Genomic DNA, 57671 nt, shown 5'->3' with positions numbered 1-57671 from the left:
TGAATTTTTAGTGACGGAAGACGAATCATTCTACTTCATCGAAGTAAACCCACGCGTCCAAGTTGAGCATACGATCACAGAGATGGTCACAGGGTTTGATATTGTCCAAACGCAATTGATGATTGCACAGGGAGAATCGCTTCACGGTGATATGATTCAAATGCCGAAGCAAGAGGACATTAAGCTTCTCGGTTATGCGATTCAATCACGCGTCACGTCAGAAGACCCAGGGAACAACTTCATGCCGGATACTGGGAAAATCATGGCATACCGTTCTCCAGGTGGTTTTGGTGTCCGTCTTGACGGCGGAAACGCGTACGTCGGTGCAGAAATTTCACCGTACTACGACTCGCTTCTCGTAAAACTGTCGACACACGGCATGACATTCGAACAAGCCGCCTCGAAAATGGTCCGAAACTTGAACGAGTTCCGGATTCGTGGAATCAAGACGAACATCCCGTTCTTGATTAACGTCATGAAACATCCGAACTTCATCAATGGGGACTACAACACGTCATTCATCGATGAGACGCCAGAACTGTTCGTCTTCCCGAAACGAAAAGACCGTGGGACGAAGTTGTTGAACTATATCGGCGATGTGACAGTGAACGGATTCCCAGGAGTCGGTCTGAAAGACAAACCGATCAGCCGCTCGGTACGTATCCCACAAGACCTACCGACGGAAGCAAAACCGGGAACGAAACAAATCTTGACGGAACTCGGTCCAGACGGCCTGGCTGACTGGATCAAACGTCAACCGGAACTGTTATTGACGGATACGACGATGCGAGATGCGCACCAGTCATTGCTCGCGACGCGCATGCGGACGCAAGACATTCTCAATATCGCAGAGCCGACAAGCAAGTTGATGCCAGAATTGTTCTCTGTCGAAGCGTGGGGTGGGGCGACGTTCGATGTCGCATACCGCTTCTTGTCCGAAGACCCATGGGTACGTCTCATGAAGCTTCGTGAGAAGATGCCGAACGTCTTGATTCAAATGTTACTTCGCGGCGCGAACGCGGTCGGGTATAAAAACTATGCGGACAACGTCATTGAGAAGTTTGTGCATGAAGCGGCGTATGCAGGAGTCGATGTATTCCGAATCTTCGACAGTCTTAACAACTTAGAGTCGATTCAATTGGCAATTGATGCGACGCTACCGACAGGAAAAGTAGCGGAGGCGGCGATTTGTTATACAGGTGACTTGTATGACGGCAACCGGCCGAAATACCATCTTCCGTACTACATTGACCTTGCGAAGAAACTTGAAGCGAGTGGTGCGCATATTCTAGCCATTAAAGATATGGCCGGCTTATTGAAACCGGAATCTGCCTATGCGCTCGTGTCAGCATTGAAGGATGCGGTCGATTTACCGATTCACTTGCATACACACGATGCTTCAGGTAACGGAATCTTCACTTACGCACGTGCGACGGATGCTGGTGTCGATATCGTCGACGTTGCCGCAAGCTCGATGTCAGGGATGACATCGCAACCTTCAGGTGGAAGTTTAGTCTACGCGCTCAACCACCACGAACGACAACCGAAGATTGACCCGAAACAATACGAAGTGATCAGTGATTACTGGCAAGACGTGCGCCACAACTACGAACCGTTCGAAAGTGATATGCGCGCACCGCATCCGTCTGTATACGAACACGAGATGCCAGGTGGTCAATATTCGAACCTTCAGCAACAAGCGAAAGCAGTCGGGCTTGGAGACCGTTGGGGAGAAGTGAAGGCGATGTATGCCCGTGTCAACATGTTGTTCGGTGATATCGTCAAGGTCACCCCTTCTTCGAAAGTCGTCGGTGATATGGCGCTCTTCATGGTGCAGCACAACTTGACAGAAGAGGATGTGATGACGCGTGGCCATCAACTCGATTTCCCAGACTCGGTCGTCGAGATGATGCGCGGCGAGTTAGGTACACCTCCTGGCGGTTTCCCGAAAGATGTCCAACAAGTCATCTTAAAAGGGGAGGAGCCACTGAACGTTCGTCCTGGTAAACTAATCAAGCCATATGACTTTGAATCAGCACGCCAAGAGTTGTTCGAGAAGTTTGAGCGACCGGTCACAGACTTTGAGCTTCTTGCCCACGCGCTCTATCCAAAAGTATACGAAGACTATGTCAAACATACGACGACGTACGGTGACGTATCCGTCCTCGACACGTTGACGTTCTTCTACGGATTAAACGTCGGTGAGACGATTCAAGTGGAAATCGAGACAGGGAAGACGTTGATCATCAAGCTCGTACAAGTGAGTGCGGCAAACGAAGATGGCATTCGTCTCGTCTCTTATGAAATGAACGGCGTACCGCGTGAGATCGAGATTAAAGACGTGAACGTCAAATCAGCGACAACGAGTCGTCCGAAAGTGGATCGTTCGAACCCGAAACAAGTCGGTGCCTCGATGCCGGGCTCTGTTTTGAAAGTGTTGGTCGAACCGGGAAGCCGTGTTCATCGTGGAGAGCAGCTACTCGTCACGGAAGCGATGAAGATGGAAACGACGATTCAGGCAGCACAAGATGGCGAGATCAAAGCCATCCATATTAAAGAAGGCGACACAATACAAAGTGACGACTTGTTGATTGAATTTGTATAATCAAAAGAAGCATAGTTCGCTATGCTTCTTTTTTGTAGATGGGAGTGGGAATGATGAAACGAGTATGTTGGTTTCGATCGGATTTTAGATTGACCGATAATCATATGCTTCACCGGGCGCTGAACGATATGGAAGAGGGGGATGACCTCGCTTTCGTCTTTTGGCTAAACCCGAAATATTGTGACCCGTTCGAAGTCCGTCACGATTATTTCTTCTCGACGATGCGAACGTTTATGGATGATTTGGAAACAAAAGGGTTGGGGCTTCGAGTGCTCGTCGCGGAAACGGAGAAGGATTTCGTGGAACAGCTCGGGGAGATGGATGCTCTATATTTCAATGCGGAGTATGTGGAACCGTTCAAACAGCGAGACGACCGTGTCATCGAGGCACTTGGTGAAGACGTGAAAGTCGTACGACTCCTTGACCGGCATCTGTTTCATCCCGATGCGTTCAGTACGAAGAGTGGAGACCCGTATAAAGTGTTCACGCCGTTCAAAAAAGCGGCTTATGCTGAGCAACCGCCGAAACCGTACGATGTCGATATCAATCGTTTAAGAGATTTCATCAGCTCGAAAAACGAGCAGCCGAGTGAACTGAAAGACTTGTTCAAACGCTGTGAGCGAGAGTGGAAAGGGTTAGGGGAGACCGAGGCGAAGAAACGGTTGACGCGTTTCGTCAATGATCGGATGGTCGATTATGATGAAAAGCGTGACATCCCGAGTATTGCCGGGACGAGCCGATTATCCCCATACTTACGGACCGGTGTATTATCGATTCGTACGATCGCCGAGCAGGTGCTGGCCACCAAAAAATCTAAAGGACGCGACACGTATTACGACGAACTATTGTGGCGCGAATTTTATTATATGGTGATGGCGAAGTTCAAAGGATTGAAAGATCAACCGTTCAATGACAAATACAAATTGCTCGAATGGGAAGATGATGAGGAGCAGTTCGAAAAGTGGTGTAACGGGGAGACGGGTTATCCAATCGTCGATGCGGCGATGCGTCAATTGAACGAGACCGGATGGATGCACAACCGCCTACGCATGATTGTCGCATCTTTCTTGACGAAACACCTTCTTCTAGATTGGCGGAAAGGGGAACGGTATTTTGAACGAAAGTTGATTGATTACGAGCCCTCTTCAAATATCGGGGGTTGGCAATGGGCCGCCTCGGTCGGGACGGACGCGGTTCCGTATTTCCGTATCTTCAATCCGACGACGCAATCTGAACGGTTCGACCCAGATGGGACGTTCATCCGGAAGTATGTGCCGGAGCTGAAACGTGTGACAGATAAATCGATTCATTTTCCGAACCCGTCAGAGCGAGACAATTATGCGATGCCACTCGTCGATCATAAAGAAGCGCGAGAGCGTGCTCTCGAACGATTTAAAGAATTGTAAGTAAAAAAAGCGCCGCGGCGCTTTTTTTACTTACTTATCCGTTCATGTCTTTCAATTGTGAATCACTTTGTCGGTCCGTCGAACGGTACGCGTGGTAAGCGAGATAGGACAGGATGCCGAAGTAACAAGTGATCAAGAATGCATGGAGGAGCGGCACATATGTGGCATGCCCGCCGAGTACGATCCATGCGCCAGTCCCGACTTGAAGAAGAATGAAGAAAAGGGACGCCATCATGCCGCGTTCGATTAATCGATTCATCTCTTTTCGAGCAAGATAGAGGACATACAATGTGTACAAGACAAGTAGTCCAGCCATCACACGGTGACCCATTTGAACATAAGACTCAAACGTCCATACTTCTTGTTCACAAATCGGCCAACCGACACAAGCGTATGTAGCACCGAGGTGACGGACATAGGCTCCTGTATACACGACGATCATCGTGTAAATCGAAAGACCGTAAAGATGAGATCTCAACCGTCTCGATACGACTTTATGCTCTCGGTCACCTTCGAATAATAGAATCGTCAAAATGAGTAGCGATGCAAACGAGACGAGAGAAATCCCGAAGTGAAGGGCCAAGATGGCATCTGATTGTTGCCAAATAACCGCCCCTGCTCCGATGATCGATTGGATGAGCATAAAGATAAATGCAAGAAACGCAAAGATTTTTACATCGACACGATGTTTGACCGCGATGAACGTCCAAATGGCGAGTGCGATGATCAAGAGACCTTCGATTCCCGAGACGACGCGGTGACTGTACTCGATCATCGTCTCAACACTTGGATTGGTCGGAATCAACTTACCGTGACAGAGTGGCCAGTCTGTTCCACAACCATCCCCTGAGTCTGTCTTCGTCACGGTTCCACCCATGATGAGGACAAGCATCATTCCGAGGGTGACAAACCCTGAGAAAAACGCGAGTTTTTTATGCATGCAATACCACCTGCTTCTAATCAAAATCCGTTAAAAATGTACCTTGTTTATTTATATTTTTTTCGCCATACTTATTATACGGCTTTCCGTTCAAAAAACGAAATGGAAAAGCTTGCAATCGTTATCAAAAACGTTATTCTAGTATTAGTAAGGCACATAAGGTGTGACAAATATCACACTATTGACACAAAAAACTCGCTATTTTACAAGCATAAAGGGCGTATTTTATAAAAAAATATGGTATCTTTGTAGAGAGTTAAGTGTATTTTGTTCATATTGTGTTTTTTCTGTGAAGAGAATGCGAGGATTTCGTGATTATGTGGGGGGGTCAGTATGACAAAAGTCAACCCAGGAATGACTGTAGATGTAGAATATACAGAGTCAACGTCATTCCGAGATTACGTCGCCTTAGCGAAAATGGGAATCGTTCGTGCTAACTTGATGTTGGTGTTTGCAGGTTTCTTCGTGGCAGCGACGTATCAGAGCGATACGCCAGTCCTTTATTTGTTTGAAGTTTGGCCACAGCTCTTATTAACGATGTTAGGAAGCGCACTCGTGATTTCGGGGAGTTGTTACCTAAACAACTTTGTGGACCGAGATATCGATTACTTAATGGATCGTACGGACAATCGACCGAGTGTAAACGGCAAGATTTCAGGGGAGAAGATTTTACTCCTCGGATTGACACAACTTGCGTTAGGAACTCTGTTATTGCTCCTTGTATCGTACGTCGCCGCTGTATTCGGTTTAATCGGGGCATTTTTTTATGTCGTGATTTATACGATGTGGCTGAAGCGTACGAGTACGCTCAATACGGTCGTCGGTAGTATTTCGGGAGCCGTTCCACCGCTCATCGGTTGGGCAGCACTTGATCCGAACTTGTATATTGATGCGTGGCTCATGTTTCTTGTCATGTTCTTATGGCAACCACCTCACTTCCTAGCGCTCGCTATGCGACGCACGGAAGAGTATCGAGCGGCAGGCATTCCGATGCTTCCGGTCGTGAACGGATTTGCCATCACAAAACGGCAGATCATCTGGTGGATTGCGACGCTGATTCCGGCATCGCTCTTATTTATGCACTATGGTCTTGTTTACTTGACAGTCGCAGCCGGTTTAGGGGGCTACTGGTTGTATCTCGGATTGAAAGGATTCAATGCCGAGGACGAAATTAAGTGGGCAAACAAAATGTTCTTCTATTCATTAATTTATTTAGTCGTGTGGATTATCGCGCTGATTTTGACAGCAGCAATGGCATAATCGCACTCACTATATAGAAAACCATTACACATCATTTTGGGAGAAAGTGGGGATTGTTGTGAAATCATTTAAGAAGCTTCTGTTTGGCATCGTCCCGATGATGATGTTCGCAGTCCTGTTGTCAGGTTGCGGTCAAGAGGGATTGTCTGCATTGAAGCCGATGGGAGAAGGCGCTGAGCTTCAGCTCCGCATCATTCTCATCAGTTTGGCAATCATGCTCTTCGTACTCATCATCGTATCGGTCATTTACGTGTACGTGCTCATGAAGTTCCGTCGGAAAGATGAATCGATTCCGAAGCAAGTTGAAGGTAGCAGTACACTTGAGATGATTTGGACAGTCGTTCCGATTATCCTTCTCATCATTCTCGCTGTTCCGACAATCACAACGACTGTCGAACTCGCGAAAGCGAAAGAAGCGAAAAAAGAAGAAGAAATCAACGTTACAGCAAACTTGTACTGGTGGGAATTTGAATATCCAGAAGCAGGTGTTGTGACAGGTCAAGAACTCGTCATCCCAGTTGGAAAACGAGTCGGCATCAACTTGACATCAAAAGATGTCATTCACTCATTCTGGGTACCAGCTTTATCTGGTAAAACAGATACGAACCCAGGACTTGATAACGAAATGTGGTTACATGCAAATGAACCAGGTACTTACTACGGGAAATGTGCAGAGCTTTGCGGTCCGTCACATGCCCTTATGGACTTTAAAGTCATCGCGCTCGAGCAAGAAGAATATGATCAATGGCTCGCTGACATGAAAGCCAAGCAAGACGAGAACGGTGAGAAACTCGTCGCAGACAACACGAACTTGACGACAGGTGAAGAAGTGTATGTTCAAAGCTGCTTGAGCTGTCACGGCGGCGGTAAAGTTGCACCAAGTTTAACGAACTTCGGCGATCGCGAATGGCTCGCAGGTTACCTCGAAAACAACGAGGACAACTTGAAAGAGTGGATTCGTAACCCGCAAGATAAGAAACAAGGGGCTCTCATGCCAGGTTTCAATGAAGGTCAAATCAGCAACGAAGAATTAGACGCACTCGTTGACTTCTTGTATGAGCAGAAGATTGACTAACGGGAAAAGGGGGATTTCACGTGGCACAGACCACTGCAATGCAGCAATCGCGTAAATACAATGGCATCATGGATTGGATTACGACGGTTGACCACAAAAAAATCGGTATTTTGTATTTGTTCTCAGGAATCTTCTTCCTCCTTCTCGGTGGAATTGAAGCATTACTGATTCGTTGGCAACTTGTTAAACCAATGAACGATTTCGTCAGCGGTGAAACGTTTAACCAATTAATTACGATGCACGGGACGACGATGATCTTCCTAGCGGCGATGCCGATGCTATTCGGTTTCATGAACGCCGTCGTACCACTTCAAATCGGGGCACGCGACGTTGCGTTCCCATTCATTAACTCATTAGGTTTTTGGTTGTTCTTCTTCGGTGGAGTCATGCTTAACTTGAGCTGGTTCTTCGGAGCAGCACCGAACGCAGGGTGGACAGCTTACGCTCCACTTTCGACACAACCGGAAGCGACAGGAGTAGACTTCTACGCCCTCGGTCTTCAGATTTCAGGTTTCGGTTCATTGATGGCCGGGATTAACTTCCTCGTCACAATCTTGAACATGCGTGCGCCAGGTATGAAGCTCATGCGCATGCCGCTCTTCACATGGACGACTTTCGTTGCATCGGCATTGATCGTCTTCGCATTCCCGCCACTTACGGTCGGATTGTTCATGTTGATGTTCGAACGACTCTTCGGAGCCGCGTACTTTGACCCAGCAATGGGCGGGAACGTTGTCATCTGGGAACACCTTTTCTGGATCTTCGGTCACCCGGAAGTATACATTTTGATCTTACCGGCATTCGGTATTTTCTCGGAAATCATTCCAACATTTGCGCGTAAACGCCTCTTCGGTTACACGACGATGGTCTTTGCAACAATGCTCATCGGTTTCCTTGGATTCATGGTTTGGGTTCACCACATGTTCACAGTCGGTCTGGGTCCAGTTGCGAACTCGATCTTCGCTGTTGCAACGATGGCAATCGCTGTACCGACCGGTGTTAAAATCTTTAACTGGCTCTTCACACTGTGGGGCGGTCAAATTAAATTTAACGTGGCGATGCTTTACTCAGTCGCGTTCATTCCTTCATTCCTCGTTGGTGGGATGACAGGGGTTATGCTTTCAGTCGCACCAGCCGACTACCAGTACCACGACAGCTATTTCGTTGTCGCTCACTTCCACTACGTTATCGTAGGTGGGGTTGTATATGGTCTCTTCGCAGGTCTTTACTACTGGTTCCCACTCATGTTCGGAAAAGCCCTTTCTGAAAAGCTTGGATACTGGCAGTTCTGGTTGTTCTTTATCGGTTTCCACTTGACGTTCTTCCCGCAACATTTCCTCGGATTGTTCGGTATGCCACGTCGAGTCTTCACGTACCTCGGTGGTCAAGGTTGGGATACACTTAACACGCTCTCGACAGCCGGAGCATTCTTCATGGGTGTATCAACGATTATCTTGCTCATCGCTGTCGTGAAAGCCTTCTTGTCAAAAGAACGCGTCAAACCAGACCACTGGGGAGACGGGCGTACGCTTGAGTGGACACTTCCTGTTCCAACTCCAGAGTACAACTTTGCACAAACGCCACTCGTCAAAGGACTTGATACGTTCTGGCTCGAGAAAATGGCAGGTAACAAACGCGTGTCAGTCGCTGAGGAAGTTTCGGACATCCACATGCCGAACAACTCGCTCATTCCGTTCTTCATGTCACTCGGCCTCTTTATCGCAGGACTCGGTGCCATCTTCCAGATGGATAACACAGTCGTCGGTTGGTCATTGATTGGATTTGGATTAGCGATGACGTTCGTCTCGATGTTCCTACGTTCTTGGATTGACGATCACGGCTACTACATTCCGAAGTCACAAGTCGAAGCAGACTTGAAAGCGATTCGTGAGAAAGGAGAACAATAAATGGCACATGCAGTAGAAAAACACCCAGTGACCGGTATCCCGGCCAATCCAGAGAAAGCAACACTGGAAGGGAAAAATAAATATGTGGCCTTCTGGTTCTTCCTTGGTGGAGAGACAGTCCTCTTCGCCTCGCTCTTTGGAACGTACGTTGGTCTCTTGAACTCTGGTGCGCCAGAGGAGTTACGCTCGTATAACATTTTCGAAATGGAGCTCGTCTTCATCATGACGATGCTCCTCCTCACAAGTTCACTGACAAGTGTCCTTGCGATGATGAACATGAAAGCAAACAATCCAGGGCGTATGAAGCTTTGGTTGATTGTGACGCTCCTTCTTGGTGCAGGATTCCTTGGTGCTGAGATTTACGAGTTCATTCACTACTACCACATCGGTCACACGTTCACGTCGAGCGCATTCGGTTCAGCCTTCTACACGTTGGTCGGCTTCCACGGCGCGCACGTTACGTTCGGTCTCCTTTGGATCACGACACTCTTGATTCGCAACTGGAACCGTCCAATCGATGTGTACAACGCTCCGAAGTTTTATGTATCAAGTCTTTACTGGCACTTCATCGATGTTGTTTGGGTCTTCATCTTCTCAATCGTCTACCTCTTAGGGATGGTGAACTAATATGGAAAAACGAGCAATGAACGAATCGCACAAACAATTAGAGCTTGAAGTAAAAGCAGAATCGAAGCGCGAGTATCAACTTCAGTTGATCAGCTTCGCCATGATGATTTTACTCACGTTCGTGGCATTCGGTGCCGTCTATGCGGAACTGATGCCAGTCTGGGCAGCAGGTGGTTTCTTAATCATCTTGGCGGTCATTCAAGTCTTCCTACAGTTGTATATTTTCATGCATATGAATAACCGTGGGAACACATGGATCGTCGGTATGATGTGGTTAGGCATCTTCGTCGCCATCATCACGGTCGCAGCACTACGCTTACTCATTTGGTAATTGTGACAAAGGATTGAACATCTGTGGAAACACGGATGATTCGGTCCTTTTTCCTTTACTTCAAAAATGAATGAATAGTAATCTTGAAGTGAACGGTTTCAAAGGTTAGGGAGAGAAAGAAAAGGGGTGAACGGATGCTCTGGAATACGTCGGAGCTGCTCAATCAATTTGATTGGCTCACGTTATGGAGTCCGCTGTTCGGATTGCTCATGGTCGGGATTTATGTGTTATACGCCGTCGTGACAGAGAGAATGGCGAAGCGAGGATATGCCTCGACCACGTTATTACAAAAGTTTAGTATGTTGTTTGCGATTGTCTTGTATTATATCGGTTTTGGAAGTCCAATCGATGTGTTGGCACATATCATTTTATCGGTGCATATGTTCCAAATGGTGCTCGTCTATATTTTGGCACCTGCACTCGTCGTGTATGGTCTACCGTACTGGGTGTTTGAAAAAGTACTTAGCTTCAAAGTCATCGGATCCATCTTTAAGTTTTTAACAAAGCCACTCATCGCGCTCATTTTATTCAACGCATTATTCTCGATTTATCACATGCCGGTCGTATTTGACTATGTCTTGACGAACTATGGTGTACACCGCATCTTCCACGGTGCATTAGTCGTCTTTAGTTTGACGATGTGGTACCCGGTTATCGTTCCGCTCGTTACAGACGAAGAGGAAGGCATGTCCGACTTAAAGCGAATGGTGTATATCATCGCCAACGGGGTGTTGTTAACACCAGCCTGTGCGCTCATCATCTTCAGTCAAACGACGCTATATAACGCGTATACGGACCCGGAGACGTTCGCTAAGGTACTTGGATACTGTCTACCGAATGGGGACGTGTCGGGGATTAACTTAGAGGCGCTCATGGGAGCGACGAATAGTGCACTCGAAGATCAACGGTTCGGTGGCGTCTTGATGAAACTTGGTCAAGAGATCGTTTACGGCTTCTTCTTCGGCTGGACCTTCTTCGGTTGGGTACGCCGTACGAAATCTCTTGCTCTCGATGAAGGCATGTCTTTCACTCCGCAAGAAACAAATGAGAAAAATTAAACAGAACAAAAGGGGAAACATTGATGAACTATCTTGCCTTAATTAGTGTGACATTCATCGTCATCAGCGCGATTCTTGTCGCTATCGGATGGGTGATTATCGCAAAAGACCGCAGCAACATCGAAAAACATAAGAAAGTGATGACGGCGGCCGCGTTTGCAGCGACGACATTCTTCATTCTTTACGTCTCACGTACCATCTTTGTCGGGAACACGGCATTCGGGGGACCGGATTCTGTCAAACCGTTCTATCTCGGCTTTATGATCTTCCATATCTTGCTCGCGACTACAGGTGGCGTCCTCGGTTTGATCACCTTGTATCTCGGTTATAAAAACAAGATTGAGAAACACCGTAAAATCGGACCGAAAGCATCAGTTGTCTGGTTTTTCACGGCCATTACAGGTGTGACGGTTTATATCCTTCTCTATGTGGCTTATGACCCTGGTGAAACGACGAACGTATTCCGCGCAATAATCGGAGGATGATCCATAGAGAGGGAGAGTTGTATGAAACGGAATAGCTATATGACGGTCGGTTTGACCGTCCTAACGCTTGTTGTCATCGGAGTAGCCGTGTATTTTATATTCTTTAACGAAGATGACTTGCCGGTCATCCAAGAGCCAACTCCGTTCGCATTGACGAACGCATTAAATGATGAGACATACAATTCCGATAATGGAAAAGTAAAAATTGTCACATTCTTTTATACGAACTGTCCTGATATTTGTCCGCTCACGCTACGTGATTTTATGAAGCTTGAGAAAGAGTTGAAGGCAGAGAATCTATATGGTTCAGACGTAGAGCTCGTCGCCATCACGGTCGACCCGAAAGTGGACACGGTCCCCGTACTCAAAAACTATGGGGAAGCGTTCCAGGCGGAGCCAACCGGATGGAAGATGTTGACGGGAGACCAGGTCGACATCGATCGAATCACACGACAGCTACAATTTTATTATTCGAAGGCGAACAGCGGGCTTGTGACGCATGCGACGACGATGTACGTCATCGACCGTCATCATGATGTTCGTGCCGTCGCTCAGATGGCGACAGCAGGGGATGAACCCGTTGATATCGAATCTATCATGGAGGACGTTAAAGTACTCGCGAATGAAAAGGAGTGATCACCATGAACGATACGATGGCTGTGATTGGGAATGACTATTCATACGGAGACGTGACGATTGCAGAACGGGCGATTGAAGATTTAATCGCATGTAGCGCCATTGAGTTCGGCTTAAAAGAAGTGAAAGTCGTATCTCAATCGAAAGACCATTATGATTATCGAATCATTGCATCTTTACCACTCGTCGAGGCGGAGCGATTGTATCGCTACGTTCGAGACCAATTTGATTTATTGCTCGGTCAGGTCGATGTGACGTTGACCATCATTGCGACCAACTAATATAAGCCCACAGAAGCGAATTTGCTTCTGTGGGCTTTGTTTTATCATCGTATTTTTTAGTGAGCTTGATAAAGGATTAATATCATATTTTTTTGTGGGTCATGAAAAAGTTCTGCGAAGAAGCAATATCCATTTTCAAAGTCATCTAAATCTGCTTCATTGGAAAGTACGATATGTGTCCTGAATGACTCGTTCCATTGAGTTCGGATATCACTCATTGCTTGAGGCTCTAATAGATCACTATCTTTCATTTGATAAGTTGAGATATAAAGAGTCTGTATTTGATCAGAAAAAATCATTTGTTCCAATTCATGAATTGAATCAGGAAGATGAATCATTTTTAACTGGATGCGTGATGCTTCGGTGCATAACCGGTTACTCTCTTTTTCAAGATAGATTGAATTTTTCAAGGCTCTGAACCTCCGATATAGCCCAAAAAAAACCCCTTCGCTTATGCAAGGGGTTTGACTTCTAGTGTTTCTGCGAGTGCCTTTAAGCGACGTTCGCAGTCGCGGACGATTTCTTCTGGAAAGACTTCATCGTATTCAACACCGTGTGGATAATAATGCTTCCCTAAAATTGGTGTAAGCATTTTAACAACAGCGTGACGATCCTCGATTTGACCTTCAATGGCGTATACAGGTAAGCGAAGATAGAATGTTTCGCCCGTCGATTGTTTCTCATATTTCATATCATACGTGGCACGCTCATAATCCCAAGCACCTTCACGGATGAAATGATGATGATCCATGATCGTCTCGAGCAAACCAAAACGGATTTCTTTTCCCTCGATGTGGAACTGCTCAAATTTCATCATAATCCCCCTTTTCGAATAAACCTCATATGTCATCATACCATATTCAAAAACGTTCTTGGAATAACGTGTGTTCAAATTGTGAAAAAAAGATGAACGATTGATCAGCTTAATGTAGATAAATATTCCTCGATTTTTTGAGGGAGTTTTACCCCGAGTGGGAGCAGTCCTTCCGAACCGAAAAAGACGTTGAACTCCAAAATATAGAATCCTTCTTCCGTCACGATAACGTCAAACGCCGCGTGATTGATGTGCAACGTATTCGCAATCGATTGAACTTCTTGGACGACGTCTTCCGGAATGTCTTCGTACGAGAAGTTAGCTCCTTGGGCGACGTTGTTCAAAAACGCCTCACTGACGCGCCAATACGCACCGACGACTTCTTCACCAATGATGATGACTCGTAAATCACGATCATTTGGGATGAACTCTTGGACATAGAACGTATCATGGTTCTCGACATACTCTAACCAGTCTTGGTCGTTCTTAATCAACCATACCCCTTGTCCCATCGAGGATTTGGCTTTTTTGGCAACGAACGGATAGTGGAACTCTTCCAACACGCGTTCAATCGTGTATGGATTTTTTCCGTAGATGAGCGTCTTCGGAATACGGTGAGGGTAAGTCGCTTTAAAGGCACGTGTCATCTCGATTTTGTCGTGCCCGAGATGATATGTGGCCGGAGACGGGAAAATGGCTTTGTTCATTCCGTAAATGATGGAATTGACCATCCAGTACTCGGGGAACAAAACGAGGTCAGCTTCGCGTACTTTATCGAGTTGATCATAATAATATTCAGGCTTCGCATAATCCGTCTTGATTCCGGCTGATCGAATCATATTAAAAGAAACTTTTTTCATATACAGACGCACTGGGTACGTCTATTCACTTCCTTTCTACATTGAACGCCTTGCGGTCAACTTCAATTATAGTGTGGATTGCTTACATAGGGAAACAATTGTGGTAAAATCATGGCAGAAAGGGTGAGGGGTATGATAATCACTGAACAGACGATTGCCCTGCTCGATCAAACTGAAGAATTGACCGATTTGATTGAAGCAAGCGAATCGTTTCAAACATATATTCAAACGAAAGCGGCACGTCTCGCATCACAAGAAGCGAAGGAAATCGAGCGCGAGTTCCTAAAGATGAAAGAAGACTATGAGTACGTCCAGCGGTTCGGGAAGCACCATCCGGACCACGACCGCATCAAAAAAGAGATGCATCTCATCAAACGTCGTCTTGACGTTCAGCCGGAAATCGCTGCGTTCAAAAAAGCGGAACGAAGCTTGGATAAGTTGTTAGGGGAAGTGAGTGAACTATTAGCTCATTCAGTCTCTCCTAAAATCAAGGTCCCGACTGGTAATCCATTCTTTGACGAAGGTGGATGTTCCGGTGGTGGCAGTTGCGGAGGAGGCGGAAGTTGTGGATGCGCCGTCTAAGTTGAATGAACGGATCGGTTTCGTCGTATACGTGAATTCCTTGAAACAAGTGAAAGCGTTAAGACGTTATGCAAATCTGTACTTTGTCTCAAAACGAGAGAAGTATGCGTTTCTTTATACAGACCTCGAAGGTCATGAAGCTGTACTCGAACAAGTAAAGGCATTGCCGTTCGTGGAAGCGGTCGTTCGGAGCGAGCGTCCATTCATTTCCGAAACGTACGAGACAAAATCGAAATAAACAAAAAGATGAAGGTGGCATCACCTTCATCTTTTCTGCTGGAGGGAAAGACATGCGTGTCATATCTGGAGAACGAAAAGGGACCCGTTTAAAGGCGGTCCCTGGAACGGCTACGCGGCCGACAACAGATAAAGTAAAGGAATCATTATTCAACATCATCGGGCCCTATTTTTCTGGTGGGAAAGCGTTAGACCTCTATGCGGGCAGTGGTGGACTTGGCATTGAGGCGTTGTCGAGAGGGTGTGACGAAGCGGTGTTTGTCGACCGTCAACCGAAAGCCGTGCAAACGATTCAAGAAAACTTGCGGGCGACCCATTATGAAAACAAGGCGAACGTGTATCGCCAAGACGCCAAGACGGTACTCGAGCAACTTCGTGCACAGAAGGAACAGTTTAAGCTGATCTTTATGGATCCCCCGTATCATGCGGAAGAGCACGAGAATTTCTTACGACTGATTGATGAATCTGACATGTTGATCGATGTTGGCGTCATCGTCTGTGAACACGGGAGCGACGTGACATTACCGGAACGTATCGGACGACTTGAACGAATTAAAGAACAGCGATACTCAGAGGTGATCACAATCAGCTTTTATGAGTATGCATCGATTGAGGAGTGAAACAAATGAAGCGGATTGCGATTTGCCCGGGGAGCTTTGACCCGATCACAAATGGACATTTAGACATTATCGAACGAGCGGCGGCCATCTTTGACGAAGTCATTGTCGCCGTCCTTGAAAATTCCAGCAAGGCCCCACTATTTGATGTGGAAGAACGATTAGGACTCATCCGAGAGGTGACGACACATCTTCCAAACGTGTCGGCTGACGCGTTCGGTGGACTTCTCGTCGAGTACGCTGCGGAGCGAGAAGCGGCAACAATTGTGCGTGGATTACGAGCCGTATCTGATTTTGAATATGAACTTCAAATCGCATCAATCAACAAGAAATTGAATGAGAACGTAGAAACCTTATTCATGATGACGAACAGTCAATACTCATTCCTCAGTTCGTCCATCGTGAAAGAAGTAGCGAAATATGGCGCATCAGTCAGTGAACTCGTACCAGAGCAAGTCGAAGTCGCGTTACGTAAAAAGTATCAAGTGAGTTCGGGACAATGAAATCACTAAAAATCGGGCTTGGTCTGCTCGTCACAGTTCTTCTATTTCTCTTCGTTCCGCTCCCTTATTACATCTCATCACCTGGTGCGGCGACGTCGATTGAAGAATTCCTGACCGTCGAAGGTGGCGAAAAGGATAAAGGGGAACTGATGATGGTGACCATCTCGCAACGGAGAGCGACACCGTTTTGGTTAGTAGAGAGTTGGGTCACACCGTTCACAGAAGCCAATTTATCTAGTCGTTATTTATACGATGGAGAAAGTGAGGCGGACTACGACAGACGTCAACAACTCTTGATGGACTCCTCTCAACAAGCGGCAATCCAATATGCATATGAGCTCGCTGACGAAGAAGTGGCGGTCGATTTTGAAGGAATTTACGTCTCTGCGCCGATTCCGGGCTCTCTCGCCGCCAACACCTTAAAGCCGGGCGATGTCATTACCGCAATCGACGGCATGTCATTTGCGACACGTATGGACTTTTTAAATCGGGTGATGGAATCGGATGCTGGTGATGAAGTCGAGTTGACGATTGAGCGAGACGGGGAGGAACGTGTCGTGCAGACGCTCATTCAACCGATTGACCAAAGTGGTGACCGTGTCGGGATTGGTATTTATGAGCCACTTCCTGTCCAGGAGATCACAGCAGATCCTAAAGTCGATGTCGCTTTGACGAATGTCGGGGGACCGTCCGCAGGATTGATGTTCACGTTAGAAATTTATGATCAGCTGACGCCGGGCGATTTGGCGAACGGAAAGCGAATCGCCGGCACGGGAACCGTCGATGAGGAAGGAAATGTCGGACCAATCGGAGGCGCGTGGCAAAAGATTGTCGCAGCGGACGAGGAAGGGGCCGAAGTCTTTTTCGTCCCGGCCGGTTCCAATTATGAGGAAGCGCTTGAATCGCGCGACCGTCTCGACAGTGACATAGAAGTCGTCCCTGTCAAGACGGTCGAAGATGCAATCCGTTATTTAGAAGAGATGAACTGAGGTCGCTGGCGGTGTTCGATCAATGCGTCGTTATGAAGCGGCAGTCGATACGCCTCGGTGACACGCGCTTCAAAATCGAGCCGTTCATCGTATTTACTGAGGAGCGGCAACTCTTGTTTCACATCACGTAACGCCAAGCGACCGATGTCGTTAAACGCGAGCGGTCTCACATAAGGGACATCGTCAAAACGTGTCGGTGCTTCTTCTTTTAACCAGTGCAGAAGAACGGACACGAACGCCCGTTGAATTGATGTGCGTGTATAGCGACGTGTCGAAACGGATGTGAGGGCTTGTTCAAACGACGTTTCGGATCCAGCTCGTTTCAGGCGAGGTGCGAGGGAAGTGTCAATGCCGACGAGCTCAGTCAATGTGTGAAGCGGTAGCGTCCTAAGTTTGTATTGTAAGACGGGCCAATACACTTCCCAATGCGTCATCGATTGCGACTGGAACATCGCTTCTGTCGATGCCGGGACGGCAAGAACTTCACCGGTGTCTAGGTAATGGGCTCGAATGCCGGTGGCCGACATGACATCCGTGATTGAGATGTCGTGATAATCTGCCCCGAGACGCTTTACGGTATGTAATTGAATCTTCTTCGCCGCTTTAGCGTAATGATACGCCAAAATATTATTAGGGCGTGTCAAATCAAACGACGGATAGACAGTGCGGAAAGCCCGACTCGAAGCTTGCGCCGACGAATGACCTTCTTGTAGCGCTTGATGGAGTGCCTCTTTATATAGAAATGTCTCTTCAACATTTGACTGCGCTGCATGAAGAATGGCGTCGACATCACCGCTTTCGCTTCCGAAAGATAGCGTTTGGCATCGGAGTTGTTCGGCGATTGAGACGGCTGACATGGCGAAGCGGTCCGCCCGTTGTACTCCATACTTGGTCGGTAGTTCGACGACGAGATCGATTGCCCCGCTCTCGACGGCCGCTCTTGCTCGTTTCCACTTATCGAATGAGGCTGGTTCTCCTCGTTGTGTGAACTGGGCACTCATGATGGCAATCATGGCATCAGCCCCGGTTTCTTGACGTGCGGTTTGCGCTTGATAATAGTGCCCGTTGTGAAACGGATTGTACTCTGCGATAATGGCCGTCTTTTGCATGATTTACTCCTTTGCATTGTCGTATGGATTGGTGTAAGATGAGTAAGTACGCTTTGGCAAAGCGCCGTCGTCAACTGATTTTAGTGTAAAGAAAAAACATTGACAAAACAAGTTGGCCTATCTATAATTCATATTGTTGCAATTGAGGTGATTCGGATGAAATGGTCTATTGCACAGCTACTTAAGCTCCGAAACCAGGGTGACGGTTTTACGATCGATGAGATGGTAGAACTACCAGAGCTGACTCAGCTCCATCCGGATATCCGTTCGATTCGCCCGGTGCATGTGCACGGGGATGCATCGTTCACATCTAATCAAGTTACATTCAATCTGAAGATTCAAGGTGATTTGACGTTGCCAGATGCGCGAACGTTAGAAGATGTCACTTATGAATTTGATATTGAATCGCTCGAGCCTTTCTTTTTGGAGAATGGGCGTTATACGGAGCAATTCGATGACGTGAATTTGCCAGAAGGAAATACAATCAGTCTTGTACCGATTGTAAAAGAGCTCATCATGTTAGACGTCCCGATGCAAGTTTATGGGAACGAAACAGACAAAACTCAGGTTGAAGGAGAAGGCTGGACGCTTACTGACGAACAGCCGGACGCTCAACCAAAAATTGACCCGCGATTCGCGGGACTGGCCGACCTGTTCTCGAAAAAAGAGAACGAGGAAGGTTAACTTTTCAAGGAGGTGGACAACGATGGCAGTACCATTCCGTAGAACGTCGAAAACTCGCAAACGTCTTCGTCGTACTCACTTCAAACTCAACGTACCTGGTATGAACGAGTGCCCGAACTGTGGCGAAATGAAACTTTCACACCGTGTTTGCAAATCTTGCGGACATTACAACGGTAAAGAAGTAACAAGCAAATAATGCGAGAAGAAGTGATCTGATATCAGGTCACTTCTTTTTTGTTTGTCATTTTTGGGTCATGGCGAGAAGATGTGGTAAACTTTTTGTGCGAAAATAGTTCTATTCAGGAGGAAAGCATGTATGAACTCCATTAAACGGATTGGCATCATCGGGAACGGGGCGGTCGGACTATTGATGGCATCCTTGCTCGCTGATGATTATGAGGTGACGGTATACGGACGAAGCGGATCATCTGAAAAGATTGTAATCACACGGACGGGTGTGACGAGTGGTACAGCACATGTATCGCTACAATCTAGCGCCACATTAGAAGAGACTGACCAAGATCTCTTTTTTGTCACGACGAAAGCTCACCAAGTCGAACAGGCGACGGCACGACTCTCTGGAGCGGTTCCGGTCTTCATTTGCTCGAACGGCATTGCCCATCTAGATTATGCGGAACAACGTGGTTTTCATATAGGTGTCGTTGAACACGGGGTGACGAAACAAGAAAACACCATCGAGCATCGTGGACTTGGGCGTATTCGAATCGGGAGCATGACAGGTCTCCTTCCAATCACACTTCAAGATAGTCCCCTTCAGGTCATCTGGGAAGAAGACATCGAACAAGTCGTGATCGAAAAGCTCTTTGCGAATGCCATCATCAATCCCATTACAGCACTATGCCGTGTTCCGAATGGGTCGCTCGCGAACGATCCATATCGTGAGATTGCGCATTCCATCTACGAAGAACTAACGCCGTTATTTTCAAGGCGTGTCTCGTATGCTTATATCGAGTCGATCATCGAACGCACTGCCGAGAATCGTTCTTCCATGTTGCGTGATCTTGAAGAAGGACGACCGACAGAAGTGGATGCGATTCTAAAACCAGTGATTGAGAAAGCCGAACAAATGAAGATTTCACTTACAGTCATCCCACTGCTGCATAAACTGATTATAGGAGCGAGCGCATCGTGTTAGTGTATATCGTTTCATTTCCACTCATCTTATGGTTTATGGTGTATATGATACTTAGAAAAATTATGCCGAAATCAATCAACTCATTCAAACTCGCCTGCGATGCCGGGGTCGTACTCTGGTTCTATGCATGCGGCGTTTTACTTGAGGCCATCTTCGGGACGGAAGTGTTTCTTCTATTGCTTGCGGTGTGTTGCGCCATCTTTCCGATCAATGCGATCTGGCAGCGGATTCGTTATGAGGAAGTGTTGTTCACAAAGATGTTCGTCCACGGCTGGCGTTTGCTCTTTTTACTCCTAGTCCCGACGCATGCGATTTTATTTGCGATCGGCGTGGCCCAAGAAATGATTCGTTGATTGATTGAAAGGAAGTTGTTATACGTGAAGGTAGAAGCATTTGATGCCCTATATGCACCCACATCCCCGATGATAAAAATTGAAGAAGGGTACGGGCGCTGGCTCGATTATCGAGGCATGGATGAAGTCGAGAAGCGTGCAACGGAGATTGCAGGACGCTCTTACGACCATCTCCATGAACTCGTCCATATTTTAAAGCAGCAGCAACGGCAGTTCGGGGAACTATCGGAACGTCTATCAGCGAATCTTGATTTGCTCGAACAGCGTGAAGCATATGTCATGGTGACCGGGCAACAAGTCGGCGTGTATGGAGGTCCTTTATTCGCTGTATATAAATTGCTAGCGGTCATCAAACGAGCGAAAGAGGCGGAAGCGAAGATCGGCAAACCGGTCCTTCCGATTTTTTGGATGGCAACGGAAGATCATGACTTCGCGGAAATCAATCATGTCTTCACGACCCAGACGTTTTCGAGAACGTTAAAAAAAGATGCATTATCCACGCTTCCGCTGGCAGGGAAAGCATCTGTAGGGGAGCTTGAGTTCGATCGAGTCAAACTTGAGTTGGTACAAATGGCGCAGCGGATGTTGTTGAATGAGACAGAGACGCCCCATACATTACGTCTATATCAGGAGTTGATTGAACTCATTCAAGGAAGTCATTCGTTCGCGCAGTTCTTTGGTGGAATGATGCGCCGTTTCGTAGGGAACGACTTTTTATTGTTTGACCCGCACGCAAAAGACGTACGCGCACTTGAACGTCCGATGTTCCGTCGACTGATTGAACAGCATGACGCATTGCAACAAGCGCTTGAACATGCCTTCGAAGACGGCATGCCATCTGTCGAGTTAAATAAAGAGGCGGCACATCTCTTTTATCATGACGGAACGCGTGAACTGCTCACAAAAACCGACATGGTGTACACGACAAAACGTGGGCATCGATTCACGGAGACCGAATTGCTCAATGAGATCGAGGCACATCCGGAACGCTTTTCAAACAACGTCGTCTCTCGACCGCTTATGCAAGACTATTTGTTTCCGACGCTCGGTTACGTCGCCGGTCCTGGAGAAATCGCCTATTGGCTGCAACTCCGCCCATTATTCCACGAGCTTGGATGGAAAATGCCGTTACTGTTACCACGCCTCGGTGGTTTGATCGTCTCGAGTAACGATGAAAAGAAATTACGACAAGAAGGCGTCACACTTGAGGAATATATGAAGCGCCCACTACCAGATCATCCGTTTGATGATGAGGCGTTCGAAGCGAAGCTGTATGCGTATCGGACACTCACGGAAGCGGTCAGCCGGGAAGCCCGTAGCCACGGAAGACGATTCGAGTCGAAGTCGAGGCACGTCCTCGAACGGTTGGCAGATGAGATGCGTGCCGAGGCGAAGCGTGATCAATATCGACTGAACGCGCGACGTATTCAGCTTTCGACTCGACTCTTCCCGATGAATGCACCTCAGGAGCGTATTTTATCGATGGTTCCGATGTTGAATCGTCATGGTCTCGACGTTTTTGAGCGGATGAAGCACGCTTATGAGCAATCGGAAGCGGAGCAATGTTTGTTCAAGGTATAACCTTTTTTGGAACAGCTCTTGACATTTGTCAGGAGCTTTTTTTTGTTGTTACCTTTTTGTTTCCTCTTTTCGCTAAAAACCTGTACGGACCTTGACATTTTTATGATAAAGTAAGTGTAATAAAACAGTTGAAATATGTAGGTTGAGAGGGTTTTTTGAATGTTTGAGCATGAAACGGTTTTAAAAATGGAGTCCATTGAGGGATTGAACATCAAACCAGATGGGGTATATGTGGACTGTACGTTAGGTGGAGCGGGTCATAGTGAAGAAATCGCAAAGCGTTTAACGACGGGACAACTATATGCGTTCGACCAAGATGACGTCGCACTCGCGCACGCGAAAGAGCGATTGGCTCCTTATGAAGGCCGTGTGACGTTTATAAAGAGCAACTTCGTTCACTTGAAAGAAGAACTCGCCGAACATGGCGTGACGAAAGTGGACGGCGTACTATTCGACCTAGGCGTTTCATCGCCACAGCTTGATGAGGCAGAACGTGGATTCAGTTACAACTACGACGCGCCGCTCGATATGAGAATGGATCGCTCGCGAGAGTTTTCAGCTTATCATGTTGTGAATGAATGGTCGTTTGGAGAACTTGCTCGTATTTTCTTTACATACGGGGAGGAAAAGTTTTCAAAACAAATCGCACGAAAGATTGAGCAAGCCCGTGCCGATAAACCGATTGAGACGACGTTTGAGCTTGTCGACTTAATTAAGGAAGCGATTCCTGCACCAGCAAGACGCAAAGGCGGTCATCCAGCGAAACGAACGTTCCAAGCGATTCGAATCGCCGTCAATGACGAGTTGAACGTATTCGACCGTGCCGTTCAAGATGCGATTGATTTACTCGCAGTGAACGGACGCATCTGTGTCATTACGTTCCATTCATTAGAAGATCGAATTTGTAAACAAGTGTTTAAAGAACGGAGCCAACACCCGCCGTTACCACCAGGATTGCCGGTCATTCCGAAAGAGTTCGAACCTGAACTCAAGTTGATCACACGCAAACCGATTGTGGCGAGTGAAGGAGAACTCGAAGATAACCGTCGTTCACGCTCGGCAAAACTGAGAGTGGCCGAAAAACAAAAATAATCACTTTGTAGGAGGGATACCTGATGCCAGAAGCTGCCCGTAAGGCGTTGCAGCCTCAAGTTACACCGAATCGAAATCCGATTCCGCAAGAACGACCAATACCTGCTCCAAAACGACGCACGTTGACCTTGTTTGAATCGATCCTGTATCCAGTGATGATTGGTTCAGTGGTCATGTTCGGTGGCATCACGGTGTCAAAGCACAACGAAGCGTATAACATTATGCGTGATACGGCAGCCGTCAACCAGCAGGTAAATGGGGTTGCAAAAGAAAACGAAGAACTAAAGTATGAAATCGCCCAACTAAGCTCGCCAGAACGAATTTACGCGATTGCCGAGAAACTCGGAATGAAATTCAATGAGAAGAACGTCAAGGTGATTGATTGATGAATTCTCTACAACAGAGTAAAAAAAGAGTGGCGTGGGTAGCGATTGTCTGCTTCACCCCACTCTTTTTATTTTTTGTCGGATGGTTTCTTTACTTGTCTGTCACGCATACATATAAAGGCGAGAATATGTTGGCGTTCGCTGAGGAACAGCGCTGGAAGGCAGTCAGTACGTTAGAAGCTGAACGAGGCGAAGTGTATGACCGTTTTGGTCAACCGATTGCCATCAACATTCCTTCGTATCGACTTGTCGCCGTGTTAAAACTTGGTGGCGAGCGGGTCGAAGGGAAGACGCTCATGCCAAACGAGTTCGAAGAAGCTGCGAAACAACTCGCGACCGTGCTTCCGATGACAGAGGCCGACATCTTAAAGCGACTTGAGCAAAATGTCGACCGCGGTCAGATTGAGTTCGGTGTTCCCGGGCGTGATTTAACCGTTGAACAAAAAGAAGAAATCGAAGCGTTCGAACTTCCGGGTATTACGTTCGTCGAAGAACCGAAACGTTACTACCCGAATAAAGTATTCGCATCTTCTGTCATCGGCTATGCGCAAAAGATTGACCAAAACGGTCGGATCGAGCTCGTGGGTGAACTCGGAATCGAAAAATCGCTCAACGATATTTTAAGTGAGTCGTATGGTTTGTATCGATTCGAAAAAGATTTGGCAGGGCGCGAGCTCGTCTCGAGCGATGAACAATTAAAAATCGAGCCAGAAGACGGGGCTGATGTGCAACTGACGATTGATCATCGGATTCAACAGCTTCTCGAGACGAAGATGGATGAGTTATATGAGGAATATGAACCGAAAAATGCGACGGCCATCATAATGGATCCGAAAACAGGGGAGATCATCGCCTTATCGGACCGTCCGTCCTTCGACCCGAACACGCGTGAAATTTCCTCATACAGTAACTTCTCGGTCTCGTCTCGCTTTGAGCCAGGGTCGACGATGAAAATTTTCACGTTGGCGGCTGCAATTAACGAGGGCGTATATAATCCGAACGAGTTGTACAAGTCAGGATCATACAAATACGGCAAGACGGTATTTAATGATTACAACATTACCGGATGGGGTACCATTCCTATGGTAGAAGGCGTCTGGCACTCGTCGAACGTCGCGTTCTCGATCTTAGCGAACGAACGACTCGGTCTCAGTCGCTATGAAGATTACTTTAAAGCGTTCAAGTTTGATCAACGGACCGGGATTGATTTACCTGGCGAGGTAAATAGTCAATTCGACTTTGAGAGTCCGATGAACGTCTTGATCACAGCTTGGGGACAATCGACCGCGGTGACGCCAATGCAAATCTTGCAGGCGACATCTGCGATTGCAACGGACGGCACCATGAAACAACCGCACGTCATTAAGAAGATTGTCAACAGCGAGACGGGCGAAACGATTCGGACGACGAACCCGAAAGAGGTCGGTCAGCCCATCACTGCAGAGACTGCGAAAAAGACGCGTGAAGCGCTCGATGGTGTCGTCAACAGCGATGTAGGGACAGGTCAGCTATATGCGTTAGACAACTATCAAGTGGTCGGGAAGACGGGTACCGCCCAAATCGCTGAGAACGGAAAGTATTTAAGCGGACAATACATTCATTCATTCGTCGGGATGGCACCGGAAGACGACCCGGAACTCGTCATGTATATCGCGGTCGATCGTCCGAACAGTGACTCGTCAACAACGGGTCCACGCATCATGGCGCCACTCTTCAAAGATGTGATGGATGTCGCGTTACGTTACCGGAGTGTCGAGCCTGAAAAGCAAGAAAAAGCGGTTGAAGCCTCGACGAAGACGGTGACATCGTATATCGGTAAAAACCGTGAAGATGTCGCAAAAGAGGCGACTGACAGTTCGTTTAATCCAATCGTCTTAGGTGACGGGGATGAAGTGACGGCTCAAAGTCCTGTAAAAGGACAATCTTATGTCGTCGGTGAACGACTGTTGCTAAAAACGAGTAATTCGTTTACGATGCCAACATTAAAAGGGTGGTCGTTACGTGATGTGAAACGTCTAGCGACGCTCTATCAATTAAATTTAGAAATCGATGGTACTGGATTTGTCACATCGCAATCGATTGGCAAAGGGAAACCTGTCAAGACGGGAGCCTCTCTGAAAGTGAAATTGGAGACACCGTCGAATTAACGCACGAGATGAAGAGGGCTGCGGCTCTCTTTTCCTATGTATGAGGAGGAAGTTTGTATGGAACAATTGACAGTTCAAAAACTAGCATCTTGGTTTGGAATTGACGTGGAAGACGAGCGTCTCGTCGAACGCGTCGCTACAGATTCGAGAGATGAGAATGAGGCAGGACTATTTGTCCCGATCGTCGGCGCACGTGTTGACGGTCATGACTACATCGAAGCAGCGATTGAGAAAGGTGCCATCGTCACGTTTTGGGAAGAGGGTCGCCCTCAACCGGACCATGTGTTCGTCATCCCGGTAAAGTCGACGATTGAAGCCTTGCAAACGGCAGCGGCACGCTATTTAGAGGAAATCAATCCACTCGTGGTCGCGATTACTGGTTCAAACGGAAAAACGTCTACGAAAGATATGATTGCCGTCGTACTTGAAGAAAAATTCAAGACGCACAAGACAGCTGGAAACTTCAACTCGGACGTTGGTTTACCGCTCACCGTCCTTCGCATGCCGCGCGACACGGAAGTGGCCGTGTTAGAGATGGGCATGAATGGATTCGGTCAAATCGAGCAATTGTCGAAACTTGCCAAACCGGACGTGGCATTTGTCACGAACATCGGTGAGTCACATGGTGAACAAGTCGGCGGCCGTTCAGGGATCGCGAAAGCGAAGCTTGAAATCAAGGCTGGTCTGAAACCGGACGGACGATTGATCGTCGATGCGGACGAGCCGCTTCTTGCCGGTCAAGGCTATCGAGTCGGATACGATGAGACGGCGGACGGGAAAATCGAAGTGGTCGAGACGACGTTCGATGCATCCATCTTTAAATATAACGGTGACTTGTACGAGCTGAAGGTGCTCGGTGCCCATCAAATCCGAAACGCGGCTTATGCCATCGCGTGCGGTCTCGAGTTCGGACTTGATCATACGATGATTCAACGCGGTCTTGACCGCATCAAACTGACGACGATGCGAATGGAGAAGCAGATGTTCGGTGAAGCGCATCTCATCAACGATGCATATAATGCGAGCCCGACATCGATGATTGCCGCAATCGAAACAGTCAAGTCACTCGAAGGCTTCTCGAAACGCATCCTCGTTCTTGGGGATATGTATGAGCTCGGAGCCGACGAACAAGCCCAACATACACAAGTGGGTGGCGTCGTGACATCTCCCGTGACGGATTGTATTCTCGTCGGTGAAAAGGCGAAATGGATTGCGGATGGGATTGAAGACACACGAGTGAACGTCACAGCTGTCCAGACCGTGGAGGAAGCGAAGGCGCTCCTTCATCGTTATCAACGACCGGATACTGTGGTATTGTTAAAGGCATCTCGAGGACTGGCGCTTGAGCGTCTCGTTCAATAAATAGAGTAGTGAGGTAGCAACATGTTAATTAGTTTAATCGTCTTAATCAGTGCATTATTAAGTGTATTAATCGTCATGCCGCGAGCCATTCCGGCATTGCGTCAGTTGAAATTTGGACAAGAGATTCGTGATGAAGGTCCAGGCTGGCACCAGAAGAAATCGGGAACGCCGACGATGGGCGGAATTGTGATCTTGCTAGCTATCTTAGTTGGCTTCATCGTATCTGTCATTTTTGGGGAAGCGGTCGCCGGATTCGGGACACTTCTATTCGTGACGATGGCGTTTGGTGTAATCGGCTTTTTAGATGACTATATTAAAGTCGTCAATAAACGAAACCTCGGGTTGACGTCACTTCAGAAGTTGATTGGTCAAATTGTCGTATCCGTTCTGTTCGCCTGGTTCCTATCACTCGGTGGAGAGCTCGATACATCGATCTCGATTCCATTCACATCGATTTCATTTGAGACGGGTTGGTTCTATATTGCCATCGTCATCTTCTGGCTCGTCGGATTCTCAAATGCCGTCAACTTGACGGACGGTCTTGACGGTCTCGTCTCGTTCTCAGCGATTCCAACGTTCACGTTCTTTGGGATTTATGCGCTCGCACAAGATGAACTTGGAATTGCTTGGTTCGCATTCGCCGTCGTCGGCGCATTAATCGGGTTCCTCGTTTTCAATAAATATCCGGCGAAGATTTTTATGGGCGATACAGGTTCGCTCGCATTAGGTGGAGCCGTCGCTGGACTAGCGCTCATGTTGAAACTTGAGTTGCTCCTCGTATTCGTCGGGATCATCTTTGTCATCGAGACATTGAGCGTAATCTTGCAAGTTCTTTCATTCAAAACGACAGGGAAGCGCATCTTCAAAATGAGCCCGATTCATCACCACTTCGAAATGGTCGGTTGGTCGGAATGGCGAATCGTCCTTACGTTCGGTGGAATTAGTTTAATTACAGCAGGTTTATCATTACTACTCATGTAAAAGGGTGAGACAGATGGAAAAGCAATGGCACGGTAAAAAAGTTCTCGTCCTCGGCGCTGCTAAGAGCGGAATCGCGGCGGCGACGTATCTGCATCATGCGGGAGCGGATGTGACGATTAATACGGGGAATATCCCTCCCGAAGACGAGCAGAAAAAAATTCAGTCACTTGGGATTCGATCGGTGTTTAATGAACATCCCCTCGCTTTGTTAAATGAGACAGAGTTGATTGTCAAAAATCCAGGGATCCCGTATCACATCCCGTTGCTTCAAGAAGCGATGTCGCGTGAGATTCCAATCTATACGGAAGTGGAGCTCGCCTATATGGCAACGGACGCAGCATTCGTCGCCATTACAGGTTCGAATGGAAAGACGACGACCACGACACTCGTCTATGAGTTACTTAAAGGCGGAGAGCGCCCGGTTCATCTTGCGGGAAACATCGGATTCCCAGCTATCGAGGTCGCGACAAACGCGAAAGCGGAGGAATTGATTGTTATTGAATTGTCGAGCTTTCAGTTGATGGGGGTTGAGTCCTTCCATCCGCGTTCGGCAGCGTTGCTGAATCTATCAGAAGCCCATCTCGATTATCACGGCGACTTCGACTCGTATGCCGATGCAAAAGGAAACTTGTTCCGTCAGATGACACGTGACGACCAAATCGTCGTCAAAGTGACAGACTCCGAAGTGATGAAACGTGTCCCGGCTCATCTTGAACCGAATACGTTCAGCTTTGAGCGAGGAGATGCTTCCGTTGTAGACGGCTGGGTCACGGTACGCGGAGAGCGAATCATTCGTGTGAATGAATTGGCATTAGGTGGTGCCCATAATGTCGAGAACGTACTAGCGGCTCTTCTGTTGGTCGAACCCTTTGATATTCCAAAAGCACACGTCGAGCGTGTATTGCGAAACTTTGGCGGTGTCGCACATCGAACTGAAAGTTTAGGTGATGTTCTCGGACGTGCCGTCTACAATGATTCGAAGGCAACGAACAACGTTGCGGCGGAAGCGGCACTACGAGGATTTGATGCTCCGATTGTGTGGCTATGTGGAGGACTCGAACGTGGAGCGGACTTATCATCGCTCGCGCCAGCTCTCTCAAACGTAAAAGCTGTCGTCGCGTATGGTGAGACAAAAGAGCGTTTTAAAGAGCTTGGAGAGTCCCAACAGATTCCATCTTTCACGGTCGAGACGTTAGCAGACGCCGTTCCACTCGCGTTTGAACAATCTGAGACGGGAGATGTCATTCTCTTATCTCCTGCTTGTGCAAGTTGGGACCAATTCAAGACGTTTGAAGAACGAGGCGAACAGTTCGTCCATCTCGTTCGCACATATGAGGAGGCGAACCGATGAAAGTCATGATTTCTGGTGGAGGTACTGGTGGTCATATTTATCCGGCCCTCGCATTGATTGAGACGTTACAAAAACGTCACCCGAATTTACAGGTACAATACGTCGGAACGGAGAATGGATTAGAAGCCGATCTCGTTCCTCGAGCAGGTGTCCCGTTCAAATCGATTCAAATCGCTGGATTGAAACGGTCCCTCTCTCTTGAGAACTTAAAGACGGCGTACTGGTTCTTGAAAGCTGTTCGCTCTCTTAAAAAAGATATGGCAGCATTCAAACCGGATGTCGTCATCGGAACGGGCGGATTCGTCTCAGGACCGGTCGTCTATACGGCGCAACAACTCGGCATCCCGACTATCCTACATGAACAAAACAGCATCCCAGGGTTAACGAATAAGTTTTTATCGAAAAAAGCGGATTGGGTCGCCCTTTCCTTTAAAGGGTCCGATGTTCACTTCCCTGGGGCAAACGTTCGCTTGATTGGAAATCCGCGTGGAAGTGAAGTGCTACAAACGAAAGTGGACGATGCAGCTGTACGAAAACAGTACAATCTCGATGAACGGCCTATCGTATTGATTTACGGAGGGAGTCGTGGCGCCGAAGCAATCAACCGTGCCGTCATTGAGGCTATCCCAGCGCTTTCGGACTTACCAATCAACGTGCTCTACGTCACAGGGAAAATTCATTACGAATCTGTATCGAAAGAAGCCCCATCATCTGAAAACGTACACGTTCATCCGTACGTCTATGACATGCCGGCCTTACTCGCTTGTACGTCAATCGTCGTCTCGCGTGCGGGAGCTTCGACGATTTCTGAATTGACCGCCCTCGGCTTACCGAGCGTATTGATCCCGAGCCCATATGTTACAGCAGACCATCAGACGAAGAACGCCTCTGCCCTTGTTGAAAACGGTGCGGCGTTACTCGTGAAAGAGGAGTCGTTGACAGGGGAGACGCTCGTCGAAGCGATTCGCCAAGTACTCGGCAAACAAGAAGAGATGGCGAACGCATCCCGTGCCCTCGGATTCCCGGACGCGTCAGATGCACTAGCCGACTTAGTAGAAGAAGTCATTCGATAAAGGAGTAGAATCCGATGGAACCAAGCCAACAAACGGTACGCAGTCTAGAAGACCGTATTCCGTACATGAAAAAGCAGCGACGGAAAAAAGCGAACCGTCGGATGTTCTCCGTGCTTTCTTTGTTTGGAATTCTCATCTTACTCGTGGTCTATATGCAAACTTCGATGTCGAACGTGAAAGAAGTGAACGTATCTGGGCTATACTGGCTTGATGAATCCTACGTGTTTCAAAACATGGAGCTCGACACATCGACAAAATTTGTCAGTCTATCACCGAGCAAGATGAGTGACCAAATGGAAAAGTTGCCGGGTGTCAAACGGGTAGACATGGACCGATCTTGGTATAACGTCGTTCACGTCAATGTGACAGAAGAGAAGATGATTGCTTATGCTCGTGCGGAGACGGGAGATGTCGTCGTGTTAGCAGACGGCTCACTTCATCCGACAGGCACCATCACCGACCCTCAGAAGTTAAAAGATGGTCCACTGCTAAGAGAGTTCAATTCGGAAGAAGAACTCGAAAAGATTGCCAGTGAGTTGGAACAAGTCGATGACGCGACGCGAGCCCGTATGTCGGAAGTCATCTTGTCTAAACAAAAGGGAGAGCCGACACGTTACGAGATCTTTATGAATGACGGAAATACGCTTCTCACCCCGACGCTGAAGTTAAGTGAGACCGTTTCGAAATATGGAGAAATCTATGAAAACATTCCGAAAGGTCAGCAAGGAACAGTCGTCATGGATGGTGGTTTTTACTTTGTTCCATACAAGAAAACGAATGAATAATCAGTTATATTACAGCCCTTAGACACATAAGGGCTGTTTTTTTGTCTTTTGTAAACGAATTGATAACGCGAAACCGCTTAAATTGTAGGATTCTACCTTTTCTCACTATCTTATTTGTTGTAAACTTAGACGTGAGATATCTTGTCGAAACCAACAATTCTTTTGGATATCTGTCATATTTGTCATGTAATTTGTACAGGAAAATTATAGAGCGGAGGTGTTTCCCTTTTGGAAGCGAATGGTTATGTGGCCGCATTAGATATTGGAACGTCAGAGATTAAGCTCGTCGTCGGTGAATTGCTCGGCGGAACGCTTAATATTTTGGCAGAAGGGTGTGCACCGTCGGCAGGGGTGAAACGTGGTGCTGTCGTAGACATCGATAAAACAGTCCAAGCGATCAAACAGGCCGTTGAACACGCGGAGACATCGTTAGGTGATCAAATTCGATCTGTATACGTTGCCATCGAAGGGGAACATATCCAAATTGCCCCATGTCATGGAATCGCATCCGTGAAGCGGGAAGATCAGGAAATTACAGATGCAGACGTGATGGAAGTCATCAATTCAGCACAAGTGATGCGATTACCGGATGAGATGAGTGTCATCGATGTAATCCCATCATCATTCACGGTGGATCAACAAACGGGTGTCGTCGATCCTCGTGGAATGCTTGGTTATCGACTAGAAATGCATGGGAAAATGGTTACTGGATCGAAGACAATTTTACATAGTATTCGTCGTTCGATTGAACGTGCCGGATTACACCTCGAAGGATTTATTTTAGGGAACCTCGCGCTCGGCATGAGTGCAGCTTCTGTAGATGAAATCGACCTCGGCATTGGTCTTGTCGATGTCGGGCACGAAAAAACGACGGTCTCGGTATTTTATCGCGGAGATCTCGTTTACTCGTATATCCTTCCAGTCGGTGGAGACCATATGACAAGAGACTTGGTCTATAAGCTAAATTGCAAATATCAAGACGCCAAAGTGGCGAAAGAAGAATACGGTCTCGCACTCGAAGAAATGGCTGATGGAACAGAAGGTTTCTCCTACACGAACATCAATGGGGAAGTGGCGTTCGAACCACAGTCAGAAATTAGCTATGTTTTAGAGGCGAGAATAGAGGAAATGTTTACCCTTATGTTGAATAAGGTTCAAAAAGTAGGTGTTCCGATGCTGAATGGCGGATACTTACTTTGCGGTGGAGCTGCTGCTCTACCAGGTATTCAAGAGTTAGCGACTCGTGTCATGGGTCAAAAGACGAGATTGTATCAACCGTCGTCGATTGGCGTCAGACATCCAAAATACGCGACAGCAGTCGGTGTTTTGAAATATGTCTTAATGAGTGATCATCACGTTTCAAAATCTCAACTCGAAAAACCGGAAGTTCGCTACGAAACGCTTCACAATAAGCAGGAACCGACCGATACTCATGTTGGAGAGAACGAATACGAGACCGATCAAGAGTCGAAAAAAGGTTTTAGTCGTTTGATGGAAAAATTATTTGGCGTTTAAGCTGACGTTGTAATACAACTTGGAAAATAAGTAGGGGGATACCTGAATGATGTACTTTGATGAGGCGATTGACGCCGTAGCAAAAATTAAAGTAATTGGAGTCGGAGGCGGCGGTTCAAACGCCGTTAACCGTATGATTGAACATGGGGTACAAGGAGTTGAGTTCATCGCTGTCAACACGGATGCTCAAGCCTTGAATATGTCGAAAGCCGATGTAAAACTTCAACTTGGTGCCAAATTGACACGTGGTCTCGGTGCTGGTGCGAATCCGGATATCGGTAAAAAAGCGGCAGAAGAAAGCCGCGAACAATTGATTGAAGCGCTTGATGGAGCGGATATGGTCTTCGTCACAGCTGGTATGGGTGGCGGAACAGGAACTGGTGCTGCACCGGTCATCGCTGAGATTTCAAAAGAAATCGGCGCGCTCACAGTCGGTGTCGTCACAAAACCATTCATGTTTGAAGGCCGGAAGCGCATGCAACACGCGCAACATGGGATTCAAGCGTTTAAAGAAAAAGTAGATACACTCATCGTCATTCCAAACGATAAGCTTCTTGAAATCGTGGAACGCAACACACCGATGATCGAAGCCTTCCGTGAAGCGGACAACGTTCTTCGTCAAGGTGTACAAGGGATCACTGACTTGATCGCCATCCCTGGTCTCATCAACCTTGACTTCGCTGACGTGAAGACGATCATGACAGAAAAAGGATCTGCACTCATGGGTGTAGGTGTTGCTACAGGTGAAAACCGTGCCGTTGAAGCAGCGAAGAAAGCAATCTCTTCACCACTTCTCGAATCTTCAATCGAAGGAGCGAAAGGTGTCTTGATGAACATTACAGGTGGGCTCAGCCTTAGCTTGTATGAAGTGACAGAAGCAGCTCAAATCGTTCAAAGTGCCGCAGATGAAGAAGTGAACTTGATCTTCGGTTCAGTCATCAACGAAAACTTGAACGATGAAATCATCGTCACCGTGATCGCAACTGAATTTGCTGAGGAAACACAAGGGGCGAACCCGTTCCTTCAGCAGCCGAAAAAACAGCCAGAGGTTGAGAACAAGGAACCCCAACCAAAAGCAAATGAAGCGGCTCAACAAGACGAAGGGAACTTCCATCGCCCAGTGTATGGAGGAGACGTCCCAGACGAGACGATCAACATCCCTGCGTTCGTGAGACAACGCCGTAACTAAACAACAAGGGGTGCCGTGACTCGGCATCCCTTTTTCTAAAAAAGGAGAAACCGATGCAACTGTTACATACATGGGAAACCGAAACGAATCGCTATCATGCTTACGTGACGACACGGACGAACGGACACAATGCCGGAAACGTTGGTCTTCATGTCGGCGATGATATTGATGGAGTCATTCAAAATCGTCAATGGTTCTTTCGACAGGCGAATCTTTCGCTAGAAGACTCTGTTTGGGCCGACCAAGTGCACGGGATAACGGTCCAAAGCGTGGATTCAGCGGACAAGGGCAAAGGTGCATTTCGATATGACGAGGCAATTTCGCAAACAGACGGACTCATCACAAAAGAAGAAGCTTTGCCGCTCGCTCTCGTCTTTGCAGATTGCGTACCTCTCTTTTTCTGTGCGAAAGACCATGGAGTCATCGGTGTCGCTCATGCGGGTTGGAAAGGGACCGTCGGCAATATCGTCACGTCCATGATCCAAGCGTTTGAAGATCAAGGCATCGATGCGACAGAAGTGGACATGCTCGTCGGTCCAGCGATTGCTGGGAATGAATATGAGGTTGATCGTCGAGTGCTAGACGCGGTTCAATCCGTTTCGCCGACTGCCTATCAAAAAGCCGTTCGACAGGAGTCGGGCGACCACGCCTTGTTGTCACTCCAAGCAGTCAATGAAGTATTGGCAAACGAACATGACGCGTCCGTCATGCAATCGAATTTATCGACTGGCGCAAATACTCCGTTTTTCTCGTATCGAGACGGAGAAACGAAACGTCGGTTTGCGGCAGTCATCGTCAAGGAGCGTAAATTGTGAGTATTTCAGATAACGTAAAACAAGTTCAATCTATCATGGCAGCCCACGTTCAAGATGTGGAGCCTACTTTGATTGCCGTCACGAAATCGGTAGGCGTAGACGTGGCCAATGCTCTCTACGCAGAAGGAATTCGTGACTTCGGTGAAAATCGTCCAGATTCCTTACTTGAAAAAGTGAACGGCATGCCAGAAGACGCAAAGTTTCACTTCATCGGCACGTTACAGACACGTAAGGTGAGACAAATCATCGATCACGTGGCAGCTATTCACTCATTGGACCGTTTATCACTCGCTGCAGAAATCGATAAACGAGCGAGCGAGACGATTGATTGTTTCGTTCAAGTGAATACGTCAGGAGAAGATTCAAAACATGGTCTTGAAATAGAGGAAGTTATGCCTTTCATCGAGAACTGTAAACAGTATCCTCACATTCGAATCATCGGTTTGATGACGATGGCACCGTTCACGGAAGAAGAGTCAATCCTTCGTGAGACGTTCGGTCGTTTACGTCGATTACGTGATGAAGTGAACGCAAAAGGGTTTGAACACGCCCCTTGCACGGAGCTATCGATGGGGATGTCAAACGATTATCCAATCGCGATTGAAGAAGGCGCATCGTTTGTTCGTATTGGTACCGTACTTGTGCAATAATATATCTTAAGGAGGAATCCGTTATGTCAATCAAAAACAAAATGAAAGATTTCTTTGGACTCGAGGAAGATCCGAACAGCACATACGAAGAAGAAGAGTTTGCCATCGCAAACACATCAGCAACTTCTTCAACTGAAACAGCGGTCGTGAGACAAGAAGATCGCCCAAAATCAGCAAATAATCTCGTGGCATTGAATACGAAGAAGAAAGAACGCTCGAAAGTCGTATTGGCTGAACCACGTGTATTCGCTGAAGCGCAAGATATCAGCGATCAATTGAAAGAAAACCGTGCTGTCATCGTCAATCTTCAGCGCATGTCAAAAGAGCAATCACGTCAAGTCGTCAACTTCCTTTCTGGTGTCGTATATGCGCTAGAAGGATCGATGACTTCGATTGGACATAACACGATTCTGTGTACTCCGAACAATGTCGAATTGACTGGTTCAATCTCAAACTTGATTTCGGAGGATGAACTTCACAGTAAAGGGTGGTAACTGAATGGAAAACGTAATCCCTGCCTTAGGCAATACGTTAAGTACTTTGCTTGGTATTTATAGTTGGGTCCTGATCGGCTATATCTTATTATCATGGTTCCCGAACGCACGTGAATCCATGTTCGGACAAATTTTATCGTTTTTATGTGAACCATTTTTAGCACCGTTCCGACGGATTATCCCACCAATCGGTGGCATGCTCGATATCTCTCCAATCGTCGCATTGTTCGTGCTTCGGATGGCACAAGCCGGTATCGCTGCCATTTTCGGGTGATGTATGAGCGTTTATGATCACTACCGACCAAGTGAACGGGCGTTCGTTGAACAAGTGTTGGATTGGGTACAACAAGTCGAGAACAGCTATGTATTGAAGTTGACGGACTTTTTAGACCCTCGCGAACAGCAAATCGTCAAACAGCTTGTCGGTAAACAGCTCGTCATTCACGACGATGGCGGGTTTGAAGGAGCTGAACGACGTCGGCTGATTTTGGCGCCAGAGTATTATGAGCTGAATACCGATGATTTTGAAATTGAGATTCGTCGTATTGAATATCCGACAAAATTTGTTGACCTGACACATCGACAAGTGACTGGAACTTTACTGAACGCTGGATTAAAGCGTCAAAAGTTTGGGGACGTCGTCCTGGAAGAGGAAATCGTCCAGTTTGCTACGACCCGCGAAGCGGTCGGGTTCATCGAAATGAACTTGGAACGTGTCGGAAAAGCAAGAGTTCGCATTTCTTCTGTTGCGAAGGAAGACATTCTCGTCGTTCCGAAAACAGAGTGGGTCGAAGGTTTCGGCATCGTGTCCTCGTTACGATTTGATACGGTCGTGAGCGAGGTACTCAACATATCTCGTCAGAAAGCTCAGGCGCTCGTGAAACACGGTGACTGTAAAGTGAATCATAAAGTCATTGAAGATCCGAGCTTCTTGCTTGAACCAGATGATCTTTTATCCGTCCGTGGATACGGTCGTATTAAGATGATGGAGATCCTTGGTTCGACTAAACGTGAAAAGATTAAAATCCAGTATGGGACCATACGTTAAATTTTAGGAGGAAAGTCGAATGGCGTTGACACCGATTGATATTCATAATAAAGAATTCTCTTCCCGTTTTCGTGGGTACGACATCGATGAGGTCAATGAATTTTTAGATCAAATCATTAAAGAGTTTGAACTATTGATTCGTGAGAATCGACGGTATGAAGAACTTGTCAACGATATGCAAGCTCGCATTGACTACTTCTCCTCGATGGAAGATACATTGAACAAGTCGATCATCGTCGCACAGGAAGCAGCGGAAGAAGTGAAGAACAACGCGCAAAAAGAAGCGAGCCTCATCTTGAAACAAGCGGAGCGTGAAGCGTACGCTCGTGAAGAAGAAGCGGCACGTAAAGAGCAACTTGCAGAACGTGAAGTCGTTCAAATGCTCAAAAAAGTCGAGTTGTATCGCACACGTTTCCGTGTCCTCGTCGACGCACAAATGGAGCTCTTAAACAGCACCGAGTGGGAGACGATTGTCGGGGAGCCGCCTGTGCAGACGGTTCTTGACGATAGATCAGAACTTGCGTATAATGACCACGAAGTCACACAGAATGAAGAACAACATGGATAAATGATCAACACGTTGAGTAGGACGCGTCGATCGAGTCATACCTACGAAGCGACTTAGGGACGGTGAGAGCCTAAGAGAAAGACTCGAATCGGTATCCCCTATGAGTCGTCACGCTGAACCAGAGTAAGCGTGACCGCCTGACCTCGTTATCGGTTACCGAGAGCGGTCTCACGAACGTGAGACTAGTAGGGTGGTACCGCGAGTCAACCAACTCGTCCCTATCAGGGATGGGTTGGTTTTTTTGTTTTCTAAAAAATGTTGATGGAGGAGTTTCGATGAACTACAAAGACACGCTATTAATGCCAAACACAGAATTCGCAATGCGTGGGAATTTACCAAAACGCGAACCAGCGATGCAAACAGAATGGGAAGACATGGACCTTTACAACAAGGTGCAAGAAAAAAATGCAGGGAAACCACAATACATCTTGCATGATGGTCCTCCATATGCGAACGGCGACATCCACATGGGACATGCGATGAACAAAGTATTAAAAGACATCATCGTGCGTTTCAAAGGGATGAACGGATACCAGTCTCCAATGATTCCAGGTTGGGATACGCACGGTCTTCCAATCGAGAACGCCCTTCAAAAAGCTGGCGTCAACCGTAAAGAAATGACGGTCGCTGAATTCCGCGAAAAGTGTGCAGAATATGCGATGGAACAAGTGAACTCGCAACGTGAACAGTTCAAACGTCTCGGTCTTCTCGCTGACTTTGAAAATCCATATATTACGCTCCTTCCGGAATATGAAGCGGCACAAATCCGCTTGTTCGGGACGATGGCTGAAAAAGGATACATCTACAAAGGAAAGAAACCAGTCTACTGGTCGCCGTCTTCGGAGTCTGCACTCGCAGAAGCTGAAATCGAATATTACGATAAAAAATCACCAGCCATCTATGTGGCATTCCGCGTCGTAGACGGAAAAGACACATTGACGTCTGACGATCATTTCGTCATCTGGACGACGACGCCTTGGACAATCCCGGCGAACCTCGGGATCGCAGTGAGTGATGAGTTGACGTACACGCGCATCGAACACGAAGGAAAAGGCTATATCGTCGCAGAGACGCTCGTTGAAGAAGTGACGACTGCGCTCGGCTGGACTGATTACACTGTGAGCGGTTCATGGAACGGTCGCGACTTTGAATATATGACGGCTCAACATCCGTTGTATGACCGCACGTCACTCGTCATGCTCGGCGATCACGTCACAGCGGATGCGACTGGACTCGTCCACACGGCGCCAGGGCACGGGGAAGATGACTATCGTGTCGGACAGGCTTACGGCTTGGATGTCCTTTGTCCGGTCGATGACCGTGGTTACATGACGGCTGAGGCGCCTGGTTTTGAAGGGTTGTTCTATGAAGATGCGAACAAACAAATCGGGATGAAACTTGAAGAGAACGGCTACTTGCTCAACTTGAAGTTCATCAAACACTCGTACCCGCATGACTGGCGTACGAAAAAACCGGTCATCTTCCGTGCGACACCACAATGGTTCGCTTCAATCAAAGATTTCCGTGAAGACATGCTCCGTGAAATCGAAGAAGTGAACTGGGTTCCGGAATGGGGAATGACACGTCTTTACAACATGGTCCGTGACCGTGGAGACTGGGTCATCAGTCGTCAACGTGCATGGGGCGTGCCAATCCCAATCTTCTATGCAGAGGATGGAACGGAAATCATCACGAACGAGACGATCGACCACGTCGCAAACTTATTCCGTGAGCACGGCTCGAACGTCTGGTATGAGCGTGAAGCGAAAGACCTTCTTCCTGAAGGATTCACGCATCCGAACAGCCCGAACGGCGAATTCCGTAAAGAACTCGACATCATGGACGTCTGGTTCGATTCAGGTTCTTCACACGCTGGTGTATTAGAGGAACGTGAAAACCTTCGTCGCCCGGCAGACCTTTATCTTGAAGGATCTGACCAATACCGCGGTTGGTTCAACTCGTCACTCTCAACAGCTGTTGCGACGACGGGCAAAGCGCCATACCGAAACGTCTTGAGCCACGGTTTCGTTCTTGACGGGGATGGACGTAAGATGTCGAAATCACTCGGTAACACGATTGCGCCAAACGATCTCGTGAAGCAATATGGTGCTGAAATCGTACGCCTTTGGGTCGCGTCAGTCGACTATCAGTCTGATGTTCGCGCTTCACACGACAACTTTAAACAAGTGTCAGAAGTATACCGGAAGATGCGTAACACGATTCGTTTCCTTCTTGGAAACTTGAACGGATTTGATCCGTCGATGCGTGTCGCATTCAATGACATGCCAGAAGCAGACCGCTTCATGGCAACGAAACTCAAACAGCTCCAAGCAAAAGTGGTCAAAGCGTATGACACGTTTGACTTCATGGCGGTGTATCATCTCGTTCATAACTTCTGCGTTAACGAGTTGTCATCGTTCTATCTCGACTTCACAAAAGATATCCTTTATATCGAGCGTGAAGACGATCTCCGCCGTCGTGCCGTTCAGACGGTCATGTACGATGCGGTCGTCCTTTTGACGAAGCTCTTGGCTCCAGTCCTTCCACACACTGCTGATGAGGCGTGGAAAGAGGTGCCTGGGAAGTCGGAAGCAAGCATCTTCTTGACAGATCTAGAAGAAGTGGATGCATTGACTGCTGATGAGCAAGCGTTGCTTGAGAAATGGTCGAAATTCCTCGTCTTCCGTGACGATGTCCTCAAAGCAATCGAAATCGCACGTGGCGAGAAATTGATCGGGAAACCGCTCGAGGCGAAATTGATTCTCGCACCGAAAGCAGAGACTGCGGCGTTATTGGAAACAATCGATAACGTCAGTCAGTTGCTTCAAGTATCACAAGTAGAATGGGCTGAGACGGCAGACGTCGATTATGCGACGACGAAAATCACAGTCAAGAAAGCAGATGGTGCCGCTTGTGCACGTTGTTGGACATACTCGACAGAGCTTGGACAAAACGAAGAGCATCCTGAGCTTTGCCCACGCTGTGCATCAGTAATCGGTTAAGACGAACCGGAGTGGCGTCCCCACTCCGGTTTCTTAACGGCTTGAAAGGAGACGCATATGAAACGATATTACGGATTGGCCGTCATCTTGATTCTGCTCGATCAACTCACCAAATGGGTGGTCGTTCAGACGATGACAATCGGTCAATCGATTGAAGTCATCCCGAACTTGTTATACTGGACCTCTTATCGCAATAAAGGAGCGGCTTGGGGGATGTTAGAAGGACAGATGGCGTTCTTTTTCGTCATCACGATTCTCGTCGTTGCAGGCCTTGTTTACTTCCTGCATAAAGAAGTGAACGGGTATCAGCTTCTCGGATACAGTGTTGGACTGCTGTTGGCCGGTGCAATCGGTAACTTTATCGATCGACTGTTCCGCGGTGAAGTCGTCGATTTTGTTGATACGTATCCGTTTGGCTACAACTTCCCGATTTTTAACGTGGCCGATATGGCACTCACGTTTGGTGTCATCTTGATGATCATCGGGATTTTATTTGAAGAAAAATTACACAAAGAAAGGGGACAATCGTAATGGAATCCTATACTTTTGTCGCCGATGAAAAGGCAAGGATCGACAAGTGGGTGAGCGACCGTGGAGAATGGTCACGCTCACAAGTACAAGAATGGATTAAGACAGGGGCACTTCTCGTCAATGGTAGTGCCGTTAAACCAAACTATAAGCTCCAAGTGGGCGATGAAATCGAAGTGAACGTCCCGGAAGCGGTGGAACTCGAAGTGTTACCTGAACACATTCCGCTTGAAATCGTATTCGAAGATGAAGATATGATTGTCGTCAATAAAGCACGTGGGATGGTCGTTCACCCTGCTGCCGGTCACACGTCTGGAACGCTCGTCAATGCACTTCTCGGACATTGTGATGACCTTTCAGGCATCAATGGCGTCAAGCGCCCTGGAATCGTGCATCGAATCGACAAAGATACGACAGGTCTCCTTATGGTCGCTAAAAATGACTTGGCTCATGAATCACTTGCGAGTCAATTGAAAGACAAGACGATCAAGCGTGAATATATCGCGCTCGTTCACGGCGAACTCGTTCACGAACTCGGGACGATCGAGGCACCGATTGGTCGCGATACGAATGATCGTCAGCGTATGACCGTGACGGACAAGAACGCGAAAGAAGCGGTGACGCATTTCCGCCTGCTCGAGCGCTACAAAGACTTCACGCTCGTCGAGTGTAAACTCGAGACAGGTCGTACACACCAAATCCGTGTGCACATGCGCTATATCGGGCATCCGCTCGCAGGCGACCCGAAATATGGACCACGTCGGACAATTGAATTAGGCGGTCAAGCCCTACATGCGGCGACGCTCGGTTTCCATCATCCACGTACGAAAGAATGGATGGAATTTGAGGCACCACTTCCAGAAGACTTTAAGGCAGAACTTGCAAAGTTAGATAAAATCGAGAAAACTCGTTGACTTCTGTCACGTTCCGATTTATAGTCTAGGAAGCATAACACCTTTAAACCCAGTCCAGAGAGGCTGTGAAAGGATTGTGACCGCGGTCACACTAACGTCAATTCAACCCGGCATCAGACTGCCGTTTTTGATGAAGACTCCCTTTCCAGTCGGACGAGGGAGTCTTCTTTTTTTGAATGAAGCATGAAAGGAGGAGTGACGTGAAACAGTCAGTCATTTTAGATGAATCAGCCATCCGTCGAGCGTTGACACGAATCGCTCATGAAATCATCGAGCGGAATAAAGGAATCGATGATGTCGTCCTCGTCGGGATCAAGACGAGAGGTGAGACGCTCGCTGACCGACTCGCGCGCCGCATCGAAGAGATTGAAGGCAAGCCGGTCGCACTCGGGAATCTCGACATCACGCTTTACCGGGATGACTTATCGAAGAAGTCGTTAGATCCAGAAGTGAAGGCAACAGAGTTGCCGCATGACATTAATGGGAAGACCGTCGTCCTCGTCGACGACGTCCTATATACCGGTCGAACAGTCCGTGCCGCAATGGACGCACTCGTCGACCACGGTCGCCCAGACTATATCCAACTCGCGGTCTTGATTGACCGAGGACATCGGGAGCTTCCGATTCGACCTGATTTCATTGGGAAGAACGTTCCGACATCGAAGTCCGAGCAAGTCGTCGTCCGACTCAGTGAAGTCGACACGGCAGATGAAGTGACAATCAATCAGCAATAATCTTAAAACCTTTAAGGTGGTCCAGAGAGGCCAGGAAGGAGAAATTCAATATGAAACAACCCGTTCTACACATCCACGAGCGTCCAGCTCACATTCCACAATGGCTGTTATTCAGTCTTCAACACGTCTTCGCCATGTTCGGAGCGACGATTTTAGTCCCGATTTTAACAGGATTGAATACATCGGTCGCACTCGTCGCTTCCGGAGTGGCCACGCTCTCATTCTTAGCGATTACGCGCTTCAAAGTCCCAACATACCTCGGTTCAAGTTTTGCCTACATCGCCCCAATCATTGCGGTCAGTCAGCAATGGGGTGTCGAAGCGGCACTGTTCGGTGGAATCATTGCCGGATCGGTATACGGTGTCGTCTCCTTGATCATCTATAAGACAGGCGTCAACTGGCTGCTCCGGTTGCTCCCACCGGTCGTTGTCGGACCGGTCATCATGGTCATCGGCTTGTCGCTCGCGCCGGTCGCCATCGATATGTCGATGAATCAAGACGGAGCATACAACGGAACGTTTATGACAATCGCACTCTTAACCCTTGGAATCACGATGCTCGCCATGACAAAACTGAAAGGGGTTTGGGGAGCGGTCCCAATCCTTTTCGGAATCGTCGGAGGCTACGGGATTGCTGCAGCATTCGGAATCATCGATTACTCACCAATCCAACAAGCAAGCTTTTTCCAACTCCCTGACTTCACGATGGTGTTCGTCGACTACATGCCGATGTGGCAAGTCGGTGCACTCCTCGCCATCGTACCGGTCGCACTCGTCACAATGACCGAGCATATCGGCGATCAAATGGTCACATCTAAAATCATCGGACGAGAGACGATGAAAGATCCTGGCCTCCATCGCACGCTACTCGGTGACGGGGTAGGGAAAGCAGTCGCTTCCGCACTCGGTGGTCCACCATGTACGACATACGGTGAAAACAACGGCGTCATGGCCATCACACGCGTCTACAGTGTCTACGTCATCGCTGGAGCGGCGCTCATGGCCATCAGCTTCGGATTCCTCGGTCATATCGAGGCATTCATCTCAACGATTCCGAATCCAGTCAAAGGTGGCATCTCGATCCTCTTATTCGGGGTCATCGCGTCGAACGGACTACGGACGATGGTAGAGAGCAACGTCGATTTGGCAGAAAAACGCAACTTGATCATCTCATCGGTCATCCTCGTCATCGGGCTAGGTGGTGCGATGATTCAACTCGGCAGCTTCCCTGTACAAGGGATGGCGCTCGCGACGGTCGTCGGGATTCTCTTAAACGCCATCTTACCGAAAGAAGAAGTTGAGACGGTCGTGGAAGTCAACACAACTGAAGAAACGAAACAAGCAAGTAACTTTTAATTCGATCCCGTGAGGTCGGCAAAGTGAAGGCTCGTTTATTTGGGTGTACCTTGCCCAAATAAAGGCGTCCCTTCACATCGGTGAAGAGGCGCCTTTTCTCTTTGCCTCTAACAAAAGGAGGAGACGAACATGAATACGATGCAAACGAATGTCAAACCAGTCAAACACTTCGTCAGCTTAGACACACTCTCACTCGATGAGATCATGGGCATGATTGAAGAGTCATTGCGCTATAAGCAAGGGGACCTACCCCCACTATTTGATGGGAAGACGGTCGCAAACCTGTTCTTTGAAAACTCGACGCGTACGAAAAACTCGTTTCAAATGGCCGAGCGACACTTGAACATGCAAGAGATTCCGTTCGATGTGACGACGTCATCGGTCACGAAGGGAGAGACCCTATACGACACATGTAAGACGCTCGAAGCAATTGGAGTTGACGCACTCGTCATCCGACATCCGGAAGCGGGATACTACCATGAGCTCGTTGAGAAGTTGAATATCCCGGTACTCAATGGGGGCGACGGGAGTGGCGAACATCCTTCCCAGTCACTACTCGACCTCGTCACAATCTTTGAAGAGTTCAGAACGTTCCAAGGATTGAACGTTGCCATCTGTGGAGACCTCGTTCACAGCCGCGTCGCTCGATCGAATGCGAGTGTGTTGAAGCGTCTCGGGGCAAACGTCGTCGGATGCAGCCCAGACTCATGGTGGGATGATTCCATGGGGCTTGAGCGTAAAGAACTTGATGATGTGCTAGCAGAAAGTGACGTCATCATGCTGTTACGGGTTCAGCACGAGCGTCATATCATGGGAGATATTTTCTCGAAAGAGGAATATCACACACGATATGGACTGACGGTCGAGCGAGTCGAGCGGATGAAAGAAGGGGCCATCATCATGCATCCGGCACCGGTCAATCGGGATGTCGAGATTGCGGGCAGTCTGATCGAACATGAACGGTCACGCATCTTCCCGCAAATGAAGAACGGCGTCTATGCACGCATGAGCATCTTAAATCGAGCATTAGGAGGACAACAATGATACTTCAACACGCGACATGGTATGACAACGGGACAAAACGCACGACAAACATCCTATTGAAAGACGGAAAAATCGAATCGCTCGATTATAACGGGTCGACAGCCGGGGAAGAAGTCATCGATGCGACAGACTACCTACTCGCACCAGGACTTGTCGATGTTCACGTCCACTTGCGTGAGCCGGGAGGCGAAGCGAAAGAAACGATCAAAACGGGAACGATGGCGGCAGCGGCGGGTGGATTCACGACAATCTGTTCGATGCCGAACACGCGACCGGTACCAGACGATCGCGTCACGATGGACGCGCTCCTTCAAAAGATTGAGCAAGATGCGGTTGTCCGTGTCCTTCCATACGCTGCCATCACGAAGCGGCAGCTCGGTGAAGAACAGGTTGATATGGAATCTCTATCAGATGCATTTGCCTTCACCGATGACGGGGTCGGTGTTCAATCAGCGGCGATGATGCGACAAGCGATGCGTGAAGCGAAACGGTTGAATAAGGCCGTCGTCGCGCACTGTGAAGACAATACGCTAAAAGCAGGATCGGTCCACGAAGGGAAGTTCAGTGAGGCGCACGGGATTCAAGGGATTCCAAGTCTTGCAGAGAGTATCCATATCGCCCGAGATGTGCTGATCGCCGAAGAAACGGGCTGTCATTATCACGTGTGTCACGTCTCATCGCGGCAATCGGTCCGTGTCATCCGAGATGCGAAGCGGGCAGGTATTCAAGTGACCGCCGAAGTGACTCCTCACCACCTCGTCTTGAGCGAAGACGATATCCCAGGGCTTGATGCCAACTTCAAGATGAATCCTCCGCTCCGAAGCGAGGACGATCGACAGGCGCTTCTTGAAGGATTATTCGATGGAACGATTGACATGATTGCGACAGACCATGCCCCACATACGGCAGAGGAGAAAGCGCAAGGCATCGAGCGTGCACCATTCGGGATTACCGGATTTGAGACAGCGTTCCCGCTTCTGTACACGACGTTCGTGAAGACGGGCATCATGAAAGAACATCAGTTAATCGACTGGATGACGAAGCGTCCGAGCGACGTATTTGGATTATCAAGAGGTGAACTGAAAGTTGGGGCGGATGCCGATTTGGTACTGATCGATACAGAAACGACGCGCGTGGTGGATCCGTCGACGTTCTATTCAAAAGGAAAGAACACACCGTTTACGGGGAAACAACTTGTCGGATGGCCGGTCATGACGATGGTCGGTGGCGAAATTGTATATAAGGGGCGATTTGATGAAACGAACATTATGGCTTGAGGATGGAATGAAATTTGTCGGTAAAGGATTCGGGGCACCAGCGGATACGATGGGGGAAGTCGTCTTCCAAACAGGTATGACCGGTTATCAAGAAATTTTGTCGGATCCGTCGTATTGCGACCAGATGATCGTGCTGACGAACCCGTTGATCGGAAACTACGGGGTCAATCGTGAAGACTTCGAAACGACAGTTCCGATGGCAAAAGCATTGATTGTAAAAGAGGCTTGCGACACACCGTCGAACTTCCGTTCCACGGCGACGCTAGATGCAACGCTTACTCGCTTTGGTATCCCGGGATTATCCGATATCGACACGCGTATGTTGACACGTCACTTACGGGCACAAGGTGTCATGCGAGGTGTCCTCGTCGATGGTGAGTTGACATGGAACGAGGTAAAATCTCGCTTTAACGAACTGTCTCCGAACGATCAAGTCGCACGCGTCTCGACGAAACGGACGTATGTAAGTACGGGTACGGGTCCACGGATCGCGTTGATCGACTTCGGGGCCAAACTTGGCATCATGCGCGAGTTGATGAAGCGGGACTGTGAAGTCATCGTCTTCCCACATGACACTACTGCAGAAGACGTGTTGCGGTACGAGCCAGATGGCATCATGTTGTCGAACGGACCGGGGGATCCGAAAGACGTCCCGACAGCGATTCCACTCATTCAACAACTCATGCCGACGACACCGATGTTCGGGATTTGTCTCGGTCATCAACTGATCGCGCTCGCGAACGGGGCGAACACATTCAAACTTCCGTTCGGACACCGTGGGGCGAACCATCCTGTCCTTGAATTAGAGACAGGCGCCGTGACGATCACATCTCAAAACCATGGATACGCAGTAGAGGAGGCATCACTACTCGATACAGCGCTCATCGTGACGCATCGCGCGGTCAACGACGGCACGATCGAAGGAGTGAAACATCTGCATCGTCCGACATTCTCGGTACAGTATCACCCGGAAGCAGCACCAGGACCATTTGACGCCAACGATTTATTTGACCGTTTCATGCAACTCGTTCAAGAAAACAAACAGAAAGTGGGAATTTGACATGCCAAAACGACCAGATATTCAGAAAATCCTTGTAATCGGATCAGGACCGATTGTGATCGGACAAGCAGCAGAATTTGATTATGCTGGTACACAGGCATGTCTTGCCTTGAAAGAAGAAGGCTACGAGGTCATTCTCGTCAACTCGAACCCGGCGACAATCATGACGGACCCGACGACAGCGGACCGCGTGTATATCGAACCAATCGAACCTGAATTCGTCGAGCGGATCATCCGCCAAGAACGCCCGGATGCGCTACTCGCGACACTCGGAGGTCAGACGGGATTGAACTTGGCGTTTGAACTCGATAAGCGGGGAGTATTACGCGATTGTGGGGTGGAATTACTCGGAACGAACCTAGCGGCCATCGTGCAAGCTGAAGACCGTGAGCAGTTCCGGAACCTCATGTTCGAGCTCGGGCATGGCGTTCCTGAGAGTGAAATCGTCCATACGCTCGATTCTGCTTGGGGATTTGCGGAGCGTATCGGCTATCCGATCATCATTCGACCTGCTTACACGCTCGGCGGAACCGGTGGAGGGATTGCCCATGACCGTGAATCGTTCGAGCAAATCGTCGAGTCTGGTTTGAAGGCGAGTCCAGTGACGCAAGTGTTGCTAGAGAAGTCGATTGCCGGGATGAAAGAAGTCGAGTTTGAGGTCATGCGTGACTCGAGCGACCAGGCCATCATCGTCTGTGCGATGGAAAACTTTGACCCGGTCGGTGTCCATACAGGAGACTCAATCGTGTTCGCACCGACTCAGACGTTATCGGACCGCGATTATCAGATGCTTCGTAGCGTCTCGCTCGACATCATCCGGGCACTCGGGATTGAAGGAGGATGTAACATCCAGTTCGCTCTCGACCCAGATAGCTTCACATACTACGTCATCGAAGTGAACCCACGTGTTTCACGAAGCTCGGCGCTCGCATCAAAAGCGACAGGCTATCCGATCGCCAAACTCGCTGCAAAAGTCGCTGTCGGCTATAAGTTGTCAGAACTAAAAAACCCGGTCACCGAGACGAGCTACGCCTCATTCGAGCCGGCACTTGATTATGTCGTTGCCAAAATCCCTCGTTTCGCTTTCGATAAGTTTGAGTCCGCGGATCGCCGCTTAGGCACACAAATGAAAGCGACGGGTGAAGTCATGGCCATCGGTCGAAACTTAGAAGAGGCGCTTTTAAAAGCCGTGCGCTCGCTCGAACTGGGGATGGAGGAATTATATCTCCCGCAACTTAAGGACTTGAGCACGGAACAGCTCGAGCACGGTCTCGTTCACCCGACAGACGAGCGCTTGTTCCTGGTATATGAGGCTCTTCGCCGCGGATACACGGTAGAAGCGCTTCATCAATTGACGAAAATCGATCGTTTCTACTTACACAAACTGAACCATGTTTGGCAGGTCGAGCAACAACTTGCATCGGAGCCATTGACGTCAGAGCGTTTGCTCGACGTGAAGCGACTCGGCTTCAGTGACGTCGCCATCGCCCGAATCCTTGAGACAGACGTTGAGACGATTCGTGCGCAACGTCACGGATGGAACATCCGCCCTGTGTATAAGATGGTCGATACGTGTGCGGCGGAATTCGCATCGGAGACGCCATATTTCTACGGAACCTATGAAGTGGAGAACGAAGCGGTGAAGACAGACCGCCCATCAATCCTCGTCCTCGGATCAGGCCCGATTCGAATCGGTCAAGGTGTCGAGTTTGACTATGCGACCGTTCATTCCATTCAGACGATTCGTGACGCCGGATATGAAGCCATCATCATCAACAACAACCCAGAGACGGTCTCGACAGACTTCTCCATCTCCGACCGCCTGTACTTCGAGCCGTTGACGACGGAAGATGTGTTAGAAGTCATCGATAACGAGAATCCGCTCGGCGTCATCGTTCAATTCGGTGGACAGACCGCCATCAACTTAGCGGCATCGCTCGAAGCGAACGGCGTGAAAATTCTTGGGACATCATTAGAAGACATCGATCGCGCCGAAGACCGGAAAGCGTTCGAAGCTACCTTGTCGGCTGAACGATTGGCCCAACCACCAGGGAAGACGGCGACGAACGTCGAAGAGGCGGTTGCATGTGCGAATGAACTCGGTTATCCGGTACTCGTCCGACCATCTTACGTCCTCGGGGGACGGGCGATGGAGATTGTATATGAACAGTCAGAGCTCGAGCGTTACATGCGAAACGCCGTCATCGCCTCGAAAGATCGCCCAGTTCTTATCGACCGCTATTTAACGGGGATTGAGATTGAAGTCGACGCGATTTGTGACGGGACGGACGTCTATATCCCAGGCATCATGGAGCATATCGAACGTGCCGGTGTACACTCTGGTGACTCGATCGCAGTATATCCACCACAACGCCTCAGTGACGCGCTGAAGCAAAAAGTCGTCGACTACACGATCAAGTTGGCGAAAGCGTTCCGCATCAAAGGGCTTCTGAACATCCAGTTCGTCTATGCAGATGATTTGTATGTCATCGAAGTAAATCCGCGTGCGAGCCGAACGGTTCCGTTCATCTCAAAAGTGACAGGTTTACCGGTCGCACGAATTGCGACGCAAACAATTCTCGGAACGAGCTTGAAAGAACTCGGTCTTGGAACAGGCATCCATCCCGAGTCAGACAGCATCTCTGTCAAAGTGCCGGTCTTCTCTTTCGCGAAATTGAAAGAAGTCGATCCGTCGCTTGGACCTGAGATGAAATCGACAGGGGAAGTCATGGCAACAGACCGGACTCTTGAAAAGGCACTCTATAAAGGTCTTGTCGCAGCTGGAATGAACATCGCCTTAAAAGGAAACGTCCTCATGACAATCGCGGATCACGACAAGGAGGAGGCGATTGCCTTAGCCAAACGATTTGACCGTCTCGGCTTCCGTCTCATGGCGACGAGCGGTACGGCAGATGGACTAGAAGCGGAGCAGATGCGCGTCCGTCGGGTCGGGAAGATTCAAGAATCAGGTGAGACGATGCTCAGCGTGATCGAGCGCGGGGAAGTCGACTTGATCATCAATACGACGAGTCGCGACGCACTCGTGACGAAAGACGGCTTCTTGATTCGTCGTACGGCCGCCGAGCAAGGCACAGTGTGCCTCACGTCGCTCGACACGGTCGAAGCGCTACTACAAGTCATTGAAAGCCTGTCGTTCCAAACGGTCAGCATTCCGGCATTCACGAAGTTCGGGGTGATGGTATGAGACGTGACGTAACCATCATCAGCAATTGCCAAATCGCAAAAGCGACGATGGAGATGAAAGTACGTTGTCCTGGGGTGGAAATCGCCCCAGGGACGTTCTTTCACATCAAGACGTCCGGCTTGTTACGTCGACCGTTGTCGGTGGCGAACGTTGAAGGAGAAGAAGTCACATTTTTATATAAGATAATCGGAGAAGGGACTTCCGAGTTGGCAAACAAGCGTGTTGGGGACACGCTTGACGTCCTCGGACCGCTCGGAAACGGCTTTCCGCTCGCACAATATGGGAAACGGGTTGTCCTCGTCGGTGGTGGAATCGGGGTACCTCCCCTTTACTACGTCAGACGTCGTCTACATGAGATGGGGATTGAGACGATTGCGATACTTGGGTTTGATTCAAAAGAGAGCGTCTTTTATGAAGAAGCATTTCAAGAGTTCGGGGAAACGATCATCACGACCGTTGACGGGAGCCACGGGGAACGCGGATTTGTGACAGGACCACTCGCACGCATCGATGCGGACGTGTTATTCAGCTGTGGTCCAGAAGCGATGTTGAAGGCGGTCGCCGCTTCACCGATTCCTGAGCGTTACGTCTCGATTGAAAATCGAATGGGTTGTGGCATTGGCGCTTGCTTTGCTTGCGTCTGCAAAGCGCCTGAAGGCTATGTAAAAGTATGTAGCGATGGACCGGTATTCAATGCGGAAGAGGTGCTGTTATGAGATTACATGTCGAGTTACCAGGACTCCAGTTGAAAAATCCGATCATCCCGGCTTCTGGATGTTTCGGATTCGGGGAAGAGTTTGCCAAACTGTATGACCTCTCCATCTTAGGCGGCATCATGATCAAGGCAGCGACAGAAGAGTCACGATTCGGAAATGCGACGCCACGTGTCGCAGAGACGGCGCAAGGGATGCTCAATGCGATCGGCCTTCAAAATCCAGGGGTCGATGCAATCATCGAGGAGAAATTGCCGTTCCTCTCCACTTTCGATACAGAGATTATCGCCAACGTCGCCGGGTCGACGCCTGATGAATATGTGGAAGTTGCACGTCGCATCAGTGCGGACCCGACCATCAAAGCCATCGAGCTGAACATCTCATGTCCGAACGTGAAGTGTGGGGGCATGCAGTTTGGGACGGATCCTGTGATGGCTGCGGAATTGACGAGACTCGTCAAAGCGGCTTCAAGTAAGCCGGTTTATGTGAAGCTGTCCCCGAACGTCACGTCGATCACTGACATGGCGCGTGCAGTCGAAGCGGCTGGGGCGGACGGCTTGACGATGATCAATACGCTCGTCGGGATGCGAATCGATATCCAGACCGGGCAACCGATCTTGGCGAATCGAATCGGCGGATTATCAGGCCCGGCCATTAAACCGGTGGCGGTCCGGATGGTATATGAAGTCGCGCAAGCGGTCGATATTCCAATCATCGCTATGGGTGGCGTTCGGACGGTCGACGATGTTCTCGAATTCATCTATGCGGGAGCGTCCGCCGTTGCAGTCGGTACCGCAAACTTTGAAAATCCATACGTATGTCAAGAAATCATCGAGGCATTACCGGCACGACTCGATTCACTTGGAATCGATCATATATTGGACGTGAGGGGGAAAGCATATGCACAACTTGTATCTCGCCCTTGATGTGGAGACACGCGATGAGGCGCTTCATTTATTAAAACCTTTCTCAGACCGACCTGCTGTCAAAGTGGGGATGGAACTGTTTTATCGGGAAGGTGGACGCTTTGTCGAAGAGTTGGTCGACCGCGGATATCCGGTCTTTCTCGATGTGAAAGTACATGATATTCCAGAGACGGCACGTCGCACGATGCGTCAAATCGGAAAGCTTGGAGTCGCGATGACGAACGTGCATACGCTAGGCGGTGAAAAGATGATGCGCTATGCGTTGGATGGGCTTCGCCAAGAAAATGACACGACCCGTTTGATCGGTGTCACCCAATTGACATCCACGGATGAACAGATGATGCAGACGGAGCTCGGGATTCCGGGTCGCCTCGACCAAGCCGTCATCCGTCAGGCATCGCTCGCTAAGCAGGCGGGACTTGATGGTGTCGTTGCATCTGTTCAGGAAGCGAAGATGATTCATCAGGAACTCGGTGACGCATTTATGACGGTCACACCTGGGATTCGACTCGGTCAAACCGATGACGACCAGGTACGTGTCGCGACGCCTCGTGAAGCGAGACTGGCCGGTGTTCATGCAATCGTCGTCGGTCGCCCGATCACACGCGCAAATGATCCGTTAGCCATGTATGAACAATTTATGATGGAATGGGGACAATCATATGAGACAAATCGCTGAAGCTTTATTACGAATCAAAGCCGTCACATTATCACCGACGGAGCCATATACATGGTCGAGCGGGTTGAGAAGCCCAATCTATTGTGACAACCGATTGACGCTCAGTTATCCCGATATCCGTAACATGATCATCGATGGATTGGTGGACGCAGTCGGATCAATAGAAATCGATGTCATCGCGGGAACGGCCACAGCCGGTATCCCACACGGCGCTTTACTTGCCGACCGTCTCGGTCTACCATTCATTTACGTACGCTCGAGTGCGAAAGGTCATGGGAAAGGGAATCAAATCGAAGGGAAACTCGATACCGGGGCACGCGTGCTCGTCATCGAAGATTTGTTGTCGACAGGTATGTCGAGTATCGATGCAGCCCATGCGATTCGTGAAGCGGGCGGTGAGGTCGTCTGCATTCAAGCCATCTTCTCTTACGGATTGCCGATTTTAGAGAAGAATTTAGCGGATGCAAATCTCAGTGCCACTTCATTGACGACATTCCCTGAATTGGTCGAGGTTGCGGAATCGACAGGGAACTTAACCAAATCAGAGATTCACTCTCTTCGCGAGTGGCAACAAGATCCTCGCGCCTGGAGCGACCTCGTCACGTCTTAAGAATCCACCTTCGGGCGGATTCTTTTTCAATTCGGCATATGTCATACTTCATGGTAAACTGATGAAAGTGAACCAAGAAGGAGAGGCATATGGCGTATTCAAGAAGCAAAGAAAAAACATGGAGCGCACGATTCCGGGCAATCCCGAAACATCGTAAAATCGCCTTCGGTCTCGTCTTGACGGTCATCCCAACGCTCTTTCTCGTGAATTTATTCGTATTCAGCCATTTGTTGGCGTTAGGGGACCAGTATGAAGATCGATACCAAATGAAGAAGTTACGACTTGAGACGTATCATGGGAATGTCGAGTTCGTGCGTAGTCCAAATGAAAAAGTACAAATCGAAGTGGTGCAGACCAATTCGAAAGAACGACGTATCAAAGTCAAATCGGTCGGCGATACCATCTATGTCGTCGAGCGGTATGGATGGTTCAGCTATTTCGGCAGTCGGGCCAGTGATGAACCGTCCCGCTATAAGCTTCGCGTTGCCTTACCGAGTTCGATGACCTCGGTTCATCTCGGGGCTGAACAAGTGACCGGGCAAGGGTTAAACGTGAAAACGATTGTGATGAATGCGAACGCTGTCAATTTGAAGCAAATTGATAGTGATCGTCTGCGAATTGAGACGAAGAGTGATACGACAATCGAATCCGCACGTCTCGTAACGGGAGATATCCGTTCTTATCGTCATGCGACCATCACAGACGTCGTCGTGAACCAGGCGATGACGGTTCAAACGGAGGCAGGAACGCTTAGTTATGCGCCAAAACATGCGACAGGGCAAGTGAACGTGACGACGGCTGGGAAAATTTCTAGTAGCGACCGTTACAAAGAAGTCGAACCAGGTGTCTATCAGTTGTCGACATCGAATCGACCTGTCGTTGAGTTGATTTCTGAGACAGGGAAGGTCGAACTGAAATGAATGGAAAACGCTACATCCCGAAAATCGGGCTTCGTACGTTAAAGACCGGGATTGCCGTATCAATCACCGTCGCAATCTCGTGGTATGTATTCGGAATTTATTCTGGAATGGGTGCGATCGCAGCCGTCGTGGCGATGCAACCGACCGTCAAGCGCTCGTCTAAAATCGTGTTCAGTCGAATATTCGGAACGGTCGTCGGTCTCATGTGTGGGTTGTTCATCGTCTATTTATTCGGCGTCAATCCCATCTCCATTGGTCTAGCGGTCATCGTGTCGCTCACGCTCAATACGACATTCGATAAGACACACATGTCGACGTACGCGGCGTTCGCCATCGTCATGATGTTAGAAAACCCGACTTCGGATTTCTTCCATTATGCATGGACACGCTCATTGTTGACGGCAGTCGGTGTATTCGTCTCACTCGGTGTGAACTATGCGTTCTTGCCACCGCGGTATGAAGATCGTTTGTTGAGCGAGGTCAGAAAGACTTCATCTTATTTGTTTCACCATTGGCGTGAACTCGTCGGTTCCCCGGCGGAACTGTTAGAGACGCGTGCCCGCATCCTCGGTCATCAGGAGCTGCATATGATGCTTCAAGAGGATATGAAAGTGACGAACGTGAAATTGAAGTATATGACAATCAAGCAGTATCGTTTGCTCATTCATCTCGAAGACAAGCTCGTCTTGTTGCTAGAAAGTCTAGCCGAGCATCGGGAAGCCTTCTTACTCATGAGTGAGGAAGAACGTCAGGCGTTCGAATCGGAGTTCTTATATTTGCTCGCGCACCATCATGATATTCTCTATACGTGTGATAAACCGTATTCGCTCTTTAGGTTGCCGCACGAAGATTTATCCGTTTCAGAAATTTTACACGGGCATTTGCTCGATTATCATGAACAGCTCGAAGCGTTTAAGCATGACCCGAAAGCGTAAACAAGCTAAAAGTCAGGTCCGCCATCAAGAAATGGCGGACCTGACTTTTTTTTGCGGAATGATGTTGTCTGTCTTGCCTTCGGGATGTGTGGGCGTCAGCAGGTAGAATTCGATTTTTATCCCTCCCGATAATCAGATAAAAACCTCTCATCAGAACAGAGCGTCTTAGAAACCCTTTGCTCGATTCGAGCCCATATCCATTGGAGGGTGATGATTCGCTCCAGGATAATCGCGCCGAGTTTGCACGGTGCAAAGCGGTATAGATCAAGTTGTATCAATTTGGATAGGTCGCGTCGCCTACGATGTGTTCGCGTACCATCAGCTCGGGGATAATTGGGATTACCTCCAAGATGTTTGGTTTCTGTCAGTACAAGACGGATTGGCTCGGACACGCAGCGTCGCCCTTAAAGGCACGCCGACTCCTAGGGGATTAGCGGGCAAAGGGAGACCCAGCAGCTGTAAGCGATGCGGCTCCCTGACCGCCCCCAGGAAAGCGGCGTGCCAAAAAGGGTGACATAAGCAAAGGCAATGAAAAACAGGGGAGCGTCATCTTTAGTCGGGACGACGCTTCTCTGTTCAAGATCATTTTGAGTTTTTCTGTGCCACCTCAGAACATGGTGGGTTTCGTTTATGACTGTTTCAGTGACTTCATCAATTGTTCATCTGGCGTCACGTAGACGGTCTGTTGATCCGTATAGATGACAAACCCGGGTTTGGCACCGCTTGGTTTTTTCACGTAGCGGGCGCGCGTATAATCGACGGGCACACCGCTCGATGCGCGTGCTTTCGAGAAGTAGGCAGCGACCGATGCGGCTTCAAGAAGCGTCGTCTCATCGGGGTCCGTGGAACGAATGATGACGTGAGAACCCGGGATGTCTTTGACATGAAGCCAAATCTCATCACGGCGTGCGAACTTGAACGTCAGATGGTCGTTTTGGGTATTGTTCTTCCCGACAAAGAATTCCGTCCCCGTCGAAGACGTGTACGCTTCAAGCGAAATCTTTGGATTCGCTTTTTTCTTTTGACGTTTTTGACGGATGTATCCTTCTTCGGCGAGCTCTTCCCGAATCTCGAGCAGGTCGGATGGGGAGGCGACATCGAGCTGGGCGGTGAGCGTCTCCAAATAGTCGATTTCCGCGTCGTTTAATTCGAGTTGTTTTTTTACTTCGACTTTGGCAATTTTTAATTTGTTGTACTTCTTATAATATTGTTGCGCATTCTCGTTCGGCGTTTTGAGCGGGTCGAGCGGAATCGAGATGGTCGCACCCTCTTCATCGTAGTAATCGACGACTTCAGCGACACGCATCCCTTTTTCAAGCTGGAACAAGTACGTCGTCAACAACTCGCCAAACTTTTGTAACTCGTCCGCTCGTTCTGTCGCCTTTAAGTCCTCTAAGAGACGGCGGCGCTTCAACAAGTTCTTCTCGAGTTCGGATTTCAAAAGACGCTCCACATCGTGGGCTTGTTGTCTGACGCGGTCACGGTTTGCTTTCTCATAGAAGAAACGGTCGAGCACTTCTTTACTCGATGAATATGTTTCCTCGGATACAATTTCTCCTGCCGTCAATACGATCGGGGCGAAACGTTCCTTTCCAGAAGCGAGTTGTTGGAACACATAAGGTCCTTCAAGCTGACGCAATACGTTCTCGAACGCTTGCTGAATCGATTCACGATTCGGCATCTTCGCGAGGTGCACGACTTCTTGAGCGATTTGAGGGCTGACCCCAGCGAACGTGGCGACGATCTGTTTGTCCAATTTGCCGGCATTCCAGTCGATGCGCTTCAATCCTTCCGTCAAATCAGACAACGGGTCGAACTTATGTTGTTCTGGCGGGAGGAGGTATTCACTACCCGGCATGATCGTTCGATACGTGTTTTGCGAAGGCGGGAGGTGTTTGATTGCATCTAATATTTTCCCGTCTTCTGTCGTTAAGACGACGTTCGAGTGACGTCCCATCAACTCGATGTAGACTTTTTTCGATTCTTCATCACCGAGCTCGTTTCGAGAGCGGACGGAGATGACGATGACACGGTCACGGCCGATTTGTTCGACCGCCGTGATAAATCCGCCTTCTACATGTTTTCGTAGCATCATGCAGAACATCGGCGGTTCTTGCGGATTTTTAATCGGTGTATCCGTCAATTGAAGACGGGCATACATCGCGTTTGCTGATATGAGTAGTTGCGCGTTCTGTCGGTTCGAACGAATTTGGAGCA

The 57671-nt window shown here is 48.6% G+C and carries 58 protein-coding genes and 1 other annotated feature (2 of these 59 only partly in view); of the genes, 52 read left to right on the top strand and 6 right to left on the bottom strand.

Features of this window, described 5'->3' with window-relative positions; translation table 11 throughout:
* Together KNP62_RS05480 and KNP62_RS05475 are read left to right on the top strand one after the other, a co-directional pair.
* Positions 1–2605, top strand: partial view of a pyruvate carboxylase gene (locus KNP62_RS05480; protein ID WP_214783958.1) — the 3' portion only. It extends 830 nt beyond the left edge of the window; only the last 2605 of its 3435 coding nucleotides appear in the window; the start codon falls outside the window, past its left edge; the stop codon is at positions 2603–2605.
* Positions 2606–2658: 53 nt separating this feature from the next.
* Complete coding sequence (locus KNP62_RS05475; protein WP_214783955.1) at positions 2659–4011, top strand: cryptochrome/photolyase family protein; 1353 nt, start codon at positions 2659–2661, stop codon at positions 4009–4011.
* Positions 4012–4045: 34 nt separating this feature from the next.
* Here the strand turns inward: KNP62_RS05475 and KNP62_RS05470 are convergent, their stop codons facing one another.
* Entirely contained in the window at positions 4046–4951 is a 906-nt protein-coding gene (locus KNP62_RS05470; RefSeq protein ID WP_214783952.1) for a COX15/CtaA family protein, read from the bottom strand.
* 333 nt (positions 4952–5284) lie between these two features.
* Between KNP62_RS05470 and cyoE the strand changes: the two genes are divergently transcribed.
* The 9 genes from cyoE to KNP62_RS05425 all read left to right on the top strand — a co-directional run bounded on the left by cyoE (position 5285) and on the right by KNP62_RS05425 (position 12611).
* On the top strand, positions 5285–6211 hold the full coding sequence (gene cyoE, locus KNP62_RS05465) for a heme o synthase (RefSeq protein WP_214783949.1): 927 nt from the start codon (positions 5285–5287) through the stop codon (positions 6209–6211).
* 97 nt (positions 6212–6308) lie between these two features.
* Positions 6309–7286, top strand: a complete 978-nt coding sequence (gene coxB / locus KNP62_RS05460) for a cytochrome c oxidase subunit II (RefSeq protein WP_074035327.1) — start codon at positions 6309–6311, stop codon at positions 7284–7286.
* A gap of 38 nt (positions 7287–7324) precedes the next feature.
* A complete protein-coding gene (gene ctaD / locus KNP62_RS05455) occupies positions 7325–9193 on the top strand; it encodes a cytochrome c oxidase subunit I (RefSeq protein ID WP_214784093.1) in 1869 nt (622 codons plus the stop codon).
* Positions 9194–9820 (top strand): cytochrome (ubi)quinol oxidase subunit III, encoded by a 627-nt coding sequence (locus KNP62_RS05450; protein WP_015881284.1) that lies wholly within the window; start codon positions 9194–9196, stop codon positions 9818–9820.
* A 1-nt stretch (position 9821) separates the two neighbouring features.
* Complete coding sequence (locus KNP62_RS05445) at positions 9822–10151, top strand: cytochrome C oxidase subunit IV family protein (RefSeq protein ID WP_214691743.1); 330 nt, start codon at positions 9822–9824, stop codon at positions 10149–10151.
* Positions 10152–10285: 134 nt separating this feature from the next.
* A complete protein-coding gene (locus KNP62_RS05440) occupies positions 10286–11209 on the top strand; it encodes a cytochrome c oxidase assembly protein (RefSeq protein ID WP_214783946.1) in 924 nt (307 codons plus the stop codon).
* Between the two features lie 23 nt (positions 11210–11232).
* The gene (locus KNP62_RS05435; protein WP_214783943.1) at positions 11233–11694 is read left to right on the top strand and encodes a DUF420 domain-containing protein; all 462 of its coding nucleotides are present in this window, start codon (positions 11233–11235) and stop codon (positions 11692–11694) included.
* A 21-nt stretch (positions 11695–11715) separates the two neighbouring features.
* Complete coding sequence (locus tag KNP62_RS05430; RefSeq protein ID WP_214783940.1) at positions 11716–12330, top strand: SCO family protein; 615 nt, start codon at positions 11716–11718, stop codon at positions 12328–12330.
* 5 nt (positions 12331–12335) lie between these two features.
* Positions 12336–12611 (top strand): hypothetical protein, encoded by a 276-nt coding sequence (locus tag KNP62_RS05425; protein ID WP_074034927.1) that lies wholly within the window; start codon positions 12336–12338, stop codon positions 12609–12611.
* Between the two features lie 56 nt (positions 12612–12667).
* Here KNP62_RS05425 and KNP62_RS05420 read toward each other — a convergent pair whose 3' ends face one another.
* The 3 genes from KNP62_RS05420 to KNP62_RS05410 form a co-directional block, all read right to left on the bottom strand.
* Positions 12668–13021, bottom strand: coding sequence for a hypothetical protein (locus KNP62_RS05420; RefSeq protein WP_214783937.1), 354 nt, complete (start codon positions 13019–13021; stop codon positions 12668–12670).
* Positions 13022–13062: 41 nt separating this feature from the next.
* Positions 13063–13425: a YugN family protein gene (locus KNP62_RS05415; protein ID WP_015881291.1), complete on the bottom strand. Its 363-nt coding sequence runs from the start codon at positions 13423–13425 to the stop codon at positions 13063–13065.
* A 104-nt stretch (positions 13426–13529) separates the two neighbouring features.
* Positions 13530–14264: an ATP-grasp domain-containing protein gene (locus KNP62_RS05410; protein WP_251125575.1), complete on the bottom strand. Its 735-nt coding sequence runs from the start codon at positions 14262–14264 to the stop codon at positions 13530–13532.
* A gap of 153 nt (positions 14265–14417) precedes the next feature.
* Between KNP62_RS05410 and KNP62_RS05405 the strand changes: the two genes are divergently transcribed.
* Genes KNP62_RS05405 through KNP62_RS05385 form a run of 5 tightly spaced genes read left to right on the top strand, consistent with a single transcriptional unit; the run spans position 14418 to position 17213 of the window.
* Entirely contained in the window at positions 14418–14867 is a 450-nt protein-coding gene (locus KNP62_RS05405) for a YlbF/YmcA family competence regulator (RefSeq protein WP_015881293.1), read from the top strand.
* Complete coding sequence (locus KNP62_RS05400; protein ID WP_143406649.1) at positions 14851–15105, top strand: YlbG family protein; 255 nt, start codon at positions 14851–14853, stop codon at positions 15103–15105. The genes KNP62_RS05405 and KNP62_RS05400 overlap by 17 nt, the downstream gene beginning before the upstream one ends.
* Before the next feature lie 52 nt (positions 15106–15157).
* Positions 15158–15724, top strand: coding sequence for a 16S rRNA (guanine(966)-N(2))-methyltransferase RsmD (rsmD, locus tag KNP62_RS05395; RefSeq protein WP_214783932.1), 567 nt, complete (start codon positions 15158–15160; stop codon positions 15722–15724).
* 5 nt (positions 15725–15729) lie between these two features.
* Positions 15730–16224, top strand: a complete 495-nt coding sequence (coaD, locus tag KNP62_RS05390) for a pantetheine-phosphate adenylyltransferase (RefSeq protein WP_214783929.1) — start codon at positions 15730–15732, stop codon at positions 16222–16224.
* Positions 16221–17213, top strand: a complete 993-nt coding sequence (locus KNP62_RS05385; protein ID WP_214783926.1) for a SepM family pheromone-processing serine protease — start codon at positions 16221–16223, stop codon at positions 17211–17213. The genes coaD and KNP62_RS05385 overlap by 4 nt, the downstream gene beginning before the upstream one ends.
* On the opposite strand, the gene KNP62_RS05380 is transcribed toward KNP62_RS05385, so the two are convergent.
* Positions 17192–18322, bottom strand: coding sequence for a tRNA(Met) cytidine acetate ligase (locus KNP62_RS05380; protein WP_214783923.1), 1131 nt, complete (start codon positions 18320–18322; stop codon positions 17192–17194). The genes KNP62_RS05385 and KNP62_RS05380 overlap by 22 nt on opposite strands.
* A 156-nt stretch (positions 18323–18478) precedes the next feature.
* Between KNP62_RS05380 and KNP62_RS05375 the strand changes: the two genes are divergently transcribed.
* From KNP62_RS05375 to KNP62_RS05200, 36 genes are all read left to right on the top strand, one after another.
* Complete coding sequence (locus KNP62_RS05375; protein ID WP_074034907.1) at positions 18479–19006, top strand: YceD family protein; 528 nt, start codon at positions 18479–18481, stop codon at positions 19004–19006.
* 22 nt (positions 19007–19028) lie between these two features.
* Positions 19029–19202, top strand: a complete 174-nt coding sequence (rpmF, locus tag KNP62_RS05370) for a 50S ribosomal protein L32 (protein ID WP_015881300.1) — start codon at positions 19029–19031, stop codon at positions 19200–19202.
* 120 nt (positions 19203–19322) lie between these two features.
* The gene (locus tag KNP62_RS05365) at positions 19323–20162 is read left to right on the top strand and encodes a ketopantoate reductase family protein (protein WP_214783920.1); all 840 of its coding nucleotides are present in this window, start codon (positions 19323–19325) and stop codon (positions 20160–20162) included.
* A complete protein-coding gene (locus KNP62_RS05360; protein ID WP_214783918.1) occupies positions 20156–20515 on the top strand; it encodes a DUF3397 domain-containing protein in 360 nt (119 codons plus the stop codon). The genes KNP62_RS05365 and KNP62_RS05360 overlap by 7 nt, the downstream gene beginning before the upstream one ends.
* A 24-nt stretch (positions 20516–20539) precedes the next feature.
* Positions 20540–22096: a bacillithiol biosynthesis cysteine-adding enzyme BshC gene (gene bshC, locus KNP62_RS05355; RefSeq protein ID WP_353047506.1), complete on the top strand. Its 1557-nt coding sequence runs from the start codon at positions 20540–20542 to the stop codon at positions 22094–22096.
* A 159-nt stretch (positions 22097–22255) separates the two neighbouring features.
* Positions 22256–23188: a 16S rRNA (cytosine(1402)-N(4))-methyltransferase RsmH gene (gene rsmH / locus KNP62_RS05350; RefSeq protein WP_214783915.1), complete on the top strand. Its 933-nt coding sequence runs from the start codon at positions 22256–22258 to the stop codon at positions 23186–23188.
* A gap of 23 nt (positions 23189–23211) precedes the next feature.
* Entirely contained in the window at positions 23212–23574 is a 363-nt protein-coding gene (gene ftsL / locus KNP62_RS05345; RefSeq protein WP_214691757.1) for a cell division protein FtsL, read from the top strand.
* Complete coding sequence (locus tag KNP62_RS05340; protein WP_214783912.1) at positions 23574–25721, top strand: penicillin-binding protein; 2148 nt, start codon at positions 23574–23576, stop codon at positions 25719–25721. The genes ftsL and KNP62_RS05340 overlap by 1 nt, the downstream gene beginning before the upstream one ends.
* A gap of 57 nt (positions 25722–25778) precedes the next feature.
* Complete coding sequence (locus tag KNP62_RS05335; protein WP_214783909.1) at positions 25779–27083, top strand: UDP-N-acetylmuramoyl-tripeptide--D-alanyl-D-alanine ligase; 1305 nt, start codon at positions 25779–25781, stop codon at positions 27081–27083.
* Between the two features lie 21 nt (positions 27084–27104).
* A complete protein-coding gene (gene mraY, locus KNP62_RS05330; protein WP_214745601.1) occupies positions 27105–28064 on the top strand; it encodes a phospho-N-acetylmuramoyl-pentapeptide-transferase in 960 nt (319 codons plus the stop codon).
* Between the two features lie 13 nt (positions 28065–28077).
* Entirely contained in the window at positions 28078–29415 is a 1338-nt protein-coding gene (murD, locus tag KNP62_RS05325; RefSeq protein WP_214783906.1) for a UDP-N-acetylmuramoyl-L-alanine--D-glutamate ligase, read from the top strand.
* A complete protein-coding gene (gene murG, locus KNP62_RS05320) occupies positions 29412–30488 on the top strand; it encodes an undecaprenyldiphospho-muramoylpentapeptide beta-N-acetylglucosaminyltransferase (protein ID WP_214783903.1) in 1077 nt (358 codons plus the stop codon). The genes murD and murG overlap by 4 nt, the downstream gene beginning before the upstream one ends.
* Before the next feature lie 14 nt (positions 30489–30502).
* The gene (locus KNP62_RS05315; protein WP_214783900.1) at positions 30503–31273 is read left to right on the top strand and encodes a cell division protein FtsQ/DivIB; all 771 of its coding nucleotides are present in this window, start codon (positions 30503–30505) and stop codon (positions 31271–31273) included.
* Positions 31274–31501: 228 nt separating this feature from the next.
* On the top strand, positions 31502–32788 hold the full coding sequence (gene ftsA / locus KNP62_RS05310) for a cell division protein FtsA (RefSeq protein WP_214691764.1): 1287 nt from the start codon (positions 31502–31504) through the stop codon (positions 32786–32788).
* Positions 32789–32834: 46 nt separating this feature from the next.
* Positions 32835–33977, top strand: a complete 1143-nt coding sequence (gene ftsZ, locus KNP62_RS05305) for a cell division protein FtsZ (protein WP_214691765.1) — start codon at positions 32835–32837, stop codon at positions 33975–33977.
* A 53-nt stretch (positions 33978–34030) separates the two neighbouring features.
* Positions 34031–34792, top strand: coding sequence for a peptidoglycan editing factor PgeF (gene pgeF / locus KNP62_RS05300; protein WP_214783897.1), 762 nt, complete (start codon positions 34031–34033; stop codon positions 34790–34792).
* A complete protein-coding gene (locus KNP62_RS05295) occupies positions 34789–35442 on the top strand; it encodes a YggS family pyridoxal phosphate-dependent enzyme (protein ID WP_214783894.1) in 654 nt (217 codons plus the stop codon). Before pgeF ends, KNP62_RS05295 begins: the two co-directional genes overlap by 4 nt.
* A 23-nt stretch (positions 35443–35465) precedes the next feature.
* Positions 35466–35936, top strand: a complete 471-nt coding sequence (locus KNP62_RS05290; protein WP_214783891.1) for a cell division protein SepF — start codon at positions 35466–35468, stop codon at positions 35934–35936.
* 4 nt (positions 35937–35940) lie between these two features.
* A complete protein-coding gene (locus KNP62_RS05285; RefSeq protein ID WP_074034873.1) occupies positions 35941–36210 on the top strand; it encodes a YggT family protein in 270 nt (89 codons plus the stop codon).
* Between the two features lie 3 nt (positions 36211–36213).
* The gene (locus KNP62_RS05280) at positions 36214–36984 is read left to right on the top strand and encodes a YlmH family RNA-binding protein (RefSeq protein ID WP_214783889.1); all 771 of its coding nucleotides are present in this window, start codon (positions 36214–36216) and stop codon (positions 36982–36984) included.
* 19 nt (positions 36985–37003) lie between these two features.
* Positions 37004–37552: a DivIVA domain-containing protein gene (locus KNP62_RS05275; protein WP_074034869.1), complete on the top strand. Its 549-nt coding sequence runs from the start codon at positions 37004–37006 to the stop codon at positions 37550–37552.
* Positions 37553–37555: 3 nt separating this feature from the next.
* Positions 37556–37775: a binding site (T-box leader), on the top strand.
* A 52-nt stretch (positions 37776–37827) separates the two neighbouring features.
* On the top strand, positions 37828–40554 hold the full coding sequence (gene ileS / locus KNP62_RS05270) for an isoleucine--tRNA ligase (RefSeq protein WP_214783886.1): 2727 nt from the start codon (positions 37828–37830) through the stop codon (positions 40552–40554).
* Between the two features lie 57 nt (positions 40555–40611).
* Positions 40612–41085 carry a signal peptidase II gene (lspA, locus tag KNP62_RS05265; protein ID WP_214783883.1) on the top strand — a complete coding sequence of 158 codons (474 nt, stop codon included), beginning with the start codon at positions 40612–40614 and terminating at the stop codon, positions 41083–41085.
* Complete coding sequence (locus tag KNP62_RS05260) at positions 41085–41996, top strand: RluA family pseudouridine synthase (RefSeq protein WP_214783880.1); 912 nt, start codon at positions 41085–41087, stop codon at positions 41994–41996. The genes lspA and KNP62_RS05260 overlap by 1 nt, the downstream gene beginning before the upstream one ends.
* 200 nt (positions 41997–42196) lie before the next feature.
* A complete protein-coding gene (gene pyrR / locus KNP62_RS05255; protein WP_214745568.1) occupies positions 42197–42730 on the top strand; it encodes a bifunctional pyr operon transcriptional regulator/uracil phosphoribosyltransferase PyrR in 534 nt (177 codons plus the stop codon).
* Positions 42731–42780: 50 nt separating this feature from the next.
* On the top strand, positions 42781–44085 hold the full coding sequence (locus tag KNP62_RS05250) for a uracil-xanthine permease family protein (RefSeq protein WP_214783877.1): 1305 nt from the start codon (positions 42781–42783) through the stop codon (positions 44083–44085).
* A gap of 129 nt (positions 44086–44214) precedes the next feature.
* Positions 44215–45129, top strand: a complete 915-nt coding sequence (locus KNP62_RS05245) for an aspartate carbamoyltransferase catalytic subunit (protein WP_214783874.1) — start codon at positions 44215–44217, stop codon at positions 45127–45129.
* Positions 45126–46406, top strand: coding sequence for a dihydroorotase (locus tag KNP62_RS05240; RefSeq protein ID WP_214783871.1), 1281 nt, complete (start codon positions 45126–45128; stop codon positions 46404–46406). Before KNP62_RS05245 ends, KNP62_RS05240 begins: the two co-directional genes overlap by 4 nt.
* Positions 46384–47466 carry a carbamoyl phosphate synthase small subunit gene (locus KNP62_RS05235; RefSeq protein ID WP_214783868.1) on the top strand — a complete coding sequence of 361 codons (1083 nt, stop codon included), beginning with the start codon at positions 46384–46386 and terminating at the stop codon, positions 47464–47466. Before KNP62_RS05240 ends, KNP62_RS05235 begins: the two co-directional genes overlap by 23 nt.
* Before the next feature lies 1 nt (position 47467).
* Positions 47468–50671: a carbamoyl-phosphate synthase large subunit gene (carB, locus tag KNP62_RS05230; RefSeq protein ID WP_214783865.1), complete on the top strand. Its 3204-nt coding sequence runs from the start codon at positions 47468–47470 to the stop codon at positions 50669–50671.
* A complete protein-coding gene (locus tag KNP62_RS05225; RefSeq protein WP_214783862.1) occupies positions 50668–51387 on the top strand; it encodes a dihydroorotate dehydrogenase electron transfer subunit in 720 nt (239 codons plus the stop codon). Before carB ends, KNP62_RS05225 begins: the two co-directional genes overlap by 4 nt.
* Positions 51384–52310 (top strand): dihydroorotate dehydrogenase, encoded by a 927-nt coding sequence (locus KNP62_RS05220; protein ID WP_074034850.1) that lies wholly within the window; start codon positions 51384–51386, stop codon positions 52308–52310. The genes KNP62_RS05225 and KNP62_RS05220 overlap by 4 nt, the downstream gene beginning before the upstream one ends.
* Positions 52285–52989, top strand: a complete 705-nt coding sequence (pyrF, locus tag KNP62_RS05215; RefSeq protein ID WP_214783859.1) for an orotidine-5'-phosphate decarboxylase — start codon at positions 52285–52287, stop codon at positions 52987–52989. Before KNP62_RS05220 ends, pyrF begins: the two co-directional genes overlap by 26 nt.
* Entirely contained in the window at positions 52973–53599 is a 627-nt protein-coding gene (gene pyrE / locus KNP62_RS05210; protein WP_214783856.1) for an orotate phosphoribosyltransferase, read from the top strand. Before pyrF ends, pyrE begins: the two co-directional genes overlap by 17 nt.
* An 89-nt stretch (positions 53600–53688) precedes the next feature.
* Positions 53689–54519, top strand: a complete 831-nt coding sequence (locus KNP62_RS05205; RefSeq protein ID WP_214783853.1) for a hypothetical protein — start codon at positions 53689–53691, stop codon at positions 54517–54519.
* Positions 54516–55454, top strand: coding sequence for an FUSC family protein (locus tag KNP62_RS05200; RefSeq protein ID WP_214783850.1), 939 nt, complete (start codon positions 54516–54518; stop codon positions 55452–55454). Before KNP62_RS05205 ends, KNP62_RS05200 begins: the two co-directional genes overlap by 4 nt.
* A gap of 628 nt (positions 55455–56082) precedes the next feature.
* Here the strand turns inward: KNP62_RS05200 and KNP62_RS05195 are convergent.
* Positions 56083–57671, bottom strand: partial view of an Rqc2 family fibronectin-binding protein gene (locus KNP62_RS05195; protein WP_214783847.1) — the 3' portion only. Its footprint extends 103 nt past the window's final position; the window shows 1589 of its 1692 coding nt (coding positions 104–1692); the start codon falls outside the window, past its right edge; the stop codon is at positions 56083–56085.

Origin of the sequence: Exiguobacterium sp. s183, from assembly GCF_018617655.1 — a bacterium.
Classification (GTDB): domain Bacteria; phylum Bacillota; class Bacilli; order Exiguobacteriales; family Exiguobacteriaceae; genus Exiguobacterium; species Exiguobacterium aestuarii_A.
Note: the sequence above shows the minus strand (reverse complement) of the source record. Positions and strands in the feature narration are given on the sequence as shown.

What these genes read in the sequence shown, in the direction of transcription:
- KNP62_RS05250 (WP_214783877.1), top strand. Translation starts at nt 42,781, where the DNA reads ATGAAACAACCCGTTCTACACATCCACGAGCGTCCAGCTCACATTCCA.
- KNP62_RS05240 (WP_214783871.1), top strand. Translation starts at nt 45,126, where the DNA reads ATGATACTTCAACACGCGACATGGTATGACAACGGGACAAAACGCACG.
- KNP62_RS05405 (WP_015881293.1), top strand. Translation starts at nt 14,418, where the DNA reads ATGATAATCACTGAACAGACGATTGCCCTGCTCGATCAAACTGAAGAA.
- KNP62_RS05335 (WP_214783909.1), top strand. Translation starts at nt 25,779, where the DNA reads ATGGAACAATTGACAGTTCAAAAACTAGCATCTTGGTTTGGAATTGAC.
- KNP62_RS05425 (WP_074034927.1), top strand. Translation starts at nt 12,336, where the DNA reads ATGAACGATACGATGGCTGTGATTGGGAATGACTATTCATACGGAGAC.
- coxB (WP_074035327.1), top strand. Translation starts at nt 6,309, where the DNA reads ATGATGATGTTCGCAGTCCTGTTGTCAGGTTGCGGTCAAGAGGGATTG.
- KNP62_RS05380 (WP_214783923.1), bottom strand. Translation starts at nt 18,322, where the DNA reads ATGCAAAAGACGGCCATTATCGCAGAGTACAATCCGTTTCACAACGGG.
- rpmF (WP_015881300.1), top strand. Translation starts at nt 19,029, where the DNA reads ATGGCAGTACCATTCCGTAGAACGTCGAAAACTCGCAAACGTCTTCGT.
- KNP62_RS05235 (WP_214783868.1), top strand. Translation starts at nt 46,384, where the DNA reads ATGAAACGAACATTATGGCTTGAGGATGGAATGAAATTTGTCGGTAAA.
- pgeF (WP_214783897.1), top strand. Translation starts at nt 34,031, where the DNA reads ATGCAACTGTTACATACATGGGAAACCGAAACGAATCGCTATCATGCT.
- KNP62_RS05275 (WP_074034869.1), top strand. Translation starts at nt 37,004, where the DNA reads ATGGCGTTGACACCGATTGATATTCATAATAAAGAATTCTCTTCCCGT.
- KNP62_RS05280 (WP_214783889.1), top strand. Translation starts at nt 36,214, where the DNA reads ATGAGCGTTTATGATCACTACCGACCAAGTGAACGGGCGTTCGTTGAA.
- KNP62_RS05225 (WP_214783862.1), top strand. Translation starts at nt 50,668, where the DNA reads ATGAGACGTGACGTAACCATCATCAGCAATTGCCAAATCGCAAAAGCG.
- KNP62_RS05375 (WP_074034907.1), top strand. Translation starts at nt 18,479, where the DNA reads ATGAAATGGTCTATTGCACAGCTACTTAAGCTCCGAAACCAGGGTGAC.
- KNP62_RS05220 (WP_074034850.1), top strand. Translation starts at nt 51,384, where the DNA reads ATGAGATTACATGTCGAGTTACCAGGACTCCAGTTGAAAAATCCGATC.
- KNP62_RS05365 (WP_214783920.1), top strand. Translation starts at nt 19,323, where the DNA reads ATGAACTCCATTAAACGGATTGGCATCATCGGGAACGGGGCGGTCGGA.
- KNP62_RS05260 (WP_214783880.1), top strand. Translation starts at nt 41,085, where the DNA reads ATGGAATCCTATACTTTTGTCGCCGATGAAAAGGCAAGGATCGACAAG.
- KNP62_RS05410 (WP_251125575.1), bottom strand. Translation starts at nt 14,264, where the DNA reads ATGATTCGATCAGCCGGAATCAAGACGGATTATGCGAAGCCTGAATAT.
- ileS (WP_214783886.1), top strand. Translation starts at nt 37,828, where the DNA reads ATGAACTACAAAGACACGCTATTAATGCCAAACACAGAATTCGCAATG.
- carB (WP_214783865.1), top strand. Translation starts at nt 47,468, where the DNA reads ATGCCAAAACGACCAGATATTCAGAAAATCCTTGTAATCGGATCAGGA.
- KNP62_RS05430 (WP_214783940.1), top strand. Translation starts at nt 11,716, where the DNA reads ATGAAACGGAATAGCTATATGACGGTCGGTTTGACCGTCCTAACGCTT.
- KNP62_RS05285 (WP_074034873.1), top strand. Translation starts at nt 35,941, where the DNA reads ATGGAAAACGTAATCCCTGCCTTAGGCAATACGTTAAGTACTTTGCTT.
- KNP62_RS05440 (WP_214783946.1), top strand. Translation starts at nt 10,286, where the DNA reads ATGCTCTGGAATACGTCGGAGCTGCTCAATCAATTTGATTGGCTCACG.
- KNP62_RS05470 (WP_214783952.1), bottom strand. Translation starts at nt 4,951, where the DNA reads ATGCATAAAAAACTCGCGTTTTTCTCAGGGTTTGTCACCCTCGGAATG.
- coaD (WP_214783929.1), top strand. Translation starts at nt 15,730, where the DNA reads ATGAAGCGGATTGCGATTTGCCCGGGGAGCTTTGACCCGATCACAAAT.
- ctaD (WP_214784093.1), top strand. Translation starts at nt 7,325, where the DNA reads ATGCAGCAATCGCGTAAATACAATGGCATCATGGATTGGATTACGACG.
- ftsL (WP_214691757.1), top strand. Translation starts at nt 23,212, where the DNA reads ATGCCAGAAGCTGCCCGTAAGGCGTTGCAGCCTCAAGTTACACCGAAT.
- KNP62_RS05435 (WP_214783943.1), top strand. Translation starts at nt 11,233, where the DNA reads ATGAACTATCTTGCCTTAATTAGTGTGACATTCATCGTCATCAGCGCG.
- rsmD (WP_214783932.1), top strand. Translation starts at nt 15,158, where the DNA reads ATGCGTGTCATATCTGGAGAACGAAAAGGGACCCGTTTAAAGGCGGTC.
- KNP62_RS05340 (WP_214783912.1), top strand. Translation starts at nt 23,574, where the DNA reads ATGAATTCTCTACAACAGAGTAAAAAAAGAGTGGCGTGGGTAGCGATT.
- KNP62_RS05415 (WP_015881291.1), bottom strand. Translation starts at nt 13,425, where the DNA reads ATGAAATTTGAGCAGTTCCACATCGAGGGAAAAGAAATCCGTTTTGGT.
- KNP62_RS05200 (WP_214783850.1), top strand. Translation starts at nt 54,516, where the DNA reads ATGAATGGAAAACGCTACATCCCGAAAATCGGGCTTCGTACGTTAAAG.
- KNP62_RS05245 (WP_214783874.1), top strand. Translation starts at nt 44,215, where the DNA reads ATGAATACGATGCAAACGAATGTCAAACCAGTCAAACACTTCGTCAGC.
- murG (WP_214783903.1), top strand. Translation starts at nt 29,412, where the DNA reads ATGAAAGTCATGATTTCTGGTGGAGGTACTGGTGGTCATATTTATCCG.
- lspA (WP_214783883.1), top strand. Translation starts at nt 40,612, where the DNA reads ATGAAACGATATTACGGATTGGCCGTCATCTTGATTCTGCTCGATCAA.
- KNP62_RS05445 (WP_214691743.1), top strand. Translation starts at nt 9,822, where the DNA reads ATGGAAAAACGAGCAATGAACGAATCGCACAAACAATTAGAGCTTGAA.
- KNP62_RS05290 (WP_214783891.1), top strand. Translation starts at nt 35,466, where the DNA reads ATGTCAATCAAAAACAAAATGAAAGATTTCTTTGGACTCGAGGAAGAT.
- murD (WP_214783906.1), top strand. Translation starts at nt 28,078, where the DNA reads ATGGAAAAGCAATGGCACGGTAAAAAAGTTCTCGTCCTCGGCGCTGCT.
- KNP62_RS05450 (WP_015881284.1), top strand. Translation starts at nt 9,194, where the DNA reads ATGGCACATGCAGTAGAAAAACACCCAGTGACCGGTATCCCGGCCAAT.
- rsmH (WP_214783915.1), top strand. Translation starts at nt 22,256, where the DNA reads ATGTTTGAGCATGAAACGGTTTTAAAAATGGAGTCCATTGAGGGATTG.
- pyrF (WP_214783859.1), top strand. Translation starts at nt 52,285, where the DNA reads ATGCACAACTTGTATCTCGCCCTTGATGTGGAGACACGCGATGAGGCG.
- KNP62_RS05385 (WP_214783926.1), top strand. Translation starts at nt 16,221, where the DNA reads ATGAAATCACTAAAAATCGGGCTTGGTCTGCTCGTCACAGTTCTTCTA.
- KNP62_RS05315 (WP_214783900.1), top strand. Translation starts at nt 30,503, where the DNA reads ATGGAACCAAGCCAACAAACGGTACGCAGTCTAGAAGACCGTATTCCG.
- ftsZ (WP_214691765.1), top strand. Translation starts at nt 32,835, where the DNA reads ATGATGTACTTTGATGAGGCGATTGACGCCGTAGCAAAAATTAAAGTA.
- KNP62_RS05475 (WP_214783955.1), top strand. Translation starts at nt 2,659, where the DNA reads ATGAAACGAGTATGTTGGTTTCGATCGGATTTTAGATTGACCGATAAT.
- pyrE (WP_214783856.1), top strand. Translation starts at nt 52,973, where the DNA reads ATGAGACAAATCGCTGAAGCTTTATTACGAATCAAAGCCGTCACATTA.
- KNP62_RS05205 (WP_214783853.1), top strand. Translation starts at nt 53,689, where the DNA reads ATGGCGTATTCAAGAAGCAAAGAAAAAACATGGAGCGCACGATTCCGG.
- cyoE (WP_214783949.1), top strand. Translation starts at nt 5,285, where the DNA reads ATGACAAAAGTCAACCCAGGAATGACTGTAGATGTAGAATATACAGAG.
- mraY (WP_214745601.1), top strand. Translation starts at nt 27,105, where the DNA reads ATGTTAATTAGTTTAATCGTCTTAATCAGTGCATTATTAAGTGTATTA.